This is a genomic window from Arthrobacter bambusae (assembly GCF_022606295.1).
GTDB lineage: Bacteria > Actinomycetota > Actinomycetes > Actinomycetales > Micrococcaceae > Arthrobacter > Arthrobacter bambusae_A.
Genome location: NZ_JAHHZS010000029.1, coordinates 1 through 53,479, shown reverse-complemented (window position 1 = coordinate 53,479; position 53,479 = coordinate 1). Strand labels below are relative to the sequence as shown.

43 protein-coding genes are annotated in these 53,479 nt (G+C 64.0%); 14 read left to right on the top strand and 29 right to left on the bottom strand.

Going from position 1 to position 53,479, the window contains the following annotated elements; all coding sequences use genetic code 11:
- Positions 1-82 precede the first annotated feature (82 nt).
- Positions 83-838 carry an ArsR/SmtB family transcription factor gene (locus KNN17_RS17435; RefSeq protein WP_078106162.1) on the top strand — a complete coding sequence of 252 codons (756 nt, stop codon included), beginning with the start codon at positions 83-85 and terminating at the stop codon, positions 836-838.
- 28 nt (positions 839-866) lie between these two features.
- Here the strand turns inward: KNN17_RS17435 and KNN17_RS17430 are convergent, their stop codons facing one another.
- The 3 genes from KNN17_RS17430 to KNN17_RS17420 form a co-directional block, all read right to left on the bottom strand.
- On the bottom strand, positions 867-1,220 hold the full coding sequence (locus KNN17_RS17430) for a GNAT family N-acetyltransferase (RefSeq protein WP_241710205.1): 354 nt from the start codon (positions 1,218-1,220) through the stop codon (positions 867-869).
- Between the two features lie 423 nt (positions 1,221-1,643).
- Complete coding sequence (locus tag KNN17_RS17425; protein ID WP_241710204.1) at positions 1,644-2,468, bottom strand: pullulanase X25 domain-containing protein; 825 nt, start codon at positions 2,466-2,468, stop codon at positions 1,644-1,646.
- A gap of 178 nt (positions 2,469-2,646) precedes the next feature.
- The gene (locus KNN17_RS17420) at positions 2,647-3,672 is read right to left on the bottom strand and encodes an adenosine deaminase (protein WP_241710203.1); all 1,026 of its coding nucleotides are present in this window, start codon (positions 3,670-3,672) and stop codon (positions 2,647-2,649) included.
- 369 nt (positions 3,673-4,041) lie between these two features.
- Here KNN17_RS17420 and KNN17_RS17415 point away from each other — a divergent pair, with 369 nt between their 5' ends.
- Positions 4,042-4,947 carry an MSMEG_6728 family protein gene (locus KNN17_RS17415; RefSeq protein ID WP_241710202.1) on the top strand — a complete coding sequence of 302 codons (906 nt, stop codon included), beginning with the start codon at positions 4,042-4,044 and terminating at the stop codon, positions 4,945-4,947.
- An 18-nt stretch (positions 4,948-4,965) separates the two neighbouring features.
- A complete protein-coding gene (locus tag KNN17_RS17410; protein WP_078106131.1) occupies positions 4,966-5,364 on the top strand; it encodes a DUF1622 domain-containing protein in 399 nt (132 codons plus the stop codon).
- 58 nt (positions 5,365-5,422) lie between these two features.
- Here the strand turns inward: KNN17_RS17410 and KNN17_RS17405 are convergent, their stop codons facing one another.
- The 6 genes from KNN17_RS17405 to KNN17_RS17380 form a co-directional block, all read right to left on the bottom strand.
- Entirely contained in the window at positions 5,423-5,596 is a 174-nt protein-coding gene (locus tag KNN17_RS17405) for a hypothetical protein (protein ID WP_241710201.1), read from the bottom strand.
- A 1-nt stretch (position 5,597) separates the two neighbouring features.
- Complete coding sequence (locus KNN17_RS17400) at positions 5,598-6,053, bottom strand: hypothetical protein (protein WP_241710200.1); 456 nt, start codon at positions 6,051-6,053, stop codon at positions 5,598-5,600.
- A 276-nt stretch (positions 6,054-6,329) separates the two neighbouring features.
- Positions 6,330-7,739 (bottom strand): sensor domain-containing phosphodiesterase, encoded by a 1,410-nt coding sequence (locus KNN17_RS17395; protein WP_241710199.1) that lies wholly within the window; start codon positions 7,737-7,739, stop codon positions 6,330-6,332.
- Between the two features lie 122 nt (positions 7,740-7,861).
- Entirely contained in the window at positions 7,862-10,288 is a 2,427-nt protein-coding gene (locus KNN17_RS17390; RefSeq protein WP_241710198.1) for a Tex family protein, read from the bottom strand.
- 109 nt (positions 10,289-10,397) lie between these two features.
- Positions 10,398-10,835, bottom strand: a complete 438-nt coding sequence (locus tag KNN17_RS17385; RefSeq protein ID WP_078106135.1) for a CBS domain-containing protein — start codon at positions 10,833-10,835, stop codon at positions 10,398-10,400.
- 132 nt (positions 10,836-10,967) lie between these two features.
- Positions 10,968-11,426: a nucleoside deaminase gene (locus tag KNN17_RS17380; RefSeq protein WP_078106136.1), complete on the bottom strand. Its 459-nt coding sequence runs from the start codon at positions 11,424-11,426 to the stop codon at positions 10,968-10,970.
- 78 nt (positions 11,427-11,504) lie between these two features.
- On the opposite strand from KNN17_RS17380, the gene KNN17_RS17375 reads away from it, so the two are divergent.
- The 3 genes from KNN17_RS17375 (at position 11,505) to KNN17_RS17365 (ending at position 16,749) form a co-directional block, all read left to right on the top strand.
- Complete coding sequence (locus KNN17_RS17375) at positions 11,505-11,897, top strand: GntR family transcriptional regulator (protein ID WP_241710197.1); 393 nt, start codon at positions 11,505-11,507, stop codon at positions 11,895-11,897.
- A complete protein-coding gene (locus KNN17_RS17370; protein ID WP_241710196.1) occupies positions 11,894-12,979 on the top strand; it encodes a DUF1648 domain-containing protein in 1,086 nt (361 codons plus the stop codon). Before KNN17_RS17375 ends, KNN17_RS17370 begins: the two co-directional genes overlap by 4 nt.
- A 92-nt stretch (positions 12,980-13,071) precedes the next feature.
- Positions 13,072-16,749: a TM0106 family RecB-like putative nuclease gene (locus tag KNN17_RS17365; RefSeq protein ID WP_241710195.1), complete on the top strand. Its 3,678-nt coding sequence runs from the start codon at positions 13,072-13,074 to the stop codon at positions 16,747-16,749.
- Between the two features lie 26 nt (positions 16,750-16,775).
- Here KNN17_RS17365 and KNN17_RS17360 read toward each other — a convergent pair whose 3' ends face one another.
- From KNN17_RS17360 to KNN17_RS17340, 5 genes are all read right to left on the bottom strand, one after another.
- Positions 16,776-18,536, bottom strand: a complete 1,761-nt coding sequence (locus KNN17_RS17360) for an MFS transporter (RefSeq protein WP_241710194.1) — start codon at positions 18,534-18,536, stop codon at positions 16,776-16,778.
- A 204-nt stretch (positions 18,537-18,740) separates the two neighbouring features.
- Complete coding sequence (locus KNN17_RS17355; RefSeq protein WP_241710193.1) at positions 18,741-19,811, bottom strand: alkene reductase; 1,071 nt, start codon at positions 19,809-19,811, stop codon at positions 18,741-18,743.
- Between the two features lie 155 nt (positions 19,812-19,966).
- The gene (locus KNN17_RS17350; RefSeq protein WP_241710192.1) at positions 19,967-20,785 is read right to left on the bottom strand and encodes a hypothetical protein; all 819 of its coding nucleotides are present in this window, start codon (positions 20,783-20,785) and stop codon (positions 19,967-19,969) included.
- Positions 20,786-20,910: 125 nt separating this feature from the next.
- Positions 20,911-21,543: a DUF6318 family protein gene (locus KNN17_RS17345; RefSeq protein ID WP_241710191.1), complete on the bottom strand. Its 633-nt coding sequence runs from the start codon at positions 21,541-21,543 to the stop codon at positions 20,911-20,913.
- A 232-nt stretch (positions 21,544-21,775) separates the two neighbouring features.
- A complete protein-coding gene (locus KNN17_RS17340) occupies positions 21,776-23,527 on the bottom strand; it encodes a purine-cytosine permease family protein (protein ID WP_241710190.1) in 1,752 nt (583 codons plus the stop codon).
- A 218-nt stretch (positions 23,528-23,745) separates the two neighbouring features.
- Here KNN17_RS17340 and bioB point away from each other — a divergent pair, with 218 nt between their 5' ends.
- From bioB to KNN17_RS17315, 6 genes are read left to right on the top strand one after another with little or no spacing between them, the layout of a single operon-like run.
- On the top strand, positions 23,746-24,774 hold the full coding sequence (bioB, locus tag KNN17_RS17335; RefSeq protein WP_241710189.1) for a biotin synthase BioB: 1,029 nt from the start codon (positions 23,746-23,748) through the stop codon (positions 24,772-24,774).
- The gene (gene bsaP / locus KNN17_RS22770; protein ID WP_443627850.1) at positions 24,771-24,968 is read left to right on the top strand and encodes a biotin synthase auxiliary protein BsaP; all 198 of its coding nucleotides are present in this window, start codon (positions 24,771-24,773) and stop codon (positions 24,966-24,968) included. The genes bioB and bsaP overlap by 4 nt, the downstream gene beginning before the upstream one ends.
- A complete protein-coding gene (locus KNN17_RS17330) occupies positions 24,965-26,290 on the top strand; it encodes an adenosylmethionine--8-amino-7-oxononanoate transaminase (RefSeq protein ID WP_241710188.1) in 1,326 nt (441 codons plus the stop codon). The genes bsaP and KNN17_RS17330 overlap by 4 nt, the downstream gene beginning before the upstream one ends.
- An 8-nt stretch (positions 26,291-26,298) precedes the next feature.
- Positions 26,299-27,462: an 8-amino-7-oxononanoate synthase gene (locus KNN17_RS17325; RefSeq protein ID WP_372489693.1), complete on the top strand. Its 1,164-nt coding sequence runs from the start codon at positions 26,299-26,301 to the stop codon at positions 27,460-27,462.
- Positions 27,459-28,139, top strand: coding sequence for a dethiobiotin synthase (gene bioD, locus KNN17_RS17320; protein WP_241710186.1), 681 nt, complete (start codon positions 27,459-27,461; stop codon positions 28,137-28,139). The genes KNN17_RS17325 and bioD overlap by 4 nt, the downstream gene beginning before the upstream one ends.
- Entirely contained in the window at positions 28,136-29,239 is a 1,104-nt protein-coding gene (locus KNN17_RS17315; RefSeq protein ID WP_241710185.1) for a cytochrome P450, read from the top strand. Before bioD ends, KNN17_RS17315 begins: the two co-directional genes overlap by 4 nt.
- On the opposite strand, the gene KNN17_RS17310 is transcribed toward KNN17_RS17315, so the two are convergent.
- Together KNN17_RS17310 and KNN17_RS17305 are read right to left on the bottom strand one after the other, a co-directional pair.
- The gene (locus tag KNN17_RS17310; protein WP_241710184.1) at positions 29,223-29,480 is read right to left on the bottom strand and encodes a hypothetical protein; all 258 of its coding nucleotides are present in this window, start codon (positions 29,478-29,480) and stop codon (positions 29,223-29,225) included. The genes KNN17_RS17315 and KNN17_RS17310 overlap by 17 nt on opposite strands.
- Positions 29,481-29,482: 2 nt before the next feature.
- Positions 29,483-30,916, bottom strand: coding sequence for a glycosyltransferase family 2 protein (locus KNN17_RS17305; RefSeq protein ID WP_241710183.1), 1,434 nt, complete (start codon positions 30,914-30,916; stop codon positions 29,483-29,485).
- A gap of 168 nt (positions 30,917-31,084) precedes the next feature.
- Between KNN17_RS17305 and KNN17_RS17300 the strand changes: the two genes are divergently transcribed.
- Complete coding sequence (locus KNN17_RS17300) at positions 31,085-31,552, top strand: very short patch repair endonuclease (RefSeq protein WP_078106150.1); 468 nt, start codon at positions 31,085-31,087, stop codon at positions 31,550-31,552.
- Here the strand turns inward: KNN17_RS17300 and KNN17_RS17295 are convergent.
- The 13 genes from KNN17_RS17295 to KNN17_RS17235 all read right to left on the bottom strand — a co-directional run bounded on the left by KNN17_RS17295 (position 31,494) and on the right by KNN17_RS17235 (position 51,212).
- Positions 31,494-31,730, bottom strand: coding sequence for a PLDc N-terminal domain-containing protein (locus KNN17_RS17295; protein WP_241710182.1), 237 nt, complete (start codon positions 31,728-31,730; stop codon positions 31,494-31,496). The two genes, KNN17_RS17300 and KNN17_RS17295, sit on opposite strands and share 59 nt — an antisense overlap.
- Positions 31,731-31,802: 72 nt before the next feature.
- Positions 31,803-32,993: an McrC family protein gene (locus KNN17_RS17290; protein WP_241710207.1), complete on the bottom strand. Its 1,191-nt coding sequence runs from the start codon at positions 32,991-32,993 to the stop codon at positions 31,803-31,805.
- Positions 32,994-33,084: 91 nt separating this feature from the next.
- Positions 33,085-35,319, bottom strand: a complete 2,235-nt coding sequence (locus tag KNN17_RS17285; RefSeq protein ID WP_241710181.1) for an McrB family protein — start codon at positions 35,317-35,319, stop codon at positions 33,085-33,087.
- A gap of 143 nt (positions 35,320-35,462) precedes the next feature.
- Complete coding sequence (locus tag KNN17_RS17280; RefSeq protein ID WP_241710180.1) at positions 35,463-37,394, bottom strand: DUF5107 domain-containing protein; 1,932 nt, start codon at positions 37,392-37,394, stop codon at positions 35,463-35,465.
- Between the two features lie 151 nt (positions 37,395-37,545).
- On the bottom strand, positions 37,546-38,286 hold the full coding sequence (locus KNN17_RS17275) for a copper homeostasis protein CutC (protein ID WP_241710179.1): 741 nt from the start codon (positions 38,284-38,286) through the stop codon (positions 37,546-37,548).
- A 51-nt stretch (positions 38,287-38,337) separates the two neighbouring features.
- Entirely contained in the window at positions 38,338-38,754 is a 417-nt protein-coding gene (locus KNN17_RS17270) for an acyl-CoA thioesterase (protein WP_241710178.1), read from the bottom strand.
- 26 nt (positions 38,755-38,780) lie between these two features.
- On the bottom strand, positions 38,781-40,877 hold the full coding sequence (locus KNN17_RS17265) for an ABC transporter ATP-binding protein (RefSeq protein ID WP_274619745.1): 2,097 nt from the start codon (positions 40,875-40,877) through the stop codon (positions 38,781-38,783).
- Positions 40,874-42,607 carry an ABC transporter ATP-binding protein gene (locus tag KNN17_RS17260; RefSeq protein WP_241710177.1) on the bottom strand — a complete coding sequence of 578 codons (1,734 nt, stop codon included), beginning with the start codon at positions 42,605-42,607 and terminating at the stop codon, positions 40,874-40,876. The genes KNN17_RS17265 and KNN17_RS17260 overlap by 4 nt, the downstream gene beginning before the upstream one ends.
- A 268-nt stretch (positions 42,608-42,875) precedes the next feature.
- Positions 42,876-44,915 carry an MDR family MFS transporter gene (locus tag KNN17_RS17255; protein ID WP_241710176.1) on the bottom strand — a complete coding sequence of 680 codons (2,040 nt, stop codon included), beginning with the start codon at positions 44,913-44,915 and terminating at the stop codon, positions 42,876-42,878.
- An 11-nt stretch (positions 44,916-44,926) separates the two neighbouring features.
- Entirely contained in the window at positions 44,927-45,409 is a 483-nt protein-coding gene (locus KNN17_RS17250; protein WP_241710175.1) for a MarR family winged helix-turn-helix transcriptional regulator, read from the bottom strand.
- 178 nt (positions 45,410-45,587) lie between these two features.
- Entirely contained in the window at positions 45,588-47,240 is a 1,653-nt protein-coding gene (locus KNN17_RS17245; RefSeq protein WP_171983411.1) for a thiamine pyrophosphate-binding protein, read from the bottom strand.
- Positions 47,237-48,301: an agmatinase gene (gene speB / locus KNN17_RS17240; protein WP_078106159.1), complete on the bottom strand. Its 1,065-nt coding sequence runs from the start codon at positions 48,299-48,301 to the stop codon at positions 47,237-47,239. Before speB ends, KNN17_RS17245 begins: the two co-directional genes overlap by 4 nt.
- Positions 48,302-48,485: 184 nt before the next feature.
- Entirely contained in the window at positions 48,486-51,212 is a 2,727-nt protein-coding gene (locus KNN17_RS17235; RefSeq protein ID WP_241710174.1) for an exo-alpha-sialidase, read from the bottom strand.
- Between the two features lie 209 nt (positions 51,213-51,421).
- Here KNN17_RS17235 and KNN17_RS17230 point away from each other — a divergent pair, with 209 nt between their 5' ends.
- Positions 51,422-53,410 (top strand): amino acid transporter, encoded by a 1,989-nt coding sequence (locus KNN17_RS17230; protein ID WP_241710173.1) that lies wholly within the window; start codon positions 51,422-51,424, stop codon positions 53,408-53,410.
- The last annotated feature ends 69 nt before the right edge of the window (positions 53,411-53,479 follow it).

The following is a 53,479-nucleotide window of genomic DNA, read 5'->3' as shown; positions in this document are numbered from 1 at the left end:
CACCCCGGACATGAAACGCCCACCGGGACAAGCCCGCCCGAATTCGTTGACATGTGACTAAATGGTCACCTATCCTGAATCCATGGACGCCGTCTTCAAGGCACTCTCCGACCCCACCCGCAGGGATCTGCTCGACGAGCTCTTCCGCGAGGACGGGCAGACGCTCAGCGCGCTTGAAGCACGGTTCGACATGACCCGTTTCGGGATCATGAAGCACCTCAAGATCCTTGAGGAAGCCGGGCTGGTGGTGACCCGCCGTCGTGGTCGCGAAAAGCTCCATTACCTGAATCCGGTACCCATCAGGCTCGTCCACGACCGCTGGGTGAGCAAATATGCAGAACCATGGGCCGCTGCGTTGAGCGACCTCAAAACCAGATTGGAAAGTCCCGTGGAAAAAATCTTCGAAATCTACATCAAGACCACTCCGGAACGGCTTTGGGAAGCCATCACGGACAGCGACACCCGCAGCAAGTACCAGTTTGGCAACACCCACACTGCGGACTGGACGCCGGGCGGGCACTACGAGATGCACAATCCGAAGGCCAACGGAATGGTCCTCGGCGAAGGCGAGAACGTGGAGGTCGATCCCCCGCGCAGGCTCGTCCAGACCATGCGCGCGCTCTGGGGGGAAGACGTCAAAGCCGAAGGCACATCACGCGTCACCTGGGAGATCGAACCGGTGGGCGACTCCTGCCACCTGACCGTCACCCACAGCGATCTTCGCGAAGGCGGCAACGACCAGATCTACGGCGGTTGGCCGATGATCCTCTCCGGCCTCAAGACCTGGCTGGAGACCGGCGAAGTCCTGACGACTCCCGGTTCATTGATGTATTCGTGAGGCTCGACGGCGGGGCGAACCGCGGCCGTTAGCTCCTGGCGGCGGGAGCGAGGGCCGCGTTGAGGTACTCCAAGTGCGCCAGGGTCGGTGCAGTCGTGTTTGCCGCGTATTCCGGGTGCTTGGTGAGGAATTTCTTGATGAAAGGGCACACCGGCACGATCCCGACTCCCTCGCCCACGGTTTCCTTCAGGGCCACGTCGGCGAGCCTGCCCGCGAGGCCTTGTCCGCTGAACTCGTCGTTGATCACGGTGTGGTAGAAGATCCGCTGCGGGGACCCGGCGTCGTCGTACGCCTTGTACGCGGCCTTGCCGATCACGTGGCCATCAACCAGTACTTCAAAGCGCTCGCGGTCAACGTTGTGGCGGAAAGTGGCATCGGTCATCGCTAGCTCCTCGGTTAGGTCCTGTCGACCTACCTTAACCTTGGAGTCCGGACGCTTTGTTCCCGGTGCGACCTTGTCGACACACGCTGTGCAGCCATCAAAGGATCCCGGCACCGAGGACTCCTAGATTCCTGATTGGTTTGCTCTTTCCAACAATCCGGCATTGGTCCGGGACCACAAGTTGTTCTGAGCGTCCCGGAAGACCAGGCGCGTTACGCGCCAGTTCTCCTTACGGGTGATTGGCCGGGTGAACCCGGCCAGAGCGCCTGTGTGATCGGCCAAGGCCCAACCACTGCGGTCCTTGGGCGACTCCACAAAGTACTCCCCGGGCGATGACGCCACGCGGACAAACATTCGTCAGGTAATCCAACTCCACGCTTCCCCAAGCCCGCGTTTGGACTTGGAGAAAGCGTGAAAGAAGGACTAGGCCGTGACGATGTCGCGTGTGGCGTGGTCGTATGTGAAGGTGACCTTGCCGCCGTCGTGCTTCAGCTCGTGGTTGGCGCCGTCACGCACGCCGAACGCGCCGTAGTTCTCGTCCCACGAGCGGTTCAGCGCGATCTTGTACGTATAGAAACCGGCAGGCAGCGTAGCGGCGAGGGTCCAGACCTTACGACGGGCATTGAACTTCATTTGCGCCTCGTCGTACTGCGGAGCCCAGTCCTCCGGCGCCCCGAGAATCGTGTTGAAGTCGCCGGCGATCGCGACGGCGGACGGCTGCTCGAGCTTCTCGACGGCGGCGGCCGCTTTGGGTGCGGCAGCTTTCTTGGGTGCTGCCTTGGCGGCCGGAGCCTTCGTCGCGGCGGCTTCGGCGGCAGGCGCCTTGTCCACTGCGGGAACCTTCTTGGCCGAGGGCTTCCTGGCGGGAGCCTTCTTGACGGGGGCCGTCGGAAGCGGAGTATCTGCCGGAACAGGCGTACCCTCAGCCAACGCGCTGGCGAACTCGTCCGGCTTGGCGAAAGCGACCGTGGCCCGCAGGCCGTCGTCGGTGATGGTCCAGCCCGAACGGCCCTTGACCAGCCAGCCGGCCTTGACCAGCTTCGCGGTCTCCGTCGTCAGGTTCTTGTGGCCGCGTGGAATGCCTCCGCTGAGCAGTTCACTCTCGCGGGCGTCCAGCGGAACGCGGACAATCGCTTCAGCCAGGATCTCGCCGGCGTTCAACGACTGTTCGGACCACGTTCCCTCTGCCAAGACATCCAGGACGGTCTTGAGGCGGACACTGCTTTTTTCGACGGTGGACTTGGCCACTGGGTCTCCTTCAACGGCGGACATTCCTTCAGCAGTCTGCCAATGTTCTGTAAATTCTGGCGACTGTTCTTGGTAAACACCGTGTGTCGTGACCCACTATTACGCCCAAAAGTCGGCAAGTGATGGAAGGCTCTCGGGTACCGGTCGGTAGCTAGGGCTTGGGGTACCCTCTTGCCCCCTACTCCCCCGCGGCCTTCTCCCACTCGGCAACCTCGGCCAACAAATAGGCTTTTCGGGCCTCGTCAGCGAAGGACGAACGCACCGAGTTTGCGGCCAGAATTGCCCGCTCGCCGACAGTCAAGCCGTGCACGGCGACGAGCTGCTCGAAGTTGTCGTCCACGTACCCGCCAAAGTACGCAGGATCGTCCGAGTTCACGCTGACATTCAGCCCGGCTGCCAACATCGCAGGCAAAGGGTGGTCGGCCAAGGTGTCCACGGCGCGCAACCGGACGTTGGACAAGGGGCACACCGTCAGCGGGATTTGCTCCGACACCAACCGTTGCACCAGGGCCGGATCTTCCATGCAGCGGATGCCGTGGTCGATCCGCTCCGCACCAAGCAGATCGAGGGCCTCGTACACATAGGATGCGGGGCCTTCCTCGCCGGCATGCGCGATCCGTCGCAGTCCGGCCTCCGCCGCGCGGCGGTAGAGCCGTTCGAACTTCGACGGCGGATTGCCCACCTCGGCCGAGTCCAGGCCGATGCCGGCAATGGGCGCCTTCATGGCGAGCAGCTGGTCCAAAACCTCCAGCGCGGATTCCTCGGACATATCCCTCAGGAACGCGGCAATCAGGAGCGTCGAGACGCCGAACTCCTCCACCGACGTCGCGAGTGCGGACGCCACACCGTTGACGCACGTCTCCAGTGCCACTCCGCGAGAGATGTGCGCCTGCGGGTCCATCATGACCTCGACGTGCCGCACGCCGCCGGCCGCGGCGCGTGCCAAATATGCCCTGGTCATGTCCGCAAAGTCCTGCTCGGTGCGCAACACCGCCATGTTGGCGTAGTACAGATCAAGGAATGACTGCAGATCCGTGAACTCGTACCGTGCGCGCAGCTCGTCCAAATCCGCGTACGGAAGCTCGATCCCGTTCCGTTCAGCGAGCGCGAAAATCAGCTCGGGCTGAAGCGTCCCCTCGATGTGTAGGTGCAGCTCGGCAACCGGAGGTGCCGCCGTCGTCGTCGATTCGCCAAAAGTTTCCACCCGACAAGACTAGGACGAATACTCACCGCACCCCATTTGAACGCCCTCGCAAAGTGGGTTCAGGGCAGGTAGCGATTGATTCTGCGCAGGAGCGACCCGAAGACCGGATGGTGCTGCAATCGACGGACCATCACCGCGTTCCGAGCGCGGTCAACCGACCCCAGGCCGGACGATCTTGGCCGCGGGATACTCCGAACCGCAACACCAGCACGCGAAACCGCCTTGCACTTCATCATCGAATTCCGAAGGGGCTTCCATGGGACAAGTATTACTGCGAACCGCACTCTTCAGGGGCCCGATAACACAGGCGAGGGGAAGGCCACACCGTGTCAACTTGGATCTATGCCGTTCGGCCCCCAAACTGAAAGGATGCAGACCTTCCTCCCGTTCCCCGATTTCAAGCAAAGTGCTGCCGTCTTGGACACCGCAAGGCTTGGCAAGCAGCGTGTCGAAGCACTGCAGATCCTTCGCGCACTGGTGATCCCCGAGTTCGGCCGGCCCTCCCACCCCGCTATCCGCATGTGGATGGGCTACGTTCCCGCCCTTACTCTTTACGGCCTGGCCATGGTGGATGAATGGGTCGCCCGAGGCAACCCGGACAACACCCGCGCCAGCATCACCGAGTTCGCGCCCCAGGCGGCCCACCCGGACTACGCCTCCAAGATTCCGATGCCGCCGTGGCTGGGCGACGCCGATTTCCACCTGAGCCACCGCTCCAAGCTGCTCCAAAAGGAGCCCCGCTTCTACGCCGAACTCTTCCCGGACACTCCGAACGACCTTGAGTACCTCTGGCCCGAGCCTAGTCACGAGTTCATCCCCGAAGACCCCTACGACGACTTCATCTGGGTGCTTCGCGCCCCGGTGGGCGACGTCGAACCCGAAAAGATCGACAAGGTGGGGATGCCGGCAGCAGGCAAGGCCAAGGCTGCCAACAGCGACGGCGACGGTTACCAGTTCGTGTACGCATCGGAAACGTCCCGCCGCCCGGGCAAGACCGCCCGCAAGGCTCCGAAGCAACTGGTGAAGAAGCCCACCCGCAACCGCCAACGCCAGGACGAGGCCTTCCGCACGCTCCCCGGCAACACGTCCGTCCTCGTCCCCATCGAGGGTGGAGCCAAGTTTGCCTTGGGCAAGGTCCTCGGCCGGCCGATCACCCTGGAAGACGGCCGTTTCGGACGCAACTTCGAGGTCACCAAGATCATCGACCGTGCGGACTTCGACTACCCGGCCTTGTTGCAGGATCCCCGGGCGTTCTTCCCGATTCCGGCACCGTAACCCGGGCCAAGGGGACTGATGGATTTCCAGCAAATCATCGAGGCTGTCGGCCGGTACATGGACTTTGCGGGTGTCGCCGTGATGGTTGTCGGTGCCATCGCGTCGGTCCCGCTTGCCCTGCGCGGTTACAAGCCCAAACGCCTACCGGCAAGCTCGGCGCCGCTTTCGGTGTACCGCTCCTACAGGCAGCTCCTGGGACGCTCCATCCTGCTTGGCCTCGAATTCCTGGTGGCCGCGGACATCATCCGTACTGTCGCAGTCACCCCCACCTTTGAGAGCGTGGGGGTCCTGGCGGTCATCGTGCTGATCCGGACGTTCTTGAGCTTCTCCATCGAGCTTGAGATCACCGGGCGGTGGCCGTGGCAGAAGGCTCCCGCCCCAGGCTCGGAAGCCCATCCGGCATTGCCGACTTCGTGACTCACGAGTCGCACGCTCGCCCCCACTGCGCCGATCGCCGTCGTCTTCGTCATTGCGTCTACTTATTCTGCCGACGGACGAGCGCCCGGATAACCAAGATCTCATAGGCCACCAAGGCAACAACCCAAATGTAGTCATACCAGCGGGCGTCGAATCGAACAAGCAACGCCAGCAGACCAATGGCTGCAACCAACTGGGTGGTGACGATGGCCAACCAAGGCGTGGTCTTCACCTTAGCCACAGGAAATGATCACCCCTCCTGCCGAGAAAAGGACACCCGCACCGTAGGCGGCCCAGCCGATTGCTCCTATCGGTCCCATAAGAGACACGATTACACCAAACCCTGCATACGCACATCCTATTGACACCGGTCCGCCAGGTGCCTTTTTATTTACGAGAACGGCTTCACCCGAAAAGTCGTATCGCCCTTCAAGGCGGATTTTTAGTGCCGCTTGCGTCTCCGAAAATTGAGGACTTTCAAGGAGCAAAGCTAGACGGTTGCTATCACCGTCAAACGCCTCAGAAATTGCGGTTTGAATCTGTTCAGGTGTTTGCAACTGCGACGTTGTTGCGGCGGGTGGTGGCGCTGGAACAGTTACGGCCGTTGCGCCATTAATCCCACCGAGCAACAGAGCTGCACTTGTAACGACAACCGAAATGACGCTTCGTACTTTCTTCCCAATGCCCATTTCTCTCCCCTTTGAGTTGTAGCAAGTGGGTGACCATCATAAGTTGCATTTGTTAGAGGAAAGTTGCGACTAGGTGCTGCTAGTGCAGAATTGAGTGTCGTTTGGCGGAAAAATGAGTGTTCTTGCTTGGGACGAATGAGTATTTTCATCGAAGATGCCCGCTGGGCCCTTTGGTGAATACTCTGGTTCCCGAGGAGTGCCAGCCCAGGCCATCCCTAACGCAACTGACTCGCAGTTAACGTCGTTTTCAGGGCTCAAAACGACACCTGCTGCGAGCTAGTTGGGCCCGGGATTCATCGATGTCTTCGGTCTTCCCCGGCGTTGGAACGCCTCATCCCACTGTGCCCAGTCTTCCGGCCGCACCGACGGACGTCCGAGAAGGTAGCCCTGCCCGGCGGTCATGCCGAGCTCGGCCACCGCGCTGAGCTCGGCTTCGGTTTCGATCCCTTCGGCGACGAGGGATGCCCCGATTTCCTTGGCGAACCCGACCATGGCAGCCCCCAACGCGCGCTGGCCTTGGTCGGTGTCGATGCCGGCGATGATGTCCCTGTCCAGTTTGATCACGTCCGGCTTAAGCAGCAAGACGTGGCGCATGGACGCAAACCCGGATCCAGCGTCATCAACGGCGATCCTCAATCCACGGCCTCGCAACGATGCAAGCGCAGCCGCGAGGGGACCGTAATCAACCACATGTTGGCGTTCTGTCACCTCGAGCACTATCCGCCCCATCGGGATTCCGGCATTCGCAAAAATGTCGGGCAACCGTGGGTCAAGACATGCCCGTGGTGAGAGATTCACGGAAACCGACAACGAGGGTGGCAGCCCGGTCGCGGCGCGCAGCGCGGTTTCGAGGGCAAGAATCTCAAGCTCAACATCGAGTCCCACTGCCGCAGCTTCGACGAACCACACCTCGGGAGAAATGCCCTGCGGACTCAAGAACCGGGTCAACGCTTCAGCCCCGAGGACTGCATCTGTTTCCAAGGATCGGATCGGTTGGAAGGCTGTGAGCAAGGTGCGGCTGGCCAGGATCGCTTCAATGCGGCTCCTGATCTCGCCGGTAGCCAGCGCGTCAAGTGTCAGGGGATCAAGGGCCCTGCTGGTTCCCTCAAAACCGTTCGGCTGTCCAGCGGCGTCGCGAAGCGCCCTTCCGGAAACCTCGACCACAACCCTGCTGCCGTCTTTGTGACGGCACACGGCGTGTAGTCCGGACCACCCGGCGGCGTTCTGGGTGGACGTTTTTGCTTGCAGTGCATTCGCCAGATCGTCGGGGTCGATAACCAGGCGGAAATGCCTTCCCAGGAGCTCGGAGGGCTCGTATCCGATCAAATCCACGCCCGCCGGGCTGGAGAAGGTGAAGCGCCCGTCATGTCCTATGGCCCACAACCACTCCCGGCTGGTGCTCAGCACCGTATCCATCAAGCGGCTGGTCTTTGACGCTTGGTCCCGCTCCCGCCGCTGGTGCCGCACCAAGGAAAATGACGCGAAAACCACAACCGGCACCACGAGCAAGGAAAACCCATCCGAAATCCAGACAGGCCATCCCCATGTTTCCCACGGATCATCGCCGGAGACGTAGGGCAGCCCCACCGCCAAGACAACACCCAACTCCATGGCGATGATGACAAACAGCCACAATCCGGGCCTGAAAGTCCGCGTCTTCGTTCCCAGCCTGCCCATTCCGAACATGGCTCCCCCCTGGCACAAGCTAAGGCTGCTTCTCTTCCACATCATGCCACTCACGGTCCGGGAACCAATAGCATTCCTGTCGAAATCGTCAGGCGTCGGGGGCCGGGTTGTAGGTTTTCGGGTTACTTCCCCAACCCGGCCCGGCGGAGTGCTTCGGCCATGGCCGTGTTGACCGGCGCTTGGGGAGCCGCCTTCGCGGGAACAGCCTTGCGAGCAGGCGCACCCTTAGCAGGAACTGCCTTCGCGCCCTGTCCAGGCTGCGGCGCCGCCGGACGCCGTTCGCCTCGCTCAGCACCGCGCGGACCTCGGTCACGCCCGCCGCCCCGCGAACCGGACCCGCCCGCGGTGCCGGGTTCGTCGTCGAGCCTCAAGGTCAATGAAATCCGTTTCCGCTCCGGATCCGCTTCCAGGACCTTCACGCGCACGACCTGTCCGGATTTCACGATCTCGCGGGGATCTGACACGAACTTGTTGGCTAGCGCGGACACGTGGACCAGGCCGTCCTGGTGCACTCCGACATCCACGAACGCCCCGAACGCCGCCACATTGGTGACGGTGCCTTCCAGGATCATGCCGGGCTTGAGGTCTGAAATCTTCTCGATGCCCTCGGAGAACGTTGCTGCGGCGAATGCCGGGCGGGGGTCGCGGCCCGGCTTTTCGAGCTCAGACATGATGTCGCGCACGGTGGGCAGGCCGAACGTCCCATCCACGAACGCCTGCGGATCGAGCGATGACACCGCAGCCCCATGCGCAGCAGCCACGATCTTTCGGGCCACCGAATACGCTTCCGGGTGCACGCTGGACGCGTCGAGCGGTTCCGCTCCCCCGGTGATGCGCAGGAAGCCCGCGCACTGCTCAAAGGCCTTGGCACCCAGCCGCGGCACCTTTTTGAGGTCGGCCCGCTTGGCGAACGGGCCGTTTTCGTTCCGGTACGCCACAATGTTCTCGCTCAGGAGCGGCCCGACGCCGGCGACGCGGGCCAAAAGCGCTGGCGACGCCGTGTTCACGTCCACGCCCACGGCATTGACACAGTCTTCGACGACGGCGTCCAGCGAGCGGTCGAGCTTCGCGGCCGTGACATCGTGCTGGTACTGCCCCACACCGATCGATTTCGGTTCGATCTTCACCAATTCGGCCAGCGGATCCTGCAAACGCCGGGCAATCGACACGGCTCCGCGCAACGACACATCCATGCCCGGCAGTTCTGCGGCCGCGAGCGCGGACGCCGAATATACGGACGCACCCGCCTCGGACACCACGAGCTTCTGCAACGTGGGGCCGCCGGAGGCTGCCAGCGACTTGATGAGCTGAACGGCGAGCTTGTCCGTTTCGCGCGACGCCGTACCGTTGCCGATCGCGACGAGCTCGACGGTGTGCTGCCGCGCCAAACGCTCCAGCGTCACCAAGGCCTCGTCCCATTTCTTGGCCGGGGCGTGCGGATAGACGGTATCGGTAGCGACGACTTTGCCGGTGCCATCGACGACGGCCACCTTCACGCCCGTCCGCAGTCCCGGGTCCAGACCCAGCGTGGCGCGGTTTCCGGCGGGAGCCGCAAGAAGAACATCGCGCAGGTTGGCGGCGAAAACGCGGACGGCTTCATCCTCGGCCTGGGCGAACATGCGGCTGCGCAGATCGTTGCTCAGGCGGTCCAAAATCCGCGAGCGCCAGGCGATTTGTGCGGTCTGGACAAGCCACGCATCGGCGGGCCGGCCCCGCTCGGCGACCCCGAGGCACTTGGCCACAGCGTTCTCGTAGCGGCCGCGCGCGGCGGCCAGGGCGTCGTCGTCGGCTGGTTCTGCCTCGGCGAGATCGAGCTCCAGGACGCCGTCGTTCTCGCCGCGCAAGAGCGCGAGCACGCGGTGGCCCGGCATGCCGGAAGGCACTTGGGAGAACTCGAAGTAGTCCTTGAACTTCTGCCCCTCGGCTTCCTGGCCCTTCTTCACGCGCGACACCATCCGCCCCTGCGTCCACAGCCGCTCGCGCAGCGTTTCGGCGAGATCGGGGTCCTGGGAGACCCGTTCCACGAGGATCGAGCGCGCGCCGGCGAGCGCCGCGGAGGCATCGTCGATGGAGTGCTCGGCGTTAACGTACTGCGCGGCCTCGCGCTCGGGCTCGAGCTGCGGGTTCGCGAGAAGCGCCTCGGCGAGCGGTTCGAGGCCGGCTTCGCGGGCGATCTGCGCTTTGGTGCGGCGCTTGGACTTGAAGGGAAGGTAGATGTCTTCCAGCCGGGACTTGGTATCGGCGCCGACGACGGCGGCCTCCAGTTCCGGGGTCAGCTTGCCTTGCGCGGCAATCGCCTCGAGAACGGTTCGACGGCGGTCCTCCAGGTCCCGCAGGTACCGGAGCCGTTCCTCGAGTTCACGCAACTGGGTGTCATCGAGAGTCCCGGTGACTTCCTTGCGGTAGCGGGCGATGAACGGGACGGTGGATCCGGCGTCGAGCAATTCAACCGCGGCCTTGACCTGCCAGGACTTCACGCCGAGCTCTTGGGCGATCAGTGCGTGGATGGCGGCGTCTGCTGACTGGGGCTGGGGAAGAAGGGTCACCATGACATTTTGCCTCACGGAGTTTGCCCTGGCTAAAGACGGAGCCGAGTGCTGCACATGGGGAAGCGCCACGGCCGGAGGCCGTGACGCTTGATGGGTGCGAAAGTTGGGGTTAGCCCAGTTGCGCCATGGGGGTCTTGGCGGAGATGTGCTCCACCAATTCGCCTACGCGCTCCTCGGTGTAGTTCCGGGCGATGTCGCCCTGGCTGATGATGCCCACCAACTTGTGGTCGGTGATGACCGGAAGGCGCCGGACCTGGTGCTTTTCCATCAGGTCGATTGCTGCATCGATGCTGGCATCGGCATCGATCCAGATCGGCGTGCCCTGGGCGAGATCTGCCGCGGTCAGGCGGTCAGCATCCAATCCCTCAGCAACGCACTTGACCACAATGTCGCGGTCAGTGATGAATCCTTTGAGTCTTCCATCGTTGCCGCAGATCGGCAGGGAACCGACGTCCAGATCGCGCATCAGGACAGCCGCGTCACGCAGCGACTGCTCTTCCTTGACGCACTGGGCATTGGTGGTCATGAATTCGCGCACAACACTCATGAGTCCTCCTTGATCGATTGGGTATCGACGCGGACCCCCGGCACCGACGCCGATGCTGCCAGCCTACGCTTGGGGTTTGGCCATGGCCAGATGCTGTTCGCTCTGCCTGATTACTTGTTGCTCCCGCCCGATTTACTCGGCGATGTCTTCGGCCCACAGTTCCGGATTCTCTTCCTGGAAGGTGCGCATCATGTCAACGCACCGCTGGTCATCGAGGACCACAACCTCCACGCCCCGCGACCGCAGCAACTCGAATTCGCCGTCGAACGTGCGGGCCTCCCCCACCACGACGCGCGGGATCTTGAACTGGATGATGGTGCCCGTGCACATGGCACACGGCGCGAGGGTCGTATAGAGGGTGGTGTCCCGGTAGCTCTTCTGCCGGCCGGCTGCGCGGAGGGCCGACATTTCCCCGTGTGCGATGGGATCGCCGTTCTGGACGCGTTCGTTGTGCCCGCTCGCGATCACCACCCCACCACGGGCGAGCGCGGCGCCGATGGGAATGCCACCTTCGCCCAGGCTCTTTTGGGCCGCCTGGTACGCGGCTTCGAAGGCGGGATCGTGGGAGGTTGGGGCGTCAGACGGGTTCATTCGGAGCCTGCTTTCCGGAGGTGGGAATCTTCCGCTACTTGTTCTATAACTTATATAATAAAGAGGGAGGTGGGAGCGATGATCCTCAACGTGGACCTGGCCAGCGACGTGCCGATCTACCAGCAGCTTCGGGACCAGATCGTAGAGGCGATCGCGGACGGCGTGCTGGCCGAGGGCAGTTCGTTGCCCGCCACCAGGGCGCTCGCTGCGGACTTCGGGATCAACTTCCACACCGTCAACAAAGCCTATGACCTCTTGCGCCAGCAGGGCCTGATCCAGCTCAACCGTAAGACGGGCGGGGTGGTGACCACGACGGTTGCGGACCCGCTGTTCAGCGCGGACTGGACGGCGAGGGCACGGACCCTGCTCGCCGAAGCCGTCGCCCGGGGACTTTCGCCCGAGGAAGTTCTCGAGTCCTGCCGCTCGATTCTCGATTCATTTGGAACCACGCAGCCGGAGGAAACACCATGACCGTTGCCATTGTCCTGAGCGCCGCGTTGGCGGCACTGGTGCTCGCCATCGCGCTGGTCCTGCCAGCGATCAACAGCCCGACCGTGCCCTTCGGGGTCCGGGTACCGGCCCAACGTGCCGACGACCCGACAGTGGTCAGGCAGACCCGCGTCTACCGTTGGCGGGTTCTCCTGAGCGGGATCGTGGCCATCGGGGTCTGCCTTGCCATTTACGGAATGACCGGCGAAACGCTGCTCCTGCCGCTGTCGGTGCTGGTGCTCGTGGGCTTCTGGTACGGCTGCTTCTTCCTGGCCAACCACGAGATCCGGGCCGCAAAGGCCGCCGGGGGTTGGTATGAGGGAGTGCGCCAAGGCATCGCGGTGGATACCGAACTGCGGACCGATCCACCGCGTTTTCCCTGGCTCTGGCTGGCGCCGGCGTTGATCGTCACCATCGCTACTGTAGTGATCGGCGTGATCAGCTACCCATCGATGCCCGATGTGCTCGCGGTGCACTACGGTGCGAAAGGCATACCCAACCGATTGGCCGCCAAATCGATCGGCACCGCCTTTTCACTGGTCTTCGTGCAGATCGGCGTGACAGCGCTGCTCGTGGGCATAGCCGCGGCGATCCTCTTCCGCAGCCGGCCCGACATCGACCCGGCTCACCCGGCAGGCTCCGCACACTGGCACCGCCGGTACATGCTGCTGGGCGCCAGGGCACTGCTCGGATTGCTCGCGATGATCGACCTCGCGATGCTGGGATCGTCGTTGCTGATGTGGACAGGCACAGTCACGCCTTGGGCGCCGCTGGTGGTCGTCCTCCCGATCCTGGCCGCCGTCGCGGTAGCCGTGGTTGTCTTCGCCCGGAACAACCGCGCTCGGGACGAAGGCGAGGAGGACACCAGCCTGACCCACCGCGAGGACGACAAATACTGGCGGAGCGGCTTGTTCTACGTCAACCGCGAAGACCACGCTCTCATGGTTCCGCGGCGCTTCGGCCTGGGATGGACCCTCAATTTCGGCAATCCCAAGGCGGCCATGCTCCTTGCCGGCGTGGTGGCGCTCATCGGCCTGGTGATCACCCTCCGCTTCGCCGGCTGACCCCGCTTTGCACTGGCACTCACGCCGGGGCTGCCTTACTGTCGGACCGCACTGATAGCTTGGCTTCATCAGCTCAACGGTCTGGGGGCACGGTGTTTTTTCTCGATTCGGTAGATGCAGGGCAAGCGCAGGATTTGGTGTTTTCCGCCAGCGACCTCGTGACGGCCTTTACCTGCGAGTACCAGTTGCTGCGCACGTTGGACGAGAAACTGGGCCTCGCGCAGAAGCCGGCCTTCGCCGTCGACGAAATGCTGGAGCGCACCGCCGCGCTCGGCGACGTCCATGAGCACAGGGTGCTGGACCGTTTCGTGGCCGAGTTCGGCACCTGGGATCCGTTGGCACGTAAGGGCGTGTTCGACGTCGTTCCCGCCGAAGCGATGGACCGCGCCACCCTGCAAGCCAAGCATGCGGAGTCGATCGAGGCGCTGCGATCCGGCGCGGATGTGGTCTTCCAGGCCGCGTTCTTCGACGGACAGTTTCATGGACGCTCCGATTTCCTCGTCAAGCAGCCGGATGGCAGCTATGCGGTGTACGACACCAAGCTCGCCCGCCACGCCAAGGTCACCGCGCTGCTACAACTCGCTGCGTATGGCGATCAGCTACTCAAGGCCGGAATCACCCCGGCCCCGGATCTGACCCTTGTCCTCGGGGCTACGATTCAGCGGGACGCTGCTGGTTCGGACGGCCGGGGCGGCTTCGACTACGTGCACAGCAACCACCGGCTCGCCGATGTCCTGCCGGTATTCCGTGAGCGCCGGGACCGCTTCCTCGCTTTGACGGACACGCACCGATCCGGCTTGGAGCCTGTCCAATGGGGCGCGACCGGAGTCACCGCGTGCGGCCGCTGCGACTACTGCAAAGAACAGGTAGGCCTCCACCGGGACCTGCTGATGGTGGCGGGCATGAGGATCACGCGGCGCAAGAAGCTCATGGGAAACGGCATCTGCACCATCGACGCCCTTGCCGACATGCCCGACGCCCCGGATTCCGCCACGCGGCGCCTGCAGGAACAAGCCCGACTCCAAACCGGAACAGCCACCCCCGATGGCACCGTCAGGTACACGGACAAGACCGGCGAGGCAAAGAGCATCAGTTATTCCGTGCTGGAGTCCAATTCCTTGGCCCGGCTCCCCCGCCCCGACGCGGGAGACATCTTCTTCGACTTCGAGGGAGACCCCTTGTGGCAGGACCCTGTCACCGGCCGTTGGGGACTCGAGTACTTGTTCGGCGTCGTCGAAAATCCGACGGAGCCGGGCGGATCTCCCGTGTTCAAGCCGTTCTGGGCACATTCCCGGGCTGAGGAACGGCAGGCGTTCATCGAGTTCCTCGACTACGTGGAGGAACGCCGCATGAAGTACCCGGACATGCGGATCTACCACTACGCCGCCTACGAGAAAACCGCGTTGCGCAACCTGTCTGTCATCCACACCGTCGGCGAAGCCGCCGTGGACAACCTTCTCCGCGAAGGCGTGCTCGTGGACCTCTACGACACCGTCCGGCACAGCATCCGCATCTCCGCCGATTCGTACAGCATCAAGAAACTCGAACCCCTGTACATGGGCGAGCATTTGCGTTCGGGTGACGTGACCGACGCCGGTGCCTCCGTGGTTGCCTACTCCAACTACTGCACCGCCCGGGACGCGGACCACGAAGATGAAGCGGCAACGATCCTGGCGGGTATTTCCGACTACAACGAATACGACTGCCTTTCCACGCTGGAACTGCGCAATTGGCTGCTGGGCTTGGCAGCGGAGCGCTCCATTGAACCCGGTCTTCCAGCCACTTTGGGACCCAAATTGCCCGCGGAGACCCAGCCGGAAAAGTACGAGGCCGCACCCGAGGAAACAGCCCTCCTCGACTACCTGGCGGACTTCCCGGAGGACTCCCTTCGCTCCGATGACAACCGGGCGGTGGCGATGGTGGCGGCCGCGGTCGGCTTTCACCGGCGTGAGGACAAGCAATTCTGGTGGGGACACTTCGACCGCTTGGACCGGCCAGTCTCGGAGTGGGAGGACACGAGGGACTGCTTCATCGTGGAAGGCGGCGAAGTGCTGGAGGACTGGGCCAAGCCGACTCCGCGCAGCAATCCGGCCCGGAAGGTGCGGCTGTTCGGGCACGCCGCGGACGGTTCCGGTTTCGCGCCCGGCAAGAAGTACTTCCGGATGTACGGGCCTCCGCTCCCCGATGCCTTCCTTGGCAAGAACGAAAGCGCCCTCGGGAGATCGGGAATGTCCGGCACGGAGGTCATCGAGGTTGGTGATTCCGACGACCTTGATGAAGGCAGCTCACTCTCGGGGGCAGACGACGGCGCCTCCGATGTCGTGGCCATTTCAGAGCGACTGCCCAAGAGTGCCGAGGAATACGCGCAGCTTCCCATGGCCTTGACGCCCGACGCTCCGGTCAACACAGACGGGCAACGGAAGGCCCTCAGCGAACTGGCCATCAAGGTGCGTTCCCATCTGCCGTCGTGGCCCAAGGACCCAGCGTTGGACTTGTTGCGACGAATCCCGCCTCGGCTGGCCACTCTTGCGGAACTGCCCGCCGTCGGGACCGGCGACGACGCATACGTGGACGCCATCACGGCCGCTGTGTCGGATCTGGACCAGTCATATCTTGCCGTTCAAGGTCCGCCGGGGACGGGTAAGACATACGTCGGCTCGCGCGTCATCGCGCGACTGGTGCGTGCGGGCTGGAAAGTTGGGGTTGTTGCACAGTCCCATGCCGTCGTCGAGAACATGCTCCACGCCGCAGTCAAGGCCGGGGTGGACCCTGCACTCATCGCCAAGGAAATGAAGCACGACGACCCCGTTCCCTGGGACCAGCAAGCCAAGGACGACATCGAGCGGTTGCTTGCCGCGCCCGGAGGCTGCTTGATCGGCGGCACGGCCTGGACCATGACGGGCCGGACCGTTCCTGCGGGTTCCCTGGACTTGCTCGTCATCGACGAAGCCGGTCAGTTCTCGCTCGCCAACACCCTCGCCGTCAGCAGGGCAACGAAGAGACTGCTGCTCCTCGGCGACCCCCAGCAGTTGCCCCAAGTCACCCAGGGCAAGCACCCCGAACCGGTGGATGAGTCTGCGCTCGGCTGGCTGGCCCACGGCATGCACACGCTCCCCGCGGAGCTCGGCTACTTCCTGGCGACGTCGTGGCGCATGCACCCGGATTTGTGCGCTGCAGTGTCAGAGCTGTCCTACGATAATCGGCTGCATTCAGCACCGGCCGCTTCCAGGCGGCGGCTCTCCGGAGTCCGGGCCGGCGTCGAGTGCGTCTACGTCCAGCACCACGGCAACTCCACGCAGTCTCCGGAAGAGGCCGCGGAAGTAGTCCGGCAAGTCCGGGCGCACCTTGGCTTGGCTTGGCTCGACCCGCGCGAATCATCCGGCGAGCGGCCCCTGGCCGAAAAGGACACTCTCGTGGTGGCGGCCTATAACGCCCAGGTCCAGCTCATTCAGCACGAACTAAGGGAGGCCGGTCTACGCGGCGTACGGGTCGGGACCGTGGACAAGTTCCAGGGCCAGGAAGCCCCCGTGGTGATCGTGTCCATGGCTGCGTCCGCTGCCGCCGAGGTACCGCGCGGCATGGAGTTCCTGCTCTCACGCAACCGGATCAATGTGGCGGTGTCGCGCGGTCAGTGGCGCGCCGTCGTCGTGCGCTCACCCGAGCTGACAAACTACCTGCCGACCAGGCCGGAAGGGCTGGAACAGCTGGGTGGTTTTGTGGGCCTGTGCCAGCGCAGCAGCCCAACTGACTCGCACTTAATGTCGTTATGAGGGCTGAAAACGACAACAACTGCGAGTCAGTTGGGTGATGCCTGCCGCTCAGCTGCCTCGGCCCTACCCGGAAGTTCCTTGTACTCATACTTGCCGCCGCGCAGGGCCGAGGCGAAGGCGGCCACCAGGCACGCGGCGATGGCAAAGGCGAACGCGACGGCCAACCCTTCGGCGAACGGGCCTGAAATCAGGCTCGGGAAGAAGGAGCGGCCCGTCAGGAAGGCCGCGTCTTTGGCCGGGAGGGCGTTCAGCACTTTCGGTCCGAGCAGTGTTTGGACCGGGTTGTAGCCCAGCAAAGAGGAGAACAACACAGACACCGGCGGCAATTGGGCGACTTTGGCGGCGTCCGCGGCAGCCACCCCGTGCGCCATCAAGCCTGAGGTCAGCGTCTGCGGCAGCGTCCGGGCCAGCCCGGTGATCATGAGCGAAAAGAAGATGCCGATGGAGAGCACCATGGCCGAGTTTTGGAATGTGGTGCTCATGCCCGCACCCACGCCGCGGCGGTTGGGCGGCAGCGCGTTCATGATGCCGGCCCGGTTGGGTGCGGCGAACAGTCCCATGCCCAAGCCGTTGACCAACAACGCCAGCGAGAACGGCAAATAACCGAAGTTCACCGGCAGCACCAGCAGCCACAGGAAGCTGGCCGCTGCCACCACCATGCCCAAGGTGGCCAGGAGCCTGGCCCCGTGGCGGTCTGAGAGCCAGCCGGATACGGGTCCCGCGATCAGGAACCCCGCAGTGAGGGGCAGCATGTAGATCCCGGCCCAGAGCGGCGTGATTTCGAAGCTGTAACCGTGCTGGGGAAGCCAGATCCCTTGCAACCAGATGATCAGGATGAACATCAGGCCGCCCCTGCCGATGCCGGACATCAGGGAGGCCAGGTTTCCAGCGGTGAAGGCACGGATACGGAACAGTGCCAGATGGAACATGGGCTCCTCTATCCTCATCTCGACCCAGCAGAACACTGCCAGCACCGCGGCTCCTCCTATCAGCGCCGTGAGCACCCATGGGTTGGTCCAGCCCATGGTGTTGCCGCCGTACGGTTGGATGCCGTAGGTGATGCCTACCAACACTGCGATCAGACCCACCGCAAACGTCGCGTTGCCCCACCAGTCCAGTTTGGCCGGCTGCCTGATCCCGGTGTCGTGCAGGCTCAGGTAGGCCCAGACGGTGCCCGCCAACCCCACCGGCACGGAGACAAGAAACACGAGCCTCCAGTCCAGCGGACCCAGGAGCCCGCCGATGATGAGGCCCAGGAAGGAGCCTGCGATGCCGGCAACCTGGTTCAGGCCCAATGCCAGTCCGCGCTGATTGACCTCGAAGACGTCGGTGATGATGGCTGTGGAATTGGCCATCAGCATCGCGCCGCCGATGCCCTGGAGGACACGCATGATGATCAGCCAGAGGACGCCCGAGGTGCCGGAAAGCCACGTGAGGGACAGCAGCACCGAGAACACGGTGAAGATGGCGAAGCCGGCGTTGTACATTTTCACCCTGCCGTACATATCGCCCAGCCGCCCAAAGGTAACGACCAACACCGCTGTGACCACCATGTAGCCCATGACCAGCCACAACAGCATGCTCGTGTTGCCGGGGGCCAGTGGATCGACGTGGATGCCACGGAAAATGTCAGGCAGGGCGATCAGCATGATGGAGGAATTGATGGTCGCCATCAGCACACCCAACGTGGCGTTGACCAGTACGGTCCATTTGTAGTGCGGGCTGGCAATCGCTTGCGCGATACGGGCCTGTCGGCCGCCCCTGACAAACTGGGTCTTCGTTGCCATGACAACCACCCCTTCCCCGGCCGGGGCCGCTTCGGGATTGTTACTTCACTAAAAACCCTAAACCCGAATTCGGCACTGGGAACCGCCCAAGGGCGACTACTTTGTTTCTCCCTGGGCGTCGGGTGCCGGCGGGCGGTGGCCGAGAAGGGTTAAACCGCGACGGCGGCACCTTTCGCAGGTGCCGCCGTCGGGGTCTCGGGTGTCCTAGTTGGCGTAGAACGGGTAGTCGGTGTACCCCTTGGCGCCTTCGCCGTAGAACGTGGACGGATCCGGTTCGTTCAGCGGGAGGCCTTCACGCCACCTGCGCGCAAGGTCCGGGTTGGCGATAGCTGGGCGGCCAACGACCACGGCGTCGGCGTGACCGTCGGCCACGAGTGCCAAGGCTTCATCCCGCGTGGTCACTACGCCGAACCCGGTGTTCACAAGGAACGTGCCGTTGAAGCGCTCGCGCAGGTCCTGGACGAGCTCACCCTTGGGATCATGGTGAAGGATGCTGAGGTAGGCGAGGTTGAGCGAAGCAATGGTGTCGACCAGGACTTCATAGGTGGCGCGGACATCGGCGGGGTCGGTCTCGGCAATCCCCTGGACCGAGTGCTCCGGGGAAATCCGGATGCCGACCCTGTTGGCGCCCAGCGCTTCCACCACCGCGTTGACGGTCTCGATCACGAAGCGTGCACGGTTTTCCGGGGAGCCGCCATAGCTGTCAGTGCGGACATTGCTGTTGGGGGCCAGGAATTCATGCAGCAGGTAGCCATTCGCCGAGTGGAGCTCGACGCCGTCGAATCCTGCCTCGACGGCGTTCCGGGATGCTGTGACGATTTCCTGGATTACCGAGGGAAGTTCATCGGTGCTCAGTTCGCGGGGCACGGGGTACGGCTTCTTGCCGTTCGGGGTGCGGACTTCGCCGTCGATGGCCACGGCACTGGGTGCCACGATCTCGTGGCCGCCGGTGATGTCCGCGTGGGAAACGCGGCCTCCGTGCATGACCTGGGCGAAAATCCGGCCGCCCTCGGCATGGACGGCGTCGGTCACCTTTTTCCAGCCCGCGAGCTGTTCCTCCGTGACGAGCCCGGGCTGCCCGGGGTAGGACTGGCCTGCGGGCGTCGGGTAGGTGCCCTCGCTAACGATCAGCCCGAGGGAAGCACGCTGCCGGTAGTGTTCCACAACCAGCGGGCCGGGAACACCCTCGGCGCCCGAACGGAGGCGGGTCAGCGGCGCCATGACCAAGCGGTTGGGAAGTTCAATCTCGCCAAGAGTCAAAGGGGAAAACAACATGGGCAGTGCCTTTCAAACGGGAACAGGTCCACTGGCGGCAACTGCCACGCGCCTGCAACTATTCCTGTTGAGACTCGGATCACATCACGACGGCGGCACCCCGCCTTCCGCGGACGGGCACCGTGCCGGAGTCGAAGGCGTGTTTCCCAGCTGTCCTACGGAACGCCCGGGCAGCCCTCGCCTCGTGGGTTCACGATGCAATTGTCGGCGTAGTTGCGCGTTATCGACCGCCAGACACTCACCCTCTGCGACGGCGACGCAAACTGTCCGGTGCCTGGGATCCGCATGTTCGGGCCACCATTCACGGAGTACGTGCCGCGGAAGGTGGTGGTCACGGACACCTGAAAGTCACCGGTCTGTTGATACACGTGGCTTGTTCTCGTCTTTTGGCCCCATTCCGCCTCCGGAAGCGGGCCGCCAGCAAACGGTGTTGGCCCGAGACTGTTGCCGTCCCCGTAGCCATAGGTGTACTCCACGGGAGTTGCGACTATGTGGACTCGCTGGCCGAGGATCGTCACATCGAATTGCTGCTCGACGGCGTTCGCGAAGATGTTGGTTTCAGCGCCTTTGAGTGTGTGCGGGCTTGGCTGGGCGGCCAGGTCCGCCGCTTTGACGGGAAGGTTGCGGAAGTCGCTCTCAATTCTCGCCGCGATCCTGGGCAGGACGTCCTCTGGCTTTTGGTCGTACAGGCAAGATGGGCCGTTGTTTCCCGATTTCCAGTCAGTCCACGTGGGATTCGAAACCGCTTTAGGCGCGACCTTCCAGATCACCGGCGTTCCAGGCTTCTCACCGGGCTCGCGGGGCGGGCATCGCACCTGCCCGGGTAGGCACTTCTTGTCCAAGGCATTGTCGTCTACCTGGCATTGAAGCTCTGCTTTGTATTGGTTGGGGTCGTCGCTGACGTGGTTTAGAGGGGCACGGACGATTTCGCCGGATTGGGGGTCACGGATCCAATTCTCAGAACCCAGGCTCACACCGCTCTTCCTGAATCCAATGGTGATCGGCGGCTCTGTGCTCTCGGCATTCGCCGAGGCTGCGGAACCAACCCACGACAAGAAGACTAAGGAGCCTATCAACAGGTCACGTACAGTTCGCATCGCTATCGAATCAATCCGAGATCTGTGACCATCCAACCATCCGAATTGAATGTGGCCACTAGCTGGCTACCACTATTGGAAGCGTCAGTAGCTTCTTGGTAGAGCGTTCCATCCGCCTTGCGGATCTCGATTTGCTGCTGGATTACCTGAACCGTTGCCTGCCGAGATTCTGGTCCGGTTCCGGGCTTTCCGGCCACCACGGGTGTTTCGATACGTCCGCCAACGATCCACTTTCCGTCTGCCCAGGACTGACCAATCGATTCTTGAAGGCCATTACAAAAGACGCAGTTAGGACCAGTGGTCCGCTTGATGGCACTAGTGTCCCCAGTCTCATAGGCATACGAAAGCGCCTGAAACCAGTACCTAGCGAACGCCTCCACGCCTTCCTTGCTGTTCGTCTTCGCGGCCTCCGGCAACACGGGAACCGGCACGTTCTCGGCCTTCCCTTTGGCGTCCGCGGGTCTATAAACAGCCGTCGGGCTCGGAGAGGGCGTAGCCGTGGCACTGGCTGAAACAGAGACTGTCGGTGACGCAGACTGCGGCTGGGTGCTGTTCCCGCACGCAGTCAGCGTCAACACCGTTGCAAGGCTGCCAATAATGAAAGAGCGAGCAGAAACCGAGGTGCGTGGAGTCATGGTTTGCTATCCCCAAATAGTTTTCAAGACTAAACGTTTCCCAAAATGGTAGCTCACTTCCCTATCTTGGCGGGAAAGTTATCCACAGGCCCCGGTTCACTACCCCGCATCGCTTCACCAGCGAGGCGTGACACAACAAGCACAACGAGGACAAACCAAAGGCCCCGACGACGGGACCGCGGCCAGGCCGCCCATCCGTCGTCGAGGCCTATGGGACCTGTCGAACTCCCGCCTACCTTTGAGCCGGCAGGACCAACTCCCCCGACTTATCGGTCGACAAGGCGAGCGAAGAGATGAACTGCGGCTCGCCGTCGGGCCCGTCCTGGGCAGAGCGGACCATGTCCGGACGCTCGAACTCCAGGCCCGTCACGTGGCACAAAAGCTTGACATCGCTCGGGTTGCCGTCGGCGTCGAACATGGGCAGCTCGATACCGTCGTGGCCACGGCGCAGGTAATACTTTCCGCGAGTCAGGAGAGCCAGCACCGGCGGCAGCACGAGAGCCAGCCCGACGGCGAAAATCGGCGAGTATGGCTGGACAGCCGAACCGAAGGCACCGAAGAACACGGCAATCGACACAGTGGCCGAAACCAGCATCGAGATGAAGCCCACCGGGTTCACGGCGTAAAGCATGCCGCGGCGGAACTCCGGAACCTTCGGCGAAATCTTGAGCAAATATTTGTTGATGGCGATATCGGACGCCACCGTAACCACCCATGCCATGGCGCAATTCGCGTAGAAACCAAGAATGGTGTTCAGGAACTCGAACATATTCGCTTCCATCAGCACGAGCGCAATCACCAGGTTCACCACTACGAAAACCATCCGGCCCGGATAGCTCTTGGTGACACGCGTGAAGCTGTTGGTCCACGCGAGCGAACCGGAGTAGGCGTTGGTCACGTTGATCTTGATTTGCGAAATGACCACGAGCACCACGGCCAAGGTCATCGCCAGCCAGGCCGGCATCATTTCCTGGTACACGCCAAGGAATTGGTGCACCGGCTCGTTGGCACGCGCGGAGGCGGCCGGATCCAAGGTCGCGATCAGGTAAATGGCAATGAACATGCCCACGATCTGCTTGATCGCGCCGAAGATCACCCAGCCCGGACCGGCCAGGATCACGGCTCGCCACCACGCGGCCCTATTCTCCGCTGTCTTGGGCGGCATGAAGCGCAAGTAGTCAATCTGTTCCGCGATCTGCGCCATGAGCGACAGGCAGACACCCGCGGCCAGCATCACGGAGGCCAGGTTAGTGCCTTCAGCGCCGGATTTGCCCGTGAACGCGAAGAATTCCCCGATGCTGTCCGGGGGCGAAATCACCAAATACCCCACGGGAACCACCATGAGCAGGAGCCACAACGGGGTGGTCCACACCTGCAGCTTGGACAGGGCCTTCATCCCGTAAATCACCAAGGGAATGACAAGAAGCGTGGACGCCGCATAACCGAGCCACTGCGGAATCCCCAGCCCAAGTTCCAGCCCTTGCGCCATGATGGAACCCTCGAGCGCGAAGAAGATGAACGTGAACGTCGCGAAAATAACGTTGGTGACCACCGAGCCGTAATAGCCGAATCCGGAACCCCTCGTGATGAGGTCAAGATCAATGTTGTACCGGGCAGCGTAGTAAGCCAAAGGAAATCCGGTGGCGAAAATGACCACCGCCGCCACCACAATTCCGAGAATCGCATTAACGGTACCGTAAGAAATACCGATGTTCGCCCCGATGGAGAAATCAGCCAAATAGGCAATTCCGCCCAGGGCACTTGTTGCCACCACGCCCGCACCCCACTTGCGGTAGGACCGTGGCGCGAACCTGAGGGTGTAGTCCTCCAGGCTCTCCTTCGCTGCGCTCATCGCGTCGGCGTTGCCCGCCGCGCGGCTCCCGGCGCCTAGCGCCTCGGAAGGTTCGACGACGGCGGTTCCTCCTGGGGAGCCACCCGCCGTCGGTGGTTCAAGCACTTGTGTTGTCTTCGAATCGTCAGTCATCCCCGCAACTTTCCTCGTCTGGACATCGCCCTTGACGCTATCGGCGGCATGAAACGACCGAGTCTCCACGATGTTTCCGCGCTGTAACTTATCCAGCGAGTCGGCCGCCAAGATTGCAGCTCCGGGTTTGTGGACGTCCAACAAAATCACCTCCCCACAAGCCCGTTACCGTCATGAAGTAACGCACCATCCCCTGCAAGTAGCGGCCGAGGAGCATCATGACCACCCAGCCAAACCCAAGGCTTACGTCCACCTATCCGATTCTGGAAACAGCCCGCGAGCAAGTCCTCGCGGACGGCGAAGGCCTCAGCGAATCCCAGCTGCTCGAGATCCTGGAGCTCCCGGACGAGGCCATCCCTGAGGCCCTGCAGCTTGCCCACGAGGTCCGCTTGGAGCACTGCGGCGAGGACGTCGAAGTGGAGGGAATCATCTCCATCAAGACCGGAGGATGCCCTGAGGACTGTCATTTCTGCAGCCAATCGGGATTGTTCGACAGCCCGGTCCGGGGCGTCTGGCTCGACATCCCGGAGCTCGTGAAGGCCGCCAAGGAAACGGCTGCTACCGGGGCCACCGAGTTCTGCATCGTCGCAGCCGTCCGAGGCCCGGACATCAAGCTCATGAACCAGATCAAGTTCGCGATCGACCGCATCAACGCGGAAGTGGACATCAACATCGCCTGCTCGTTGGGCATGCTCACCCAGCGCCAAGTGGACCAGCTCGCCGAGTGGGGCGTCCACCGCTACAACCACAACCTCGAAACAGCACGCAGCTTCTTCCCCGAAGTCGTCACCACCCACACTTACGAGGAACGCCTCGAGACCTGCAACATGGTCAAGGCGGCCGGTATGGAGCTCTGCTGCGGTGCGCTGATCGGCATGGGCGAAACCACCGCCCAGCGAGCCGAACTCGCCAGCCAGCTAGCAGCCCTCGAACCCCACGAAGTCCCGCTGAACTTCCTCAATCCGCGCCCCGGGACTCCCCTCGAAAACCAAGGAATCATGGACGGCAAGGACGCCCTCCGCGCCATCGCGGCATTCCGCCTCGCCATGCCACGGACCGTGCTGCGTTACGCCGGCGGACGGGAAATGACCCTGGGCGATCTCGGCACGCGCGAAGGCCTCATGGGCGGTATCAACGCGGTGATCGTCGGCAACTACCTGACCACACTCGGCCGTCCCGCCGATGCGGACCTCAACCTCCTCGTCGAGCTGAACATGCCCATCAAGGAACTCCAGAAGTCGCTGTGAGCACCACCGTCACGGATAGTTACTGCGGTCTGTGCGGCGAGCGCCCGACGTCGGACGCTCACCAAAGCTGCCAGCAGCGCCTGGCGATGGAGCCCCCACGCTATTGCGCCCAATGCCGTCGCCGCATGAAAGTCCAGGTCACGCCGCTCGGCTGGACCGCGGAATGCTCGCGCCACGGCCGGGTCACGCCATGAGCGTCATCCAGCGTGACGTCATCCAGCGCGACAGGGCAAGCCTTTGGCATCCGTACGCTCCGGCGTCGGTGACGCTGCCGTTGTGGGAAGTCGAAGACGCCGACGGCGTGACGCTGCGGCTCCGCGACGAAAGCGGCCGACGCCATGAGGTGCTCGACGCCATGTCCTCCTGGTGGGCAGTCATCCACGGCTACCGGAACCCTGTCTTGGACACCGCGGCGAAGCGCCAACTCGAAACATTCAGCCATGTGATGTTCGGCGGCCTCACCCATGAACCCGCAGTCGAACTGGCCGAACGGCTGGTTGCCATGGCTCCTTCCGCGGCGGATCGGCCACGGTTGGAGCGGGTCTTCCTGGCGGATTCGGGCTCGGTGTCCGTCGAGGTGGCGCTCAAACTGGCGGTGCAGTTCCAAACGGCTTCGGGGTTCCCCAAGAGGCAACGGTTCCTCAGCATCCGCGGCGGCTACCACGGCGATACCTTCGCGGCGATGGGCGTCTGCGACCCCGTGGACGGCATGCATTCGGCGTTCCCCGGGCTGCTCGCTGCCAATGTTTTCGCTGCGCGGCCACCCGCCGTGGGCGCGCCACCAGGGGAAATCGCGGAATGGCAGGCGCACGTCGAGCAGCTGGCGGAGGAACACACCAACGAACTGGCCGCGATCATCGTGGAGCCGGTGCTTCAAGGCGCCGGCGGTATGTTCGTTTACGCCGCCCAATGCCTGCGCATCCTCCGCGACATCGCCGACCGGCACGGGATCCTCCTGATCCTCGACGAGATCGCCACGGGCTTCGGCCGCACAGGCGAGCTGTTCGCCGCGGAACACGCCGGGATCGTTCCGGACGTCATGTGCGTCGGCAAAGCCCTCACCGGTGGCTACGTCACGCTCGCCGCGACGCTCTGTACAGGCGAGGTTGCGGCCCGCGTCTCGAGCGGCGGTGCGGGTGCGCTGCTACACGGGCCCACGTTCATGGGCAATCCGCTCGCGTGTTCAGTGGCCAATGCGAGTTTGGGCATTCTCGACGACGGCACGTGGCGCAGGGATGTGGCCCGGATCGGCTCGGGCCTCGCGGCTGGCCTCGAAGCCGCCAATGCGCTCGACGCCGTCAAGGAGGTCCGCACGATCGGCGCCGTCGGCGTCCTCGAGTTGAACACGGACGTGGACGTCGCCGCCGTGACGAGTGCCGCCGTCGGGCGCGGAGTGTGGCTGCGGCCATTCCGGAACCTTGTTTACGCGATGCCGCCCTACATCAGTACCGCCGACGAGGTCCGGCGGATGGGCGAAGGCATGGTGGCGGCCGTGGCCGAGGTGCACGGCCCATGAGCAGGTCCATGACCGCGTGGTTGGAACAGCAGGCCGCGGTCCGCGAGCGCCGGGGCCTCGTCCGGACGCCCATGACGCGCCTCGGTGGGGACCCGGGAGTGGATCTGGCCAGCAACGACTATCTTGGCCTCGCGACGGATCCGAGGCTGGCAGAAGCTGCCCGGGAAGCGATCGGCCGTTGGGGTACCGGTGCCACGTCGTCTCGGCTGGTTGCCGGAACCACTGCGCTGCACCTGGAACTCGAGTCCGGGCTCGCGGACCTGACAGGCATGGAATCAGCGTTGGTCTTCTCGACCGGCTACTTGGCCAATCTGGGAGTCACGACGGCGCTCGGCGGACCCGGGACCCTCATCGTTGCCGACGAACATTGCCACGCTTCGCTCATTGACGGTTTCCGGCTGAGCCGTTCGAGGGTGGAAACGGTTCCGCACAACGATCTCGGCGCAACCGGGCACCAGCTGCGCACCCGCACTGAACCCCGGGCCTTGATCGCGGTCGAGTCCATCTACAGCGTCTTCGGGGACGCCGCCCCGCTCCCCCAGTTGCTGGCATTGGCCGAAGAGCACGACGCGACGCTCCTCGTGGATGAAGCCCACAGCCTCGGGGTGGCGGGCAACGGCGCGTTTCAGGGCCGCGGTTCGGTGGCCGGAACGGAACTTGCCGCCCACCCCAACGTGGTGCTGACCGCGACGCTTTCCAAGTCACTCGGTAGCCAAGGTGGAGCCGTCTTGGGCAGCGCGCTGCTCCGGGAACACCTCGTCAACAGGGCACGCAGCTTCATCTTCGACACAGGACTCGCGCCGTCGTCGGCTGCCGCTGCACTGGCCGCCGTCGGAATCATCCGTGCGGAACCTTGGCGCGCCGCGGCCGTTCACCGGAACGCTTCCAGCCTCACGGCGGGACTGATGCATTTTCTGCAGTGGAGGGGCACCGCCGTCGAACCCTTTCAACAGGCCGGTGCCGTGCAATCCATCCCCATGCGCTCCGCCGCTGCTGCCCAGGAGGCAAGCAAGGCCGCGCACAGGGCCGGGGTCCGCGTCGGCTGCTTCCGCCCGCCATCAGTTCCCGACGGCGTCTCCCGCCTCAGGCTGACGGCCCGCGCCACCCTGACGCCCCACGACATCGACTACGCGTGCGCGACGTTGCGCCGTATTTTGGAGGAAACGCCATGAGACTGCCACCAATAGTGCTGGTCACCGGGACAGACACCGGCGTCGGCAAAACGGTCACGACGGCGGCACTCGCGTCCGCCCTGCAGGCTGAGGGCCGGTCTGTGGCCGTGTACAAGCCGTGCCAGAGCGGAGCTGCTGTTGGCGACTCCGACTGCACCGAAATCGCCCGCTTGGCCGGACCGCTCACGGCTGAGGCCGGCGTCGTGCTTCAAGAACCCCTCGCCCCCGTGCCCGCAGCGGCGCTCGACAGAGTCGCTTTGCCGCCGCTGGCGGCACATGCCACGCGGGTCCGCGAACTCGCGAGCACCCATGACCACGTCCTCGTGGAGGGTTCCGGTGGACTTCTTGTGGAGCTAGACCACGACGGCGGCACGCTGGCGGATCTGGGCAGGCACCTTGGGCCGGATGCGGGCTTTGTTGTGGTTGCCCGTCCAGCCTTGGGAACCCTCAACCACACGGCACTCACCCTCGAAGCCCTGGAACGCAGGGACCTGGCCATCCGGGGCGTCGTTCTGGGGTCGTGGCCGGACGACCCGGGCGTGCTGGAACACGGCAACCGGGCGACACTTGGCGCGTCGCGGCCGCTCCTCGGAGTGATCCCGGAACGCGCCGCGGACCTTCCTCCGGTGACCTTCCGCGAAGCAAGCGCGCACTGGCTGAGCGGCGCCTGGTCATGAGTACCGCTTCTGCCAGCGCCCGGACATGTCCCTATATGGTGCTGCGGGACCCCGCGGCGGTGCGGGAGGTCCTGCACCGACCTGATGACTTCAGCCCGGCGAACGCCCTCATCGCTGTGACACCGTTGTCCGGACCGTCCTTGCGGGTCCTGCAGCGAGCCCGATTCGCATTGCCGCCCGTGCTGGCCAGCAACCATACCGATTCCCATGCCGGTATCCGGAAGGTGGTGGCCGGGTTCTTCACCCCCGCCACCGTAGGCGCTTTCGAGTCACGTATTCGCGGCATCGCGCGGGATGCGGCAGCGACGGCCGCCGGGCTTCTGAAGGCGGACGGGCGCGTGGATCTCGTCCATGCGGTGGCTGCGCACCCGCCGGCAATCGTGATGCTGGAGCTTTTGGGACTCCCGGTGCGGGATCTTGCGAAATTGAAGGCCTGGAGTTTGGACTCCCTGGAACTGTTCTGGGGTTGGCCGGATTCCGAGCGGCAACTGGAACTGGCCCACAGCGCCGCGGAGTTCTACGGCTGGCTCCGGGATCTCGTCCTCGAGGCCGTGGCCTTGCCCGGGCGGAATCTCTTCGGCTCCTTGGCGGAGCACGGTCTGAGCACTCCGGAAATCTGTTCCCTCGGGTACTTCTTGCTCATCGCGGGGCAGGAAACCACCACGCAGCTCATCAGCACGGCGCTATTCCGGCTTGCCGAGGGATCGGTCGGCTTTGCCTGGGACGACGCAGCTTCCGGCTCCACGGCCCGGGACCTCATCCGGCACGTCCTGGCCACGGAATCTTCCGTTCCAACGTGGCGCCGGATTGCCGCACGGGACACGATGTTCGACGGCGGGCACATACCGGCCGGTGCGGAAATCCTGCTGGAACTCACGGGCAACCACTCATTGTCGGAGCATGGCCCTACGTCCTACGGACTGGCCTTCGGCTCTGGCATCCACCGCTGCCTTGGTGCGAAACTCGCGGAGCTGGAGGCCGCCGTCGTCGTGCAGGAAACTGTGGCAGCGCTGCAAGGCGTTCGTTTGGCAGACCCGAACCCTGAGTGGCTACGCTTGCTGTCCTTCCAGGCACCGCGGACGGTCAGCGTCGGTTTTTGAGGAAATCCATAGCTTCGTTCACGGCGGGGGCATCGGGATGGATGCTCCGGGTTTCCGATCGCTGATTCCGGGTGCGAACCCAATCGCCGGGGTGCACTTTCGGCAAGATCTTCGCGATGGCCAGCACGCCATACATCAAAGTATTAATCGCTACGAAGGTCGCCAGAACGGCAAACCAATCGGAGTGCAGGATTCCTTCGGGAAGCAAGATTCCGGTAGGAATGGAAGCAAGAATAGCCATGATTACTGCGCCTTCGAGGTTTCGCCGCTTTGTGAATGGTTGAGGTGTTTCCAGGTGGCTTGCCGGTCAAGGGAAATGTCGATGATTCCCTTGACATAAATCACGTTGAGGAACATATCGAAGAACAATTCCGGAAAGAGCGTGGCTGCCAAAAGGCGTGCCCGCCAGCCACCCTTCCACACAGTGACAACCCGCTCGATCGAAAAGACGATCCCGATTCCCAGCCAGAACGGGAACCAGACCCAGTTATCCAGCGACAAAACCATCAAGAGGATCAGTAGCAGGTAGGCGCTGAGCGCAATCACCCCATATCCAATGCCGAATTGCTGCGCCCAGTATCGAAGCGTCTGGGGTGTTGCTCCGTAGGCCCCCAGGTTTTCCAAGGCACCCCGCTGCCAACGAAGCCGCTGAGCCCACAATGTGCGGAAATTCGGCATCAACTCGGTGACGACGGTGCACTGCATGGGGGAAATCATGAGGCCGCCGAGCGACTTCAAGGCAATCGTGAGCTCATTGTCCTCAGTCAAAGCTGCCGTATCGTAAACGTCTCCCTGAATTCCCGGAATCGACTCACCGCGACTCTGGGCAACAGTGCGCAGGGCCCGGGGGCGAAAGAGCGAGGCCGTGCCGGTCAGTACAAAAACGCGGCCACGCCGTCGTCCGATTTCACGGGAATACCGAATATATTCGTTGCGCTGGAACTGGCCGACAATTCCGTGCCCCTCCTCGCCGTAAAAGAGGCCACCCACGGCCATCAAGGCCCTGTCGTTGGTCATCCGCGAGACTGCGACCTCCAGGAAACCATCGTCAAGGCTGGTGTCCGCATCCATCACCATCACGACGTCGTTATCGCCTTGGCCAGGCAGCAGCCACTTCAGCGCTTGGTTGAGTGCGCCGGCCTTCTTTTTCGTATTGTTCACCGATTCGAACACCTCAACCCCGGCTTCGCGCGCAAGGGCTGCGGTTGCATCGGTGCAATTGTCTGCCACCACGATCACGCGTTCCGGACGATGCGATTGGGTCAAAAGGGAGGCAATGGTGGCCGGCAACGAAGCTTCTTCATTGTGTGCCGGAATCAAGACGGTCACCGTTACCGGACCGGCGTACATACCGCGGGTTTCCGCCATGACGATTTTTGGCGCCAGCGGCGTCCGGGGATTGGCGGATCGGCGGGACCTGTTGGCAATGCGCCGCTCCAGCAAAGCCACGCCAGCGGACAGCAGAAGTGCAAAGGCGATGGCCGTCAAAATGACGCGGGGTTGCGGCGCCACGGAATCGTAGAGGACGCTCCAGACGCCAAGGACAATGCCCTCGGCCCGCGACTCGACTGCAGAATTCCCGGTTGACGCAATAGCGAACCACAAGAGAGCCGCCGCACCGCCAACTGTTACCGCTATAACGATGCCTACTAAACGCTGAAATATCCCTCGACTCACCGGCGAATGCTATCAGTCGTTCACCGCGGGAAGAATTCACGTTCTCGCGGGAGCCTGAAGATCAATCGACCGAGGGTTTCGGATTTGGGCGCGATACGTGAGCGGGCGTTTCGGATTTGGGCGCGATACGTGAGCGGGCGTTTCAGGGGCGCTGCGTAGACTGAGGATATGGGCGAGAGCCGCGACCTGCTGACGCCTGAGCAACGCAGCCTGAACATGTCCAAGATCCGGGGCAAGAACACCAAGCCCGAGCTCTTGGTCCGTCGGCTCCTGCATGCCAAGGGTTACCGGTACCGGCTCCACGGCCGGGCCGCGGGCGGGAAGTTGCCCGGCAGCCCGGATCTCGTGTTTGCCGGCCGTCGCAAGGTGATTTTCGTGAACGGGTGCTTCTGGCACTTCCACGATTGCAAGGCAGGCCTGCACGCTCCGACGGCCAACGCGGACTTTTGGGAAGCCAAGCGCAACCGCACCCGGGAGCGCGACGCCGGGCAGCGCGAACTGCTGAGAGCCTCAGGATGGGAGGTTCTCACCGTGTGGGAATGCGAACTGCGGGACCGTTCGGCCTTGGAGAGTCAGCTCACGCAGTTCCTCGACGGCGGCCGAACAGGAAATAGCTCAGCGGCCCAAAGAAATTGATGAAGCTTGCGGCCCGCCATACGGCTTTGTTTCCCCTGATCTGGGCCGCGGGGGTCTTGGAAATGCTGCGTTGTGCCGCGATGAGCAACGCCATCTGTCCCGCACCCACCACAAGCACGCCTACCCGTTGCCCCGGAGTCATGTCCTTCCAGGACTTTTTCTTTTTCTTGCTGTGCATGGCGCCTCCATCTGCAGTGACTTGCCCTCTCAGGCTAGTCCGCCCGCCGCCTGGACGGAACACGCAGGCACCTCACCGTCGCGCCTGGCGCACCACTTCTCCCCAGGACTGCTGGGCCAGGTCCGTGACGGCGGCAAGGATCTCCACCGGCGGGCGGGACAGGTCCAGGGGGTACTCCACAATGTCGATGTCCGTGTTGAGGATCCGCCGCAGCTTCATCTCCCCCTTGCCCGCGTAGACCAGCCACGCCGTGGGCACTTGCAGGGCCGTGCAGTAGGCCAGGAGTTGGTAGTGGTCCGCGTTCAACGATGCCCCGGAATCGGTAGCCGAGGCGTATTTGGAGTCGTACACCACCACGGGCCTGCCACCCAGGAAATGCACGGCGTCGGGGCGCACTGTGAGCCGGTCCGAATCCCGCACAGCTTCGTTGAGCGTCGCGCCGTATTGAAGCCGCATTTCACCGGGATGTGCCCGCATGGCCGCCCGCAAAGCCACGCCCACGAATTCTTCAAACACAGTGGACATGTCCACCACAAACGAGGCGGTCTGCTGCTTCCCCGCCCCCGCTTCGGCCGAGGCATTGCGCAGGATGAGCTCGGCCAAGCGCAGGACCGGGTGGTATCGGAGGTTCATGCGGTTGGCCTGCCAAGTCGGGAGGGGCGCCCCGGACTGCAGCCGCGTGACGGCGTCGAGCTTTCCCTTGAGCTGCCGCAGGCGGCTCAGGACATCTTGCCGCACCCCGGGAACCTTGCCCATCCGCTCGAGGGCGGCCCGCAGGATGCGGTTTTCGGCGATGTCCTCGGTGAATTCGTCGTAGGAGACTTCAAGCGGAACCAGCATCCCGGGACGGCGCGAAATCTGGTCCGAGATCCGGATGCGGCCCTTGACCGTCCGGAGGGACTCGTCCACGGTGAGATACCCCTGCAGCGGACCGCGGCTGAGGGCGCGCTCCGACAACTGGGCGAGTGACTCGGCGAGGGCGCTCCACAGGTCCTTGTGCTCGACGGCGGCCACCGAATCCTCGCGGAATCCCTGGTCCCCGGCGTAGCTAAGCAAGAAAAGCAGCCGGTTCAGGCCGAGGCGGTCCTTGGGCCGCACCTCGAACTGTACGGTCGGCGTCCGCACGGACCCCACCTTGCCCACCGGCTCGATGCGGTAAAGGCCCATCCCCATGGGCGAGGCCTTCGCGAGCCCACTCGAGTTGAGGAGGGCGGCTGTGTCCGGATCAAGCTTGTCCACGATCCCGCCGGAGAGCTCGTCCATGACGATGTGCCGCACCGTGGAAGCTTTCGGGGACGTGCGGACCGCTGGCTTTCCGGTGCCTGGTGCGCGGGTAGGCCGCGGCGGCGCGGTCTTAGCGGACTGCAAGTCGACCCAACAACTGGTCCAGACCGAAGCGCTCCTCCAGCTGGGCCCGGTTCAATTGACCGTGGTAGTGCTCCTCAAGAAGCGGCATGAGTTCGTATTTCCAGATCCGGCGCAGCCCGGCAGGGTTCTGGGCCGCGTTCTTCATGAAGTAGGAGGGGCCGATCATCAAGTCCCGGTCCCAATCGTCGATGGAGTCGTTCAGGGCGTCCAGCAGGTCCGCGTTGAGGGTGTCCAGGCCGCGGGCCGTGAGGAACCGCCGGAGCGAACCGCGGATCGGTTCCACCTTGGGATGCAACTCGACAAACGCGAAGCGACGGCGGATCGCCGCGTCCATCATGGCGATGGAGCGGTCTGCCGTGTTCATGGTGCCGATGATGTAGAGGTTGTCCGGCAGGCTGAACGGTTCGTTGGGGCTGTACTGAAGGTAGATCCGGTCGTCGCGGTATTCCAGCAGGAAGTACAGCTCACCGAACACTTTCGCCAGGTTGGCGCGGTTCATCTCGTCGATGATGAGGAAGTACGGCTTGTTGGAGTTCCCGGGCTTCGCGGCCTCTTCGGCGAGGCGGCGGAGCGGCCCGGCGACGAGCTTGAACGACACCTGGCCGTCGTCGGTCTTGTCCGGCCGGTACCCCTCGAAGAAGTCCTCGTACGCGTAGGACGGGTGGAACTGGACCAGCTTGACGCGCTCATCGGTGCTGTCGCCAGCGAGTTCGGCCGCCAAATGCTTCGCGAGGTAGGTTTTTCCCGTTCCCGGAGGGCCGTAGAGCACCAGTTGGCGGTTCTCCTCAAGGAGTTCGGCGATCTCCTTGAGCGGCTCGAGCTCCATGTGGAGGGAAGCCGCGAACTCTTCGGTGAGGGGGCGGAACCCTTCAATGACGGGCTCGACGACGGCGTCCGGGGCGGCGGCTTCCTCGCCGTCGGACTCGGCTTCGGCGGGCAGGAGGGACTGCAGCGACTGGATGACCCTGGTGACGTCCACGACGATTCCCGACGTGGAGAGTTGGCGCTGGACGTGCCGCGGAGCCTCGGCGATCGGGTGGGTCTCGTCAAACCAACGCACTTTGCGGCGGAGCCGGCGGTTGTCCTCGTTGTGTTCCGGCTCGCCCAGGACCACGCCGATCCTGATGGCTCCGGAGTTCTGGAAAAGGGCGAGGTCGCCGGGCTTCATCACGGTCAGGAACGCGAAAACAGCGGTCTTGGTGTCCTCCCGCTCCACGTAGCCAAGGTGCTTGTAGTCCTCGTCCACGGCATGCTGCACCAGGCCAGCTGTCACGCCCGGGGTGAGTTCGCGGAGGTGCTCGACGTCGAGTGTCGCCTTTTCCTCGTCCCGCCACGCGGCGAGAAGCTCTGCAGAGTCTTGGTGCGTGCGCAGCAGCCACGCACGCCGGCCGGGATCTCCCACTTTGCGCCACTGGCTCACGAGCTGGCGGTCGTACCAATCGATGCGCTGGCCCGCCTGTTCGTCCAAGTACAGCCGGATGCGGTTGACGTCCGCGGTGATGTCGATTTCCGTTTCGCCGTGCGCGCCGCCAACGAGTGAGGCGAAAGCGTCCCGGATTTCGCGCCGCTCGACGTCGGCAACCACTGGTTCGAAGTAGCTGGGCCACGCCAGGTATTCGATGCTGCGCCGGATGGCCGGCTGGTCCTCGGGGGTCGCCGCGGCGAGTTCGTGGAATTTCAGCGGGTCTTTGAGGGCCTTGGTGATACTCGCGTTGGACTGGCCATCGATGTGGGCCACGAAGCGGCACAGCCAGGTCAGGTGGTCCCAGATGGTCCAGTTGAATTCCGCGGTCCGGTCACGGATGACGCCGTGATCGGTCATGCCCTTGTACAGCTCCTTGGGGAGCTGTAGCTCGGGATCGAGCCAGGACGCGGCTTCGGCCACGCGGGCGCGCTTGACCTTGAGCGATTTGACCTCGTGCGCGAGGGGCAAGGACTGCAGGAAGAGGAGTTCGACGGCGAGCAGCTTGGCCTCGCGTGATGCCCCTTCAAGGTTTTGGCGCAGGTTGGTCATCATGGGTGCCTTGGCATCTCCGACGCCGCGTTCCAAGCGCTCCAGGAGCTCGCTGGCGGCGTCCACTGTCCAAGTGCGGGTGCTGCCGTCGAGCGCCGAGGCTTTGCCTTGCAGCCCCGGGCCCAGCACGAACCACGCCGCATCTTCGATCTCCTTGGAGATACCGGGGGCACGGGTCAGTGGGGTTTTGGTGGAGGGAGTCACCATGCCAACTTACATGGTTTAACTTGGTGCTGGCATCAGCAAAGTCGGCACCCCCGCCACAGGCGCCCCGCCTCTTACGTTCTGCCACATGCGTCCCGCAACTTGCCTCCTGCCGCATGTGCCCCGAGCCTGTGCGCTCCGGAAGTTCAGTGCATTCCGAAGCGGTAATGGGCAGGCACCGGCTCCCCGGGGCACACTTCTTGCCACAGCTCGGCGATCCCGTCCTCGCCTTCCCGGATGTCCGGGATCTCGATGCCCTCGCGGAGCATCCCTGCAGCCTCCTGGCCGTTGCCGACGCCCCAGAGGGCGAGCGCCATCAGGAAACGGACGCGCCCGACGTCGGACATTCCGGCAGGTGCCTCGCTCGCCAAGGCGAGTGCTTGCGCGGGGTTCCCATGCCGGATGCTGAGGGTCATGGCTTCGCTGAGCAGGGGGAGGTTGGACGGCTCCAGCCGGCTCGCGACGGCCAGTTCAGCCAAGCCTTCGTCGACCTTGCCGGTGGCCAGCAGCGCGAGGGCGCGGCCCCGGTGGGCGAGGACCGTGGACCGTGGCGAGAGACCGTCGGAAATCAGCGCGGAACCGTATCCGGCGATCGCACCGTCGAGGTCCTGCCGGGCGTGCGTCATCGTGGCGAGGTGGAACTGCGCCTCCGCACCGCCATCCTTGGCCAACAGTTCTTCCCAATCGGCCCCAGCCACGAAGGTCTCAGCGCCCAGGAAACCAGCCCCATCCAGCAGGCTGTGCCACGGGCCTGTTTCCTCGGTGGCCTCAGGGGTTGCATCGTCGGCGAAGGGCGTGCCGCTTTCGTCCAGCCACGCGCGGCCTGAGTGTCGGCGTCGGGCGCTCTCCAAAGCACCCCAAGCGCTGCCGCGCACGAGCATCTTGTCCGGGTGCAGCGCATAGTTCCGCGCGGCTTCGGCGAGGGCCACTTCAAGCTCCGCGTCCGGGACGAGTTCTTCGAGCCGGGCACTGGCGTGGGTCACGGCCGCAGCCCAATCCTTGCCATGGGAGGTCGCCGGATCCAGCTTGGCGTTGCCGTAGGCCTCCACCCAGCTCCACTCGGCGCCGGCAGGCATGGCCAGGTGCTCGAACTGGGTCTGCGCCAGCCCGGCCTGGATTTCCGCGTAGGGGCCGGCACCGGGGCTGAGCCATTCCTGCCAGCGCTTCCCGCCGTCGCCCTGGCCCCACACGAACAACTTCTTCCCGCGCAGGAGGCTGGTCGACAGCATGGCCAGGCCGTCGCCGTCGTGGTCTACCGCGGTAATCCAGTGCCGGTGCCCGGGCTGGATGTCGAAGAAGAAGTCCGCCGCGTGCGGGCTGTTGACCAGCCAGGTGGCATCGAGGCCCTGGTGTTCCGTGGGCCGGACACGGGCGATGTCGGTGGTGTAATCGCTGCCGAAGGCCTCCGTGGCGGGCGCAATCACGCGAGTTTCCGCCGTCTCGGGAACGGCGGCATTGCTCCACCAGTACATGGGGACCTCGTGGTCATGGGGGTTCCTGATCCGGACCGCAGTCAGCAGCACGTCCGAGTCCTCCGGAAGCCACATGTCCACTTGGAAAACCACTTCGCGGAGGCGTTCGAACTCCCACATGCGCAGGACGTCGTGGCCCTCGGGGGTCTTGACGATCGCGGTGTGCACCGGATCGCATGTGGTGGGCGAGTGCCCGCGGGTGCCGATGTTCCATTCGAGGCCGCCGGCGAACCAGGCCTTGCGCAGGGCGATGTTGGCGAACTGCAGGGTCCCATGGGTGTGCAGGAGATGTTTGCCCGAGGCCGTGTCGAAGAGCTCCCACAGCCGGCCGCCCAAGGTGGGGAGGACAACGGCACGCAGTTTGCTGTTCTCGAGCACGACCGCTGGCACCTCATGGGCGGTCCGCTCGCGCGAGTAGCCGTCCTGCATCAGGTACGGGAACATGTTCGGCACCTGGCCGTAGCGGGCTGCAGCCTGCAGTTCCTGCGGGACCCCGTCGCCGATCCTGTACGGCTGGTCCAGTTCTGCCGCGACAACCGGCAACGGGCTATTGGGGCCCAACTCCGCCATGTTCAGGGTGATGGTGGAGAAGCTCAGGTTTTGCATCTTTGTGACTCCTGGAGGCTATTTTCGATCGCAATGCTTCACCTATCCTTGACCCAAGTCGCCGCCGTGTAAAGGGACCCACCCAACTGACTCGCACTTAATGTCGCTTTGGGCGCCCAGAACGACATTAACTGCTAGCTAGTTGGGGGCGTCAGCGGGAGGCGGCGCGGGCGGCCCTCACCAGGTCCCGGTTGGTGACCATGTACGCCGTCGGGTCTGAATCGCCGGGCGCACCGAAGGAATCCGCACGGTTCTTCCACGTGGAAACCGTGGCCTTGGCTGACAAATGGACCGCGCTTAGTCCCGCGGCATGCAATGCCGGGATATCGTCCAGGGCGAGTCCGCCGCCAGCCATGACCTCAAGCCGCCCCGCTGCCCGCCGGACCATCCGCTCGAGGGTCCCGATCCCGGCCCCCACGGTGGCGGCGCCCCCGGAGCTGAGCACCCGGTGGAATCCAAGCTCCACGAGCTGCTCGACGGCGTCCGCCGGGTCCGGAGTATGGTCGACGGCCCGGTGGAAGGTCAGTTGGGCGTCGGGGTTGGTCTCCAGGGCCGTGTGGGCAAGCTTTCGAGTGGCCTGGACGTCGATATCGCCGGCGGCTGTGAGGACTCCGATCACCACTCCGTGAGCCCCTTGGTTGAGCAGGAACCGGATCTCGCGGTCCATGGTGTCCACATCGGCGTCGGAGTACAGGAAATCTCCTGGCCGGCTGCGGATCAGCGGGTGGATCTCCAGCCGTCCGTCGGCAGCTTCCTGCGCGGCTTCCATCAGCCCTTGGCTCGGGGTCAGTCCCCCGAGCTCCAAGGCGCTGCAAAGTTCAATCCGGTCCGCGCCTTCTTCGGCGGCAACGGCAGCGCCCTGGGCGCCGACGGCGACGATCTCGAGTTTCATGGGGAAACTCTACGGCCACCGGGGCGCCCAGGGCGCTGCTGCAATGCTTCGCTAGGTCCGGTACGGCTCCAGCTGCTGCTTCTGTTCGGGAGTGAGCCTGCGGACGCGGCCCGTGGACTCGTCGACGAACGCCAGATGGGTACTGGCGTTGACGCAGTCCTGGCCGGTCACGGGATCCTTGATGACGTAGTGCACGTCAAAACTCGCCCCCTTCACGGCGCCGACCCAGATCTCAACTAGCGCCGGAATGTTCCGGTATTCCAAGGTCCGGACGTACCGGACCTTGTGCTCCACCACAAGGGTCATGACCCCGTCTTCAACCGAGTCGAAGACGGAGACCGGCGCTTCCACTCCGGGGAGTCCGGCACCGCGGGGCGGACCGAAAGCCGCGATGCGGGCCTCTTCGAGCATGCGCACGATCTGGACGTTGTTGATGTGCCCGTACGCGTCCATGTCTCCCCAACGCATCGGAACTTGGACCGTGATTCGCTGGCTCAGCTGTGCACCGCCGTCGAGTCATCCACCACGGCTTCCCCGGCATCCTCACCGGCAAACTGCGACATGTACAGGCGGTAGTACGCGCCCTGCGATGCGAGCAGTTGGTTGTGGTTGCCCTGCTCTACGATGCTGCCGTTTTCCATCACGAGGATGGTGTCGGCGTCGCGGATGGTGGACAAGCGGTGGGCGATGACGAAGCTGGTGCGATCCGTGCGGAGGGCAGCCATGGCCTTCTGCAACAGCAGCTCGGTACGCGTGTCAACGGAGCTCGTGGCCTCGTCCAGGATCAACAGCGAGGGATCGGAAACGAAGGCCCGCGCGATGGTGATGAGCTGTTTCTCGCCCGCGCTGACGTTGTTGCCTTCCTCGTCGATGATGGTCTGGTAGCCATCCGGCAAGGCACGCACGAAGCGGTCCACGTACGTGGCCTTCGCCGCCTCCATGATCTGTTCCTCGGTGGCGTCGAGGTTGCCGTACTTGATGTTGTCGTAGATGGTCCCGCCGAACAGCCAGGCATCCTGCAGCACCATTCCCACCTTGGAACGAAGCTCGGAACGGCTCAGCTCCTTGATGTCCACCCCGTCCAGGGTGATACGCCCCGAATTGAGTTCGTAGAACCGCATGACAAGGTTGACCAGGGTGGTCTTGCCCGCGCCTGTGGGTCCAACAATCGCCACGGTGTGTCCGGGCTCCGCACTGAGGGAGAGGTTCTCGATGAGCGGCTTGTCTGCGACGTAGCTGAAGGACACGTTCTCGAACTCGACGTGGCCGTCCGTGCGCGGGGGCAGGTGGCGGGCCGCGTTCTCCGGCTCTTCCTCATCGGCATCCAGGAACTCGAAAACGCGCTCAGCCGAAGCCACGCCGGACTGGAGCATGTTCGCCATGCCGGCAATCTGGCCGAGCGGCTGGGTGAATTCACGCGAGTACTGGATGAACGCCGTGGCGTCGCCCAGGCTCATGGAACCGGAGGCCACGCGCAAACCACCGACGACGGCGATGCCCACGTAGCTGAGGTAGGAGACGAAGTTCATCGCCGGGAAGATGATGCCGGAAACGAACTGCGCCCCGAACGAGGCCTTGTACAAGGCTTCGTTGCGTTCGTCGAAACGCTCCAGCATGTCCGCGTCGCGCCCGAAGACTTTGACGAGCTCGTGGCCCGAGAACGATTCCTCGATCTGGCCATTGAGGGAACCGGTGTTCTTCCACTGGGCAGCGAAGAGCTTCTGGCTGCGCGAGCCAATGACGCCGGCAAGGACGCCGGAGAGCGGCAGGGCAACCAGCGCGATGAGGGCGAGCTGCCAGGACACGATGAACATCATGATGGTGATGCCGAAGACTGTCAGCACCGAGCTGACCAGCTGCGCGAACGCCTGCTGCAGCCCTTGCTGGACGTTGTCGACGTCGTTCGTCACGCGGGAGAGGATGTCGCCGCGCTGGCGGGTGTCGAAGTAGTTCAGGGGCAAGCGGTTGAGCTTTGCCTGGACGTCATTGCGGAGCCGGTTGATGACCTTCATGACGATCTTGTTCAGGATGTAGCCCTGGGCCCACAGGAAGATGTTGGCCACGAAGTACATCAAGAGCACGATCGAGATCAGGAACGTGAGCTTGGAGAAGTTGATCCCGTTGGTGAGCTCCATCTTGGAGACCATGTCCGCGAAGTTGTTCTGGCCGGCCTGGCGGAGGCCCTCGGCGAAGGCCGCTTGGCTCACGCCGGGAGGCAATTGCTTGCCCATGACCCCGCCGAAGATGACGTCCATGGCGCTGCCGAGGATCTTCGGGGCGATGACGTTCAGGACCACCGAGACCACCACGAGGCCGATGACGAAGACGACTCCGGCGGCCTCCGGCTTGAGCAGCCCGAGGAGCCGCTTGGCCGACGGTCCAAACGCCTTGGCCTTCTTGGCCGGCAGGTTGCCGAACATTCCGCCGTCGGCTTCGCCCGGGGTGTATTCGGTTTCTTCGATGTCGTCATCGTCCACAGCGGTCACTGCACCGTCAGCGGCTGCGTCCTTCGCATCCGCGGCTTCGCGCGCGGCCTTCGCTGCTTCGGCTTTCGCGGCCCAACCGCGCTTTTGCTGATTCTGTTCGCTCATGCCACTTCCTCCGCGCTCAGCTGGGATTCGACGATCTCCTGGTACGTGGGTGAGGTTTCCAGGAGTTCTTCATGGGTGCCGCGGTCAACGATCCTGCCGTTGTCCAAGACCAGGATCTGGTCCGCGTCCGCGATTGTGGAGACGCGCTGGGCCACGATGATGACCGTGGCATCCTGCGTCTTTTCCTTCAGCGCCCGGCGAAGGCGGGCGTCCGTGGCAACATCCAAGGCCGAGAAGGAGTCATCGAAAAGGTAGACCTTGGGCTGCGTCACCAGGGCCCGTGCGATGCAGAGGCGTTGCCTCTGGCCCCCGGAAACGTTGGTGCCGCCCTGGGCCACCCGTCGGTTCAGGCCGGAGGACTTTTCCATGACGAAGTCCTTGGCCTGCGCGGTTTCCAGGGCATCCCAGAGTTCCTGGTCCGTGGCGTCGGTCTTGCCGAAGCGCAGGTTGTGCTCGATGGTTCCGGAGAACAAGTAGGGCTTCTGCGGCACCGTGGCCACGCGACTGGTGATTTCATCGCGGTCCAGGCTGGTGACCGGGACGCCGTCGAGCAAGACATCGCCGGACGCGACGTCGTACAGGCGCGGCAGCAGCGACACCAAGGTGGTCTTGCCTGCGCCGGTGGAGCCGATGATGGCGAGGGTCTGGCCTGGCTCCGCGGTGAAGGAGATGTTGCTCAACACGGGAGCTTCGGCACCGGGGTATTTGAAGGTGACATCGCGGAATTCGACGCGACCCTTCTTTTCCGCGGGCGCCACCGGCGCCTTCGGATCGTGGATGGAGGGTTCGACGTCGAGGACCTCGCCGATGCGGTCCGCGCACACCGATGCGCGCGGGATCATCATGGCCATGAAGGTACCCATCATGACGGCCATGAGGATCTGCAGCAGGTACTGCAGGAAGGCAGTCAAGGAACCCACCTGCATGTTGCCCGCATCCACCCGTTGGCCGCCGAACCACAGCACTGCCGCCGTGGAAAGGTGCAGGATCATGCCGATGGCCGGGAACATCAGCACAAACAGGTTGCCGATCTTGACCGAAACCAGGGTGAGGTCCTTGTTGGCGTCGCCGAAGCGCTTGGCCTCGTAGGGTTCACGAACGAACGCCCGGACCACGCGGATGCCGATGATCTGTTCGCGCAGGACGCCGTTGATGGCGTCGATCTTCATCTGCATGGAGCGGAAGAGCGGCATGAGCCTCACCACGAGGTAGCCAACCACGGCCACCAGCAGGGGCACGGAGACCCACACGAGCCAGGAGAGGCTGAGGTCCTCGCGCAAGGCCATGATGATGCCGCCAACACACATGATGGGCGTGGAAACCATGAAGTTCAGGCCCATCAGCATGAGCATCTGGACTTGCTGGACGTCGTTGGTGCCGCGGGTGATCAACGTGGGTGCGCCGAAGCTGTTGACGTCCTTGGCAGAGAAGCTGCTGACCTTGCGGAAGACGTCCCTGCGCAAGTCGCGTCCCATGGCCATGGCCACGCGGGATCCGAAGTAGACCCCCGCGATGGCCGCGATGACCTGGCCGAGCGCGACCACGAGCATCAGGGCACCGGTTTGCCAGATGTAGTTGGTGTCCCCCCGGGAAACCCCCTCATCGATGATTTTTGCGTTGAGGCTTGGAAGATAGAGTGTGGCGATCGTAGACGCCAGCTGGAAGATGATGACGGCCAGTATCTGCGGCAAATACGGCTTGGAGTAGCGCCGTATCAGGGTGACAAGCATGCCCACGGATCCTTAGTGAGAGAGTGCGCGAATGATGACTGTGCGAATGACTAAATACTGCAAATGACTAAATACTGCGAATAACTCAATGCATGGATAGCAGCAGGCGCTGACAGAATTAGTCCCTCAACTCTACGAAATCCGTTGCCTCAACGAAATATCGGTAGCCGAATATCATCCTTGCGACGTAGCTGAGCCGCTGCAGCGTCCAAACTCGCTGCAGCGGCTCCGGCCACGCGTCCCGCAGGCGGTTGCCTGCCAGGCTCCCCTAGCCGGCGTGCCGCCCGGTCTCCCCTGCCCGCGAGGCGTCGCCCGCGAGGAGCAGCAAGGCTGCCCTTTCCTGGCGGCGGCGCTCACGCTTGAGTTCCTTGCGCAGCGCGGCCAACTCCTCGGCGATCCGCGACTGCTCGACGGCGGTGGCCTGCTGTTCGTGCACGCGTGCCTGGAGTTCGCGTTGTGCCCTGCTCAGCTGAAGCTGTTGCTCGGCCAGCAAGCGTTGGGTGCGGGCGAGCTGGTCCTGGACTTCGCGCAGGCCGGCGGCGGGGTCCGGCCGTTCCTGGGTGAGGATGCGGGCAAACTCAAGGTCAAGCTCATCGTGCTCCTTCTCGGCCGCCGCCCGGGCGCGGCTGGCACCCAAGGGGGTGCCGCCGTCGTCGGCTGCTTGGGCAAATCCGGCGGATTCGATGACCGGCAATGCAGAGGTGTCCAGCGTCATGGCGGCCTCGCCGGAAGCGTTTGCCAGCAATTCCTTCTCCGGCGAAGCGTCCACGGTCTTCCGCAGCGGAACTTCCTTGATGAACAGCACCGCGAGGAAAGCGACCACGGCGATGACGGCGGAGATCATGAAGATCTGGGCTGTCGCGTCGCCGTAGGCGGCACGCATGATGTCGCGGATCGGGGCGGGCAAGTCCGTCAGGTCCATGCTCGCATCGCCCGAGCCACCGCTCACCGGGATGTGGGCCGCGGCGAAGCCTTGGGTGGCAAGGTCCTTGACGTGCGTGGCCATGATGGCGCCGAGCACGGAAACACCGATCGCACCGCCGACGGAGCGGAAGAATGCCACGGACGCGCTGGCCGTTCCGATGTCCTGGGCGCGGACGGTGTTCTGGACCGCGAGGACCAGGTTCTGCATCAGCAAGCCAAGGCCAAGGCCGAAGATCGCGGTGTAGCAGCACGTGACCCACAGCGCCGTGGTGTGGTCGATGGTGCCGGTGAGGGCAAGGCCGCCGGCCAGGAGCACAGTACCCGCCAGGAGGAAGCGCTTCCATTTGCCGAAGCGGCTGATGAGCTGGCCGGAGACCACCGAGCCCAGGAGGTTGCCCGCAATCATCGGCAGCGTCAGGAGCCCTGCCTCGGTGGGCGTGGCACCACGGGCTACCTGGAAGTACTGGCCGAGGAAGGTGGAGGAGCTGAACATCGCGATACCAACGGCCACAGAGGCCAGGATCGCCAAAGCGGTGGTGCGCTGGGAGATGATCTTCAGCGGGATGATGGGCTGGGCCACCTTGGATTCGACCACCACGAGGAGGGCCAGCAGGAGCACGCCGCCACCTACCATGAGGGCGGACTGCCAGGAGATCCAGTCATAGTAGTCCGGGTTGCCGGCGAAGGAAACCCAGATGAGGAGCAGGCTCACGCCCGAGGTCAGCAGGACGGAACCGAGCCAGTCGATCTTGGCCGGGCGCTTGACGTGCTGGATCTTGAGGGTCACCTGGAGCAGGATGAGCGCGACGACGGCGAGTGGCACGCAGACGAAGAACGTCCAGCGCCAGCCGAGCGGGCTGTCAACGATGAAGCCACCGAGGAGCGGGCCGCCGGCGGTACCGACCGCCATGACGGCGCCCATGTAGCCCGAGTACTTGCCACGGTCCCGCGGCGGGATCATGGTGCCGATGATGGCCTGGGCCAAAGCGGTGAGGCCGCCCAAGGCGATGCCCTGGATGAAGCGGGCCGTCAGCAGGAAGGGAATGCTCTGGGAGAAACCGGCCATGACAGAGCCGGCCACGAAGATCACGATGCTCAGCTGGACCAGGAGCTTCTTGTCGAAGAGGTCGGCGAGCTTGCCCCAGATGGGCGTAGTGGCGGCGTTGGCCAGCAGCGCGGCCGTGATGACCCAGGCGAAGTCCGTTTGGGTGCCGTGGAGGTCGGACATGATGGTCGGCAGGGCGTTGGCCACGATCGTGCTGCTCAGGATGGCGGTAAAGAATGCCGCAAGGAGGCCCGTCAGGGCCTCCATGATCTGGCGGTGCGTCATGGGCGCGGATGACGCCGGCACCGCCGTCGAACGTTCTTGTATTCGGGTTGCCATTGCTGCTGCTCCTAAGCTGTGTGGTTCGAGTGGTGGGAGCCGGCCGCCGTTGCCCGGACTGAATAGTTGAGTGATGTGGTCAATTTCTCCAAGACCTGCCCTGCTTCCAAGGCGTCTTCCTCGCTCCATTCCGCGAGGTAGGCCCGCAGGTTGAGGCTGCGCTGTTCTTCGAAGTCCCGGACCTTCTCAATCCCGGATTCCGAAAGGGCCACCAATTGCGCGCGGCCGTCGGCGGGATCGGGGCGGCGGACCACCAGGCCGAGTTCCTCGAGTTCGGCGATGTGCCTGCTGAGGACCGGGGGGCTGACGCCGAGGCGGGAGGCTAGCTTCGTGGCCCGGGACTCCCCCTCGCCGATGAAGCGCATGACACCCTGCAGCGCGAATCCGACGTCGGCATCTTTCGCGATGTTCGAGGTCACGATGCAACGCAGCACCCGCTGGAGATCGAAGATCTGATGGACGAGTTCGGTTGCTGTGCTGGATGCGACAGCCATGGAAGACACCTCACTTTTGTTTGCCTAAAGCAACTATACGCCAAAATGATTGCTTTGGGAAACTAATGATGTGTGACGCGCGTTAACCACCAAGCGCGAGCCGGCAGCAGATGCCCCCGTCTTTCGACAAAGGGGTCATCAACTGCCAGCTCGCGCTGGGGTTTGAGGCGGGTTTGAGTCAGTCGCCCAAGTGCGTGGGGCCGAACATCTTCAGGAGGGTTTCAACCACGACGACGTTGGGACCGTCCGCGGCGAAGCCTTCCCGGAGCGCGTCCCCGACATCCTCCGGGGCCACTCTGCGGGCAGGGACACCGAAGGCCTCGGCGAGCTTGACGAAGTCGGGACGGGCGAGCTCTGTGGCCGTGGCCTTGCCGAAGGCGCCCACCATGTATTCGCGCAGGATGCCGTAGCCGCCGTCGTCGACAATCAGCCAGGTGACCGGGACGTTGTGCTGCTTGGCGGTGGCCAGCTCGGAGATCGAGTACATGGAGGATCCGTCGCCGGACACAGCCAGCACCCGGCCGGGCTTGCCCACGGTTTCCAGCCCCACGGCACCGCCGATCGCGGCCGGGAAGCCGTAGCCGAGGCCGCCCGCGCCCTGGGCCGAGTGGAACTGGCCCTCGCGGGAATCCCAGCAGCTCCATCCCCAGTAGGCCGAGATGGTCATGTCCCAGAAGGTCTGCATGTCAGCCGGAACCGCTTCGCGGATGTCGGCCATGAACTTCAGTTCCTTGCCGAGGTCCTGCTCTTCAAGTCGCGCCCTGACCTTGGCCAGGGACTCCTTGACAAGAGCCTCGGGCGTAGCGCCGCGCCAGTCCGGTGCCGTCGCAGCCGGAGGCAACGCCTCGTCGAGCGCGGAAAGCGCCTGGCCGGCGTCGGCGCGGATGCCCAGGCCAGGCCGGTTGGACTCGAGGACCCGGGGTTCGGCGTCGATCTGGATGATGCGGCCGCGCGGCTCGAAGGTGAAGTAGTTGGACGTTACCTCACCCAGGGAGGAACCGATGACGATCAGCACGTCGGCGTCCTCGAGGACATCCGTCATGTGGCGGTCTTCGATCCAGGACTGCAAGGACAGCTCGTGGGTCCACGGGAACGCCCCGTTGCCACCGGGAGTGCAGATGACCGGGGCACGGAGTTTCTCGGCGATCGACAGGAGCGACTTCTCGGCCCGGCCACGGCGGGTGCCGCCGCCGGCGATGATCGCCGGCCGCTCCGCCGTCGAGAGCCATTTGACGGCTTCGCGGATCAGCTCCACGCGCGGCGGGTTGTCGGCCGCTTCGGCAAGGGCATCCTCCACGGGCGGGACCATGATCGGATCCAGGAGCACGTTCTGCGGAATCTCGATCCACACGGGCCCTTGCGGGGAGGAGATGGCCTCGGTCCAGGCGTCCTGGATGGCCGAAGGAATCCCGGACGCGTGCTGGATGAGGCGCTGGCTCTTGGTGACGTTCGCGGCCGAGGCCTTCTGGTCATCGAGCTGGTGGAGCATGCCCTTCCGGCGCGCACCCAGACCGTCCAAGGGGATCTGGCTCGCCACGACCACCATCGGCACGCCGGTCGCATACGCTTCCTGCAAGCCGGCCAAGGATGTCAGAGCCCCCGGGCCCGTGGACAGGAACAGGACCCCGACCTCACCCGTGGCACGGGAATATCCGTCAGCGGCGAAGGCCGAGTTGTTCTCCACCCGGGAGGACACGAAGTGCAGATTGCCGCGGCCCATCGCGTCGAACAATCCCAAGGCGTGCTGGCCCGGGATCCCGAAGACCGTCTTCGCGCCGAGCGCCTCGAGGGTCTCGACGACGAGGTCCCCGCCGTTGCGCTGGTCCGTCACTTCGTGACCGCCGGAGCGAAGCCGGCCGGGCGCCGGGATTCCTGGCCCAGGGCCTGGGCGGCATAGCCGTTGAGCGCGCCGTGGCGGTTGCCTTCGACGGCGTTGTCGGCCATGAGGGTGACGAGCTCGTAGGCAACGTGGCTGGCTGCGACGCCGGTGATCTCGGCGTGGTCATAGGCCGGGGCGACCTCAACGATGTCTGCGCCAACGAGGTTCATGCCACGGAATCCGCGGATGATTTCGAGAAGCTCGCGGCTGGTGATGCCGCCGGCTTCAGGCGTGCCTGTGCCCGGAGCGTGGGCCGGATCGAGGACGTCGATGTCCACCGAAATGTACAGCGGGCGGTTGCCGATGCGGTCCCGGATCTTGGCCACGGTTTCCAGGACGCCCTGGTAGTAGACGTCCGCCGAGGTGACGATGCCGAAGCCGAAGCGGTGGTCGTCGTCGAGGTCTTTCTTGCCGTAAAGCGGGCCGCGGGTGCCGACGTGGCTGATGGCCTCGGTGTCCAGGATGCCCTCTTCGACGGCGCGGCGGAACGGGGTGCCGTGCGTGTACTCGGCGCCGAAGTAGGTGTCCCAGGTGTCCAGGTGGGCATCGAAGTGCAGCATGGCAACGGGTTCGCCCGCCCGTTCGGCGGCGGCCCGGAGCAGCGGCAGGGCGATCGTGTGGTCGCCGCCAAGCGTGACGAGCTTGCTTCCATTGGCGGTCAGGTCCAGTGCATTCTGCTGGATGGTCTCGATGGCCTCGTTGATGTTGAACGGGTTCACCGCCATGTCGCCAGCGTCGGCGACCTGGATGTTCTCGAAGGGGCTGACATCCCAGGCCGGGTTGTACGGACGCAGCAAGCGGCTGGCCTCACGCACATGGTTGGCACCGAAGCGGGCGCCGGGGCGGTAGGAAACACCGGAGTCGAAGGGAACGCCGACCACCGTGACATCGGCCTTGGATACCTGGTCCAAGCGGGGCAGTCGGGCATAGGTGGCAGCACCGGCATAGCGCGGGATTCGGGCCGAATCAATGGGACCAAGGTTGCCGTTGGCCTCAATACGAAGCTCTTCCAAAATGCGCCACTCCTTTGTGAATAGGTGGATCGGACAGTGACTGTGACACCAATCATACACTCAAAGTTGCCTTATATGCATCACTTGTTTACGAGCAGAACGGACCCTTCGTTCGACCACAACAAGACCGGGCCGGACTCCCCCGGAGCCCGGCCCAGCTTGTCACCTCATGTCCCCGCCCGGGCTACTTGCTCCCGAAAGGCGTCACTTGGAAGTCTCCGAATGACACTTGATGGCCTTCCGAATCGAGCACGACGAGGCTGTCCATGCCGTTTTTCACGTCGTTGGGCAGGACGAAGGACAGCGTGTTTTGCTGCGACGGGAAGAACCAGCCCAGACGGTAGCTGCGCTTGTTCAGGTAGACGTAGTACCACTGGCCGTACTCCACGTTGTGGACCGTCACGGTCTGGCCGCCGCGGTATTTGTCCGTACCGAGCCCCAAGTCCAGCGGCGGATGGGCACCGATCAACTCCTGGGAAGCCAAGGCAGGTTCCGAACCGGGCATGGCAGGCTTGACCTTCAGGGCGACGGCTTGCCTGTCCAGCTGAAGCGATGCAAGCTTGGCGCCGTTGTTCGCACTGACAGGGATGGTCGTGGCCGGGAGCTGCTTGGCAGCAATGTCGGCCTCGGTCAGTGTGTAGGTGGAGGTGAGGTTGACCGACTCACCCACGGCCAGGGTCGGCTTGGACAATCCAAGGGCCGCAGCCGAAAGGTCCGTCAAGGCCACATTGCCCGTGTTCGTGACGGTGTAGGCGAAGGTCACTGTGTCGCCCGGACCGGCAAACCCGTCCCCGTCCACATCGTTGAACGTGGACACCACCGATCCGCTCAACTGGGGATTGCGGACCAGCAGGTCCACCTCGTCACCCGTGACGGTGTAATTCTGGGTGGCGGCGCCGGCTCCCGTTACCTGCCAGACAGTGATCGGGACAAAGAATCCCTGCGCCGCTTCGTCCGCCGTCACGGTGTGCTGCGGGGTTCCGCAGAGGTAATTGCCCCACACACCGAGGGCACTGAACCGGCAGTTGCCCGAACCCGGCGGCAGGAACGGCTGGAAGTTGCCGGACTGGGGGACAACGGATTCAGTGACGTTGCCCGTGCTGTACACCCGGAACTTGTAGGGCACTGGGCTGCCCGCCGTGTACGGGTGGCTTGCCAGGTCCCTTCCGGCGTCGTTGCGGGCACCGAAAATGTAGGCGCCCACCACGTTGCCTGCAGAACCACCCGCAACGGTCACTGATACCGGCGCTGTCATCGAGGCCCCGCCGACGTTCAACCTGGCCGTCAGGGGTACCGCGCCTGCTTTGGCGTACGACGGCGCCGCGACAGTCAGCTGCACAGTCGCCGAGGCGCCCGGATCGAGGGAGGCGAGGTCCGCCGTCGTCGACGTCCAATCCTGCAACGCGTCGAGGCTGACGGTCGACGCGGGAAGCGGCGAGCTGTCGTTGTTGGTGACGGTCACGCTGAGCTGCGCACTGCCGCCGTTCGTGACGGTGACCGCACCCGGGACAACGACGGCGGCAACCGGGCTCAGCCAGGCGGTGTCGAATTTCCCGAAGGTGATGGTGTTGTTGTCACCTTCGTACAGGACGCCGAAAGTACCGTCCGACAGGGCGCTCAGGGTGGAGTAGGACATGCTTCCGGCCTTGAAGACGCGCGAGGAGCCCCACGTCTTGCCGTCGTCGGCGGAGTAGCGGACCGTGCCGTCTACGCGCGCGCCACCGGCGGTGGGTGTGGGCGAGTTGGAGAACAGCAGCTTCTTGGCGTCCGCCGATCCCGCTGCGGCATCCGGATACATCCGGGTGATGGAACCGTTGTTCCGCGGATCCGGGAGCTGCGTCTCCGCAACAGGCGTGGTGTAGGTGACTCCGCCGTCGGAGGAATACGCCACTTTGCGGAAGTGCGGATTGGCGCCGGTGCTGTCCCTCGAGTTCAACATGACGCGGCCGTCGGAGAGTTCCACCGTCTTGTTCTCGTCCATGCCGGTTCCGGTGGGCGTGCCCATGTTCCAGGACTTGCCATGGTCATCGGAATAGACGCTGTAGGCCTGGATCTGGCGGTTCCCATCGGGCTGGACGATGGTTCCGGCAAACTGCTGGATGAGCCTTCCGGCATGCGCTCCGTACTTGAGCTGAATACCCTCACCCGACGAGGCGAACATGCTGACCACTCCGCCGACGTTGGGAACGCCGTTGATGGTGCTCCCGTTCGGCTTGACGGTGGCGGTGATGAGCGGACCCGCAAACCCGGCGTAGGCCGAACCCGCCGGATAGCTGGACGGAACGGGCAGGGTCGGCTGGTTGCCGGGGTCCGTGGACCATGTGAGTCCGCGGTCGGTGGAAACGGACACTTGGGAGCTGATCACATTGGGGTCGGAATCGTCATTGCCGAGCACGCTGCCCGCGAATCCCTGGTTCTTGGAGTAGACGTGGAAGTTGAATACCGCCCCGGTGACCTTATCCACGACGTAGCTGGGATCGCTGAAACCGTATTTCTGGACGCCTGCTGAACTTAACTGTCCCCGCGCGATGAAGGTAGGACTGCCCCACGTCTTTCCGCCGTCGGTGCTGCGCCGCTGGACGATGGAGTTGGGCGAAGGAGAATCGCCCCCATCGGGACGGCCGTCGTAGGAAGCCAGGAGAACGCCGTCGCCCAAATCCGCGAGCGCGACGATCCTGTAGTACTTGCCCAGGACGGGGTCGATGGCGTTGTCGCCGTTCGAAGCGAGGACCTGCTCGGCGTAGCTTCCCGGAGGGTTGGAGGGGACGTTGGGACTCGGGAACGGATCCAACGCAGCGTAAGCGGGCACAACGGTTGACGTCATGAGAGCTGCGGCAGCCGCCATGGAGACGGCGAGCCTGCTCCACGGCAGCCGCCCCCTGGCCCTGTCACTGAGTAGCGGGTTATTCATGCGTAGCCCTTTCGTATTGTTTTCACATCCAACATAGGACGTTCTATATGCTACGTGATGCTGCTCACATGCCAAATGATGTGAATGTGTCCACCTGGAAGTGACCCCCCTCACAGGCGGCGTAAAGATTCCATAAAGACGGGCATCCCCTCCCTGCCCCGCCCGTACGCTCCATCTGGAGCAGCTTCCAGGCTGCGCGAAAGGACCATGTGACAACGCTGACCAGGCCGCCTGCCGAACCCTCTGACCGGCGCAGACCCGCGGGAGACATCAAGCAGGGGCAATTCAAGCGTTGGCTGCTTGACGGAATGCCTGAAACATCGGGAAAGCGCCAGGGTCCACACGGCAAACCGGACGAGGACCACACGCCCCAGTCCTGGTGGAAAGTCATGTGCCTCACCGGCGTCGACTACTTCTCCACGCTCGGCTACCAGCCCGCGATTGCCGCGCTCGCGGCCGGCATCGTCTCGCCGCTGGCCACGATCGTCCTGGTCGCCGTCACCTTGCTCGGCGCCCTGCCGGTCTACCGCCGGGTCGCTTCCGAAAGCGCGCGTGGCGAAGGCTCCATCGCGATGCTCGAGCGGCTCCTCCCCCGCTGGGGCGGCAAACTCTTCGTGCTCGCCTTGCTGGGATTCGCCGCGACGGACTTCATGATCACCATGACCCTCTCCGCCGCCGACGCGAGCGCCCACGCCATCGAAAACCCCTTTGCCCCGGAATGGCTCCACGGGCAGGAAATCACCATCACCCTGGCGCTCATCGCCGGGCTGGGCGTGGTGTTCCTCCGGGGATTCAAGGAAGCCATCAACGTCGCCGTCGTTCTGGTGGGCATCTACCTGGTGCTGAACGCCGTCGTCGTCGCGGTCGGCTTGGTGCACGTAGTGACCGAGGCACATGTGGTGACCGACTGGTGGGCCGCACTGAACCAACAGCACGGCAACCCGTTGATCATGGTGGGCATCGCGCTCCTGGTTTTCCCGAAGCTTGCGCTCGGCCTCTCAGGATTCGAAACCGGCGTCGCGGTCATGCCACAGATCAAGGGCAGCCCCAGCGACACGGAGGAAAATCCGGCGGGCCGCATCCGCGGCACCCACAAACTGCTCACGACGGCGGCGCTCATCATGAGTGCCTTCCTGGTGGCTTCCAGCTTCATCACCACATTCCTGATTCCGGCCGCCGAATTCCAGCCGGGAGGGAAGGCAGACGGACGAGCCCTCGCCTTCCTTGCGCACCAATTCCTGGGCGACGGCTTCGGCACGGTCTATGACATCAGCACCATCGCCATCCTGTGGTTTGCCGGCGCTTCTGCCATGGCCGGCTTGCTGAACCTCGTGCCGCGCTACCTGCCGCGCTTCGGCATGGCCCCGGCGTGGACCAAAGCGGTCCGCCCACTGGTCCTGGTCTTCACGGCCGTTGGATTCATCATCACCTTGGTCTTCGAGGCGAACGTGGAGGCCCAAGGCGGCGCGTACGCCACCGGCGTCCTGGTGCTCATGACTTCGGCCTCGATAGCGGTCACCCTGTCCGCACGCCGGAAAAAAGAGAGGGGCAAGACCATCGCTTTCGGGGTGGTGGCTGTGGTCTTCGCCTACACCACAGTGGCCAATGTCGTGGAACGCCCGGACGGCATCAGGATCGCGGCACTGTTCATCCTGGGCATTGTCCTGGTCAGCTTCGCGTCGCGGGTACGCCGGTCCTTCGAACTGAGGGCTACCCACATCAAGATGGACCAGATGGCCCTCGAGTTCACGGCCTCCAACGAGGAAGGCCCCATCCGGATCATCGCGCACGAGCCCAAGCGGCTGAGCGCAGACCGGTACCAGCTGAAGCTGCAGCACGCCCAGCAGGCCAACCACTTGCCGGTGGACAGCGACGCGATTTTCATCGAGATCATCGTCGATGACAGCTCCGACTTCGAGCAGGAACTCCTCGTCCAGGGCATACGCCGTCACGGTTTCAAGATCCTCGAGATCCACAGCAACAACGTGCCCAACACGCTGGCCGCAGTGCTCCTCCACATCCGCGACGTGACGGGACTGATGCCGCACATCTATTTCCGCTGGACCGAAGGCAACCCCATCGCCAACCTGAGCAAGTTCCTCTTCTTCGGCGAGGGCGAGATCGCACCGGTGACCCGCGAAGTGCTCCGCGAAGCCGAACCGGACATCACGCGCAGGCCGTGGGTCCACGTGGGCTGAACATGGCAGCGTCGGGGGGGGGGGGGGGGGGGGGGGGGGGGGCGGGGGGGGGGGGCCCCCCTACGGCGA

Coding starts and splice junctions, on each gene's coding strand:
- KNN17_RS17435 (WP_078106162.1), top strand. CDS start 83: ATGGACGCCGTCTTCAAGGCACTCTCCGACCCCACCCGCAGGGATCTG.
- KNN17_RS17430 (WP_241710205.1), bottom strand. CDS start 1,220: ATGACCGATGCCACTTTCCGCCACAACGTTGACCGCGAGCGCTTTGAA.
- KNN17_RS17415 (WP_241710202.1), top strand. CDS start 4,042: ATGCAGACCTTCCTCCCGTTCCCCGATTTCAAGCAAAGTGCTGCCGTC.
- KNN17_RS17410 (WP_078106131.1), top strand. CDS start 4,966: ATGGATTTCCAGCAAATCATCGAGGCTGTCGGCCGGTACATGGACTTT.
- KNN17_RS17400 (WP_241710200.1), bottom strand. CDS start 6,053: ATGGGCATTGGGAAGAAAGTACGAAGCGTCATTTCGGTTGTCGTTACA.
- KNN17_RS17395 (WP_241710199.1), bottom strand. CDS start 7,739: ATGTTCGGAATGGGCAGGCTGGGAACGAAGACGCGGACTTTCAGGCCC.
- KNN17_RS17390 (WP_241710198.1), bottom strand. CDS start 10,288: ATGGTGACCCTTCTTCCCCAGCCCCAGTCAGCAGACGCCGCCATCCAC.
- KNN17_RS17385 (WP_078106135.1), bottom strand. CDS start 10,835: ATGAGTGTTGTGCGCGAATTCATGACCACCAATGCCCAGTGCGTCAAG.
- KNN17_RS17380 (WP_078106136.1), bottom strand. CDS start 11,426: ATGAACCCGTCTGACGCCCCAACCTCCCACGATCCCGCCTTCGAAGCC.
- KNN17_RS17375 (WP_241710197.1), top strand. CDS start 11,505: ATGATCCTCAACGTGGACCTGGCCAGCGACGTGCCGATCTACCAGCAG.
- KNN17_RS17370 (WP_241710196.1), top strand. CDS start 11,894: ATGACCGTTGCCATTGTCCTGAGCGCCGCGTTGGCGGCACTGGTGCTC.
- KNN17_RS17360 (WP_241710194.1), bottom strand. CDS start 18,536: ATGGCAACGAAGACCCAGTTTGTCAGGGGCGGCCGACAGGCCCGTATC.
- KNN17_RS17355 (WP_241710193.1), bottom strand. CDS start 19,811: ATGTTGTTTTCCCCTTTGACTCTTGGCGAGATTGAACTTCCCAACCGC.
- KNN17_RS17345 (WP_241710191.1), bottom strand. CDS start 21,543: ATGACTCCACGCACCTCGGTTTCTGCTCGCTCTTTCATTATTGGCAGC.
- KNN17_RS17340 (WP_241710190.1), bottom strand. CDS start 23,527: ATGACTGACGATTCGAAGACAACACAAGTGCTTGAACCACCGACGGCG.
- bioB (WP_241710189.1), top strand. CDS start 23,746: ATGACCACCCAGCCAAACCCAAGGCTTACGTCCACCTATCCGATTCTG.
- KNN17_RS17330 (WP_241710188.1), top strand. CDS start 24,965: ATGAGCGTCATCCAGCGTGACGTCATCCAGCGCGACAGGGCAAGCCTT.
- KNN17_RS17325 (WP_372489693.1), top strand. CDS start 26,299: ATGACCGCGTGGTTGGAACAGCAGGCCGCGGTCCGCGAGCGCCGGGGC.
- bioD (WP_241710186.1), top strand. CDS start 27,459: ATGAGACTGCCACCAATAGTGCTGGTCACCGGGACAGACACCGGCGTC.
- KNN17_RS17315 (WP_241710185.1), top strand. CDS start 28,136: ATGAGTACCGCTTCTGCCAGCGCCCGGACATGTCCCTATATGGTGCTG.
- KNN17_RS17310 (WP_241710184.1), bottom strand. CDS start 29,480: ATGGCTATTCTTGCTTCCATTCCTACCGGAATCTTGCTTCCCGAAGGA.
- KNN17_RS17300 (WP_078106150.1), top strand. CDS start 31,085: ATGGGCGAGAGCCGCGACCTGCTGACGCCTGAGCAACGCAGCCTGAAC.
- KNN17_RS17295 (WP_241710182.1), bottom strand. CDS start 31,730: ATGCACAGCAAGAAAAAGAAAAAGTCCTGGAAGGACATGACTCCGGGG.
- KNN17_RS17290 (WP_241710207.1), bottom strand. CDS start 32,993: ATGGACGAGCTCTCCGGCGGGATCGTGGACAAGCTTGATCCGGACACA.
- KNN17_RS17285 (WP_241710181.1), bottom strand. CDS start 35,319: ATGGTGACTCCCTCCACCAAAACCCCACTGACCCGTGCCCCCGGTATC.
- KNN17_RS17280 (WP_241710180.1), bottom strand. CDS start 37,394: ATGCAAAACCTGAGCTTCTCCACCATCACCCTGAACATGGCGGAGTTG.
- KNN17_RS17275 (WP_241710179.1), bottom strand. CDS start 38,286: ATGAAACTCGAGATCGTCGCCGTCGGCGCCCAGGGCGCTGCCGTTGCC.
- KNN17_RS17270 (WP_241710178.1), bottom strand. CDS start 38,754: ATGCGTTGGGGAGACATGGACGCGTACGGGCACATCAACAACGTCCAG.
- KNN17_RS17265 (WP_274619745.1), bottom strand. CDS start 40,877: ATGAGCGAACAGAATCAGCAAAAGCGCGGTTGGGCCGCGAAAGCCGAA.
- KNN17_RS17260 (WP_241710177.1), bottom strand. CDS start 42,607: ATGCTTGTCACCCTGATACGGCGCTACTCCAAGCCGTATTTGCCGCAG.
- KNN17_RS17255 (WP_241710176.1), bottom strand. CDS start 44,915: ATGGCAACCCGAATACAAGAACGTTCGACGGCGGTGCCGGCGTCATCC.
- KNN17_RS17250 (WP_241710175.1), bottom strand. CDS start 45,409: ATGGCTGTCGCATCCAGCACAGCAACCGAACTCGTCCATCAGATCTTC.
- KNN17_RS17235 (WP_241710174.1), bottom strand. CDS start 51,212: ATGAATAACCCGCTACTCAGTGACAGGGCCAGGGGGCGGCTGCCGTGG.